Consider the following 56,624-nt stretch of genomic DNA (forward strand, 5'->3'; position numbering starts at 1 on the left):
GCGCAACCAAGGACCCCCAGTGGAGAAGCCGGACAGACCGGCAGGACCACCACGCCCACACCCGAAACGCCGTCAACAACGACGCGAACCATCCCCAAGAATCACAGTCGGTGGATCAGGGCTGATGCGTAGCACCAACCCTGTCTTCACGCGCAGCGAGCAGTTCTCGCACGCTTCCCCCGCACCGCAGTACGACCAGCAGCAGTACGGGCGGCAGTACGGTGCGCCGCAGTACTCCCAGCCCGGCGCACCCGCGCCGTATCAGACCCAGCCCGGTCCCCACGGCGTCATGACGATCGACGACGTCATCACGAAGACCGCCATCACCATGGGCGCTCTCATCGTGGCGGCGGCGCTGACGTTCCTCTTCCTGCCGCCGCAGCTCATGCTGCCGGCCCTGATCGGCTCCGGCATCGTCGGCTTTGTGACGGTGATGCTGGTGGCGTTCCGTCGCACCATCAGCCCGGCCATGGTGCTCGTGTACGCGGCCATCGAGGGCGTGTTCATCGGCGCGTTCAGCCTGATGTTCGAGCTCTTGTACCCCGGCATCGTGGTGCAGGCCGTCGTCGGCACGTTCATCGCCGCCGGCGCAACGCTGGCCGCCTACAAGTTCCTCCGGATCAAGGTCACCAGCCGCTTCCGCAAGATCGTCACCATCGCGACCTTCGCCCTCGCCGGCACCCTGCTGGTGAACTTCGTCCTCGCGCTGTTCGGCACCAACCTCGGCCTGCGCTCCTTCGAGTTCACGCCGCTGGCCGGCATCATCTCGGCCATCGCGGTCGTCCTGGCCGTGGCCAGCCTCATCATGGACTTCGACTTCGTCGAGCAGGGCATCCGCAACCGCCTGCCTGCCACCGAGTCGTGGCGCGCGGCCTTCGGCTTGACCGTCACCATGGTGTGGCTCTACACCGAGATCCTGCGCATCCTGAGCTACTTCCGCTCGAACTGACGCACGAGTCGAAACGCCCCCGTCCGGATCATCCGGGCGGGGCGTTCGTCGTTCGGACGCCGAAGACAAGCCCTCGGCGGGTGGGAGGCAAGCCCTCGGCGGGTGGGAGGCAAGCCCTCGACGGGTGGGAGGCAAGCCCTCGGCGTACCTCCCACTTCGTCGCGGCGGGGTCAGGCGGTGCGGCGCCGGCTGAAGGTGCGCAGGACGTCGTGGCTGTGCTTGCCCAGCAGCGCGCGCGAGCCGTTGATCCAGGCCACGTCGCGGATGCGGTCGGCCGAGACCCACTGGCTGGCGGCCGTGGTGCCGCCGACGTCGTGGACGACCGGGTCCCGCGGTTGGTCGCAGCGGGCGGCGTAGATGAGCCGGACGGCGTGGAAGTCCTCGACGACGCCGGAGGGCGAGTGGCCGATCCAGTGGTCGGACTGCACGTCGAGGAACTGCGTGATCTCGATCTCCTGGCCGGTCTCCTCGAACACCTCGCGCTGGACGGTGGAGGCCGGGTTCTCGCCCGGGTCGATGCCGCCGCCGGGCAGTCCCCACATGCCGGGGACTGCCGTGCGGTCGGAGAACTCGGTCGCCAGCACCCCGCGCTCGGAGACAACCAGCGCGTACGCGGCCAGCCGCTGGCGCACGACGGGGCGCCCGACCATTTCGCCGGGGCGCAGGGTGGTGCGGACCCGCTGCGGGCCGCGCGGCGTCACGGGACGGCGGTGCGGGAGGACTTGGAGCGTGACCGTGAGGTCCTCGACGGTGCCGGCGGCGGACAGGGGCCGCAGGACGCGGTAGCCGCTCTCCCACGCCACCTGGTACGGGTCCTCGCCGTGGCCGAGCGTGAAGGAGAGCACGGGCGTCCCGCCCGGCAGCTCAACCCCCAAGATCTCCACCCGCCCATCTTGGCCTCCCCACCAAAATGAGCCAAGCCGCCTCTCCGGTGAACCCCGGGGTCGGCCACCATGTGCGGCCCGCCCCCGTCCAGCTATGCTCAACGCAGTTCCGGCCAGCGACGATGGAGGCGCGACGTGCAGTACAACCCGGGGGCCCAGCTCGATCCGTCCCAGATGGGGGGAGGCGGCAGGGGCCGTGGCGGCAGCATCGCCGTCGGTGGCGGCGCCAGCATCATCCTCGTCATCCTCGCCCTGCTGTTCGGGTTCGACCCGGGCGCCATCCTCGGTGGCGGCGTAGCCGCCCCCCAGCAGGACGCGGGCACCAACCAGTACGCGCACTGCCAGACCGGCGCCGACATCGAGAAGGACCCGGAGTGCCGTTTCGTGGCCTACACGAACTCGATCCAGGAGTACTGGCAGCAGGCGCTGCCCGGCTACCAGCAGACGAAGACCAACATCTTCAGCGGCTCGGTCAGCACCGCCTGTGGCCAGGCGACCTCCGACGTCGGCCCGTTCTACTGCCCGGCCGACCAGGGCATCTACTTCGACACCGCCTTCTTCCAGCAGATGCTGCCGCAGCTCGGCGCCGACGGCGGCGACGCCGCCGAGGCGTACGTCATCGCCCACGAGTACGGCCACCACATCTCGAACTTGACCGGCATCATGGAGCAGGTCCAGCGCCAGGGCCAGACCGCCGGCCCCAACTCGCCGGCCGTCCGCCTCGAGCTCCAGGCCGACTGCTACGCCGGCGTCTGGCTGCGCTACGCCGCCGGTGACGCCGACAACATCATCAGCGAGGTCACCCAGGACGACCTGGACCGCGCGGTGAACGCCGCCGAGGTCGTCGGTGACGACCACATCCAACGCATGCAGGCGGGCCGCATCAACCCCGACCAGTGGACACACGGCTCCTCGCAGATGCGCAAGGAGTGGCTCGCCAGGGGCTTCAACTCCGGCGACCCGAACCAGTGCAACACGTTCGCGGCGGGCTCCTTGGCCTGACCTTCCCGGACACCGGACGCGGCGGCCGCGTCGTCGAGGCTCACTCGACGGCGCGGCCGTCGAGGTCCGTGGTGAAGGTCTCGTCGCCGATGGTGAAGTACATGCGCGGGACGCCGAGTGCGGCCCGGTCGTCGACGATGCAGCTCCACGTCCGGTCGAGCGAGAAGTCGCCGGACTCCTTGAGCCGCTCCAGCACGCCCCACACGGCGTCCGGGTCGACCAGCGACGCGTCGAACGGGCGAAGGGCTGTTCCCTCGGTGCGGGCGGTCACGATCACGGGCGTCCGCGCGGTGCGCTGCCGCCGCTGGGACGTCCCGTCCGGGCCCTGCAGGCCGTCGAGGTGGACGCCGATCGCCGACCCGAAGCCGATGGCCGTGGCGACCCGGCGGTCACCCACGGCGTCCGCGTAGCCCTGCCGCAGGCCCCACGCGCTGGTGAAGTCGAGGGTGGGCAGCAGGGTGCCGTCCGGCTTGAAGAAGACGGGGCGGGACTCGGGCACCGTCGAGACCGACATCGACACCAGGCCGGCGGAGTAGTCGACGATCTGCAGCGACTGGCCGCGTCGCGAACCCGAGACGGCCTCGGCGGACCGGAACAGGGCGCCCACGTCGCCCAGCTCGAAGTCGTCGGGGTCGAACATGCGCTGCGCCACGTAGGTGATGTCGGAGGGGACCTGCTGCACCCGCTCGTCCCGCCACGCCCACGTCTGGGCCTGGCCGTCGCGCACGACCGTCACCGAGGCGTCCGACGCCGTCACCGTGACCATGATCGCCTGCAGAGCGTTGGCGGCGTCCATGAGTTCGTCGACCAGCCGCTCCGCCTCGCCGGGGAGAGTCAGGTCGAGCGGGGCCGGGGCCGGCGTGGCGGACGCCGTGGGTGGCGGCGCGGCCGTCGGTGTGGCTGTGGCCGGCGGGACCGGAGCGGTCGGCGGGGGAGCCAGGGCGCAGCCCGCCGTGACCGTCGCCACCAGCGCGAGGGCGGCGGCGCGGCTGGCGGTCTTCACCCTCGCGAGACTACCCGGACCGCTCGTCGTCGCGCACGGGGAGGTGGCGGCCCCACCAGTCGAGGATGGCCTCGAAGCGCTGGCGCCGGTGCCACGGGGTTCCCGAGCGGGACAGCTCGTGGTTCTCACCGGGGAAGACGAGCAACTCGGTGTCCACGCCGGCGGCCTTGAGGGCCGTGTAATAGCGCAGCGCCTGGCCGAGCGGGCAGCGCAGGTCGAGTTCGGAGTGCACGACGAAGGTGGGCGTGGTGACCTGGTCCGCGAGCAGCGTCGGCGACTGGCGGTCCTGCTCGGCGCGGTCGGTGCCGTTGTAGGCGGGCATGAAGAACCAACCGATGTCGGACGCCCCGAGGAACGACGCCGGGTCGAGGAACCCGCGCTCGACGATGGCGCCGGCGAAGCGGTGGTCGTGGGCGATCGTCCACGCCGTCAGGTAGCCGCCGTAGCTGCCGCCCATGATGCCGACGCGGTCGGCGTCCAACCCCGCAACGGTCGTCGTTGCGTGGTCGAGGAAGGCGAGCACGTCGGCCATGTCGAGGTTGCCGAAGTCGTGCCGGATCGCGGCGCCGTGGGCCTGTCCGTAGGAGCCGGAGCCGCGCGGGTTGCAGTAGACGACCGCGTAGCCCGCCTCGGCATAGACCTGGAACTCGTCGAAGAAGTCGCCGGTGTAGTGCGCGTAGGGGCCGCCGTGGATGTTGAGCAGGACGGGGTGCGGGCCCTCGCCGTCGGGCAGCACGACCCAGCCGTGCACGGGCGTCCCGTCGGGGGAGGTCGCGGTGAGCTCGGTCGGCGTCCGGACGGTGGTGGCCTCGCGGAGCTTCGCGCCGAAGTCGGTCAGCGCGGTCATCGTGCCGTCGCGCAGGACCGCCAGCTCGCCGGGGGAGTCGACGGTGACCACCGTGGCGACCACGCCGCCGTCGGGCAGTGCGGCGACGGCGTCCGCGGTGGGCTGGCCGGAGTGCAGGGTGTCTACGGTGCCGTCCGCGACGACGCGGAGCACCTCGGCCGAACCGCGGTGGTTTCGGACGGCCAGGACGGCGTCCGTGCCGCTGGGCACCAAACGGTGCGTGAGTTCGATGGTCTCGTTGTCGGTGAGTCGGACGGGGGCGCCGCCGTCGCGCCCCACCACGAACAAGGCGGCGTTGGTCGCGACGAAGCTGCGGCCGTCCTCGCCGAGGTCGGAGCCGAGCAGGAACAGCCAGCCGTCGCCGACCGGGCAGGCGGTGGAGAAGGAGAGGCGGGGGTCGGCGGCGACCGGAGTCACCTGGCCGGACTCAAGGCACACGCGGTGGATCGCCGTGCGGAGGTGCTCGTCAGCGTCCTCGCCGGAGGGGGCGGTGACGAGGACGGCGTCGCCGTGGGGGGTGAAGACCGGCTCGCCCACGTCGTGGGGGCCGTCGGTGAGCTGGCGTGCCGCCGGCACGTTCCAGGCCGGGGCGTCGGGGTCGGCGTCGCGGCCCGCCCGGCCGATCGGCTTGACCGAAGGCTCGGCGTGCGGGTCGGGGGCGTCGACGACGAACAGCTGGGCGGGGCGGTCGGTGGACCAGCCCAGGCCGTTGGACTGGATCTTGTAGCCGGTGAAGTGGCGGGGGTCCTCCTGGGCGGCGTCGACGCCCTCCAGGGTGCCGTAGCGGCCGTCGGCGGGGACGCGGGACGTGAACGCCAGGCGCGTCGAATCCGGCGACCAGCAGAACGCGCCGACGCCCGTCTTCTGGTCGGTGACCTGGGCCGCCTCGCCGCCGCTGGCGGGGGCGACATGGAGCTGCGCTCGCCCACCCGGCTCGCGGCGGAGGAATGCCACCAGGCGCCCGTCGGGGCTGATGCGGGGGCTGGAGTCGGCGAAGCCGCGGGTCTGGCGGACGGGCCGCCCACCGTCGAGCGGCACGCGCCACAGCTGACCGACGTAGCTGTCCGCCTCGAAGGAGGGGCGCGACGTGGCGACGAGGGCGAAGGAGCCGTCAGGGGCGACGGTGGGCGCGCCGACCGTGGTCAGCAGCGGCAGGTGTTCCGGGCGCATGTCCAGACCCTAGCGCCCGCCGAGAGTCCGGCCCGCGCGCGGGTCAGCGCACCAGGAGCGCGGTGATCTCCTCTGCGACGCGGCCGGGGACAGACAGTGGAATGCCGTGGTCCTCGCCCTCGAGGGCGACCTCCTTCACCTCGCCGCCGGCGGCCCGGTAGGCGTCCAGCACCGCACGGGTCTGCTGCACCATCGGCTGCGGCGGGAGCACATCGGCGCCCGGCCAGCCCGGCACGGCGCCCAACTGGCCCAGCGTCGCGAGGTCGAACAGGGAGCCGTCGGCGACGACCTTGTCCTCGCCGCCGTGGATCCAGGTGACGGCGGGCTTGCGCGGGAGGTCGACGATGCCGGACGCGTCGTAGTACTTGGGGCTCATGGTGTTCAGGACGCCCCGGTCACCGGTCGCCAGGCCCGGCCAGGTCTCCGACGGCACCGCGGTGCCGGGGTAGAAGTCGTCGCCCGTGCGGGTCTTGACCATCTCGCCGGTCAGGAAGTCCTCGTCGATGTTGGCGGCGTTGGCGCCGCCGCCGTAGAACGTCCGCATGATCACGCGCGGGCTGGTCTGAGGGTCGGCGTCCGTGGTGTCGCCGGCCGCCAGGCGCCGCACGAACGCCGGGTTGGCGCCCGCCGCACCGCAGGCCGCGGCGTCCGGGGTGGCGTGCTCGCCGCTCGCACCCTTGGTGCCGCCGAAGCCGTAGGGCGACAGCGGCGCGATGAGGGTGACCGAGGCGAGGTCGGCCGGGTGCTCGAGCATCAGCTGCTGCAGGACGCCCGCGCCCATCGACCAGCCGGCCGCGTTGACCTTCCGCCGGCCAGCCAGGCCGAGGGTCTCCAGCAGCGCGTGGACGTCGTCGACCATGTCGCCCAGGCCGCGCGTGGCATCGATGGGCTCGGCGTCGGTGTCGCCGTAGCCGCGCAGGTCGGGCGCGATGACACGGACGTCCTCGCCCAGGGCGTCCGCCACGTACTTCCAGAAGCCGCCGCTGGACAGGTTGCCGTGCACCAGCAGCAGCGGGACGCCGTCGTCGGGGCCGGAGGTCCACACGTTCTGGGTCAGGCGGCTGGTCTCGATGCGCTGAGGCGCGAACTCGGTCATGGGGCTCCTCGGATGGTCGGGTCGAGCCAATCCTGATGGGTGATTCAGGTTTCTGTAAAGGGCGGTCCCCGCCCTCCGCGTCCCGACCCCCCACAGGCACTAGGTTGACGGCCATGGACGCCACGACCGCGCGCAGGAACCGGTGGAGCTTCGCCGTCGGGACGGTGGGCCGCGACATGGTCTACTCGATGATGGCGCTGTTCCTCATCGTGTACCTCACTGAGGTGCTCGACCTGGACGACGCGACGCTGTGGTGGGTCAACGGCATCCTGCTCGCCGCGCGCATCTTCGACGCGTTCACCGACATCGTCATGGGCGGCATCATCGACAACACCCGGACGCGGTGGGGCCAGTTCAAGCCGTGGATCGTCGCCGGGATGATGTCGGTGGCCCTCATCACGATCCTGCTGTTCACCGACCTCGGCCTGCGCGGGCCGGGCTACGTGGCGCTGTTCGCCGTCGTGTACATCGCGTGGGGCCTGGCGTGGACCATGAACGACATCGGCTACTGGTCGATGCTGCCGGCCCTCACCTTCGACCAGCGCGAACGCGAACGGCTCGGCGCGCTGGCCAAGGTCTTCGCCACGATCGGGCTCTTCACGATCGTGGTGGCGATCATCCCCGTCACGGGGATGCTCGGCGGGGACGCCCGCGCCTGGCAGCTGTTCACCATCGGCGCCGCGGCGATCATGGTCCTGGGGCAGCTGGTGACGCTCGTGGGCGTCCGCGAGCCGCAACGGACGGGGGCGGTCGAGCACACCACGGTGCGCGACGTGGCCCGGGCGATCGGGCTCAACGATCAGCTCCTGTGGACGGCCCTGGCCATGGTGCTGTTCCTCGTGGGCTACAACACCACGACCTCGTTCGGGGTCTACTTCTTCAAGTACGCCTACCGCGACGAGAACATGTTCTCGCCCTTCGCGGCGATCCTCGGGGTGGCGCAGCTGCTGGGGTTCGCACTGTTCCCGCTGCTGCGCAAGCGGTTCAGCCGCAAGCGCCTGTTCTCGATCGCGATGGGCCTGGTCGGGCTCGGCTACCTCGTGTTCTTCTTCTCGCCGATGGACATCGTCCCCATCGGCATCGCGGGACTGCTGCTGTTCGTCGGGGCGTCCTTCGTGATCGTGCTGATGACCGTGTTCCTCACCGACTGCATCGAGTACGGCCAGTGGAAGCTCGGACACCGCAACGGCGCCGTGACCTTCGCCCTGCAGCCGTTCATCAACAAGATCGGCGGCGCGGTCGGCACCGCGATCGTCGGTGCGACGCTGATCCTGACCGGCATCAACGCCGCCCGGACGCCCGACGACGTCACCGAGGCCGGTCTGCTCGGCATGCGTCTGATGATGATGGGCTTCCCGATGGTGCTGATGCTCGCGAGCTACCTCATCTACCTGCGCTTCTACCGCATCGACGAGGCGTTCCACGCCGAGATCGTGGCCGACCTTCGCGCACGGGGGCAGCTGGCGGACGCGTGAGGCCGGGGCTGTCGGCGGACGATGCCGGGGCTGTCGGCGCGCAAACCCGGGGCTCTCGGCGGAAGGGGGGTCAGGCCAGCGGCCAGAGGGCGAAGCAGAGGAGCAGCAGGGAGCTCATGCCGATCTCCAGGAAGCCGATGTGCTTGGGGGACCACGTGCGTCCGGGGATGTGCCAGGCCCGCAGCGTGGCGAGTAGGAAGAACGGCGTCCACCACCAGGGGACCAGGCCGTTCCCGGCCAAGGCCGCCGCGATGATCGCGCACACGCCGTGGTAGGCGATGGACGCCACGAGCCACGGCTTGGATCCGCGCTCGCGGATGTTCGTCTTGACGTACAGGACCGTCCCGAAGAAGTACGCGAACACCAGGCCGGTGAGCAGCCACGTGGGCAGGGTGCCGGGGCCCACGGCGTCCGCGACCCACGGGTGGCGGGCGATCGGGATCATCAGGGACGCCGCCGCGATGGTGAGCGCCCCGCCGATCGTGGCGCGCTCGTTGCGTTGGGCGGCCAGCCACAGCGCCGGCAGCAGCAGCGGGACGAACGCGGGCGCCCAGGCGGCGATCTGCCAGCCGCCCACGAGCAGCGTCAGGACGCCCGCTACGCCCGAGATCGCCCCGTAGGTGACCAGCGGCCCCACCCAGCCCTGCTTGCGCTGCCGGGGCGCCTTCAGCCAGCCGGACGCCGCGTGGAACGCGAAGTAGCCCACCATCCAGCACACGAACAGCGGCGCGAGGAACCAGCCGGAGCCGGACGCCCGGCCGGCGGCCAGGTCGGTGAGCCGCAGGGACACCCCCAGCAGGAACGGCAGGACGAGCATCGCCCAGGCGCCGTGCTGGTTGGGGATCCAGCCCGCATGGCGCTTCTTCTTCTTCGGGCGGGGGCGTACTGCGGCGGTCACAGCTGCGGCGCCTTCAGGGCGCGGGCCACGATGTAGTGGCGGTCCTGCGCCTCGATGGTGGTGTTGCCGACGTGGCGTCGCAGGGCGCCCAGGTAGGGCAGGTGCCCGTTGAACACGATCCACAGCTCGCCCCCGGGGCGGAGCACCTGGCCGGCCTCCCGGATCATGGCCAGCGTGGGGGAGGAGTCCTTCGCCGCACCGATGTGGAACGGCGGGTTGCTGACCAGGAGGTCGACGGAGTCGGGCCCCGTGCCGGCGAGCATGTCGGCGTGGCGGACGCGCACGCTGACGTTGTTGGCGCGAGCGGTCAGCCGGGTGGACGCGACCGCGAAGGCCGACACGTCGGTGGCGGTGGTCTCCCAGCCGCGCTGGGCCAGCCAGGCGGCGATGATGCCGGAACCGCAGCCGACGTCGAGGGCTACGCCGCGGAAGGCACGCGGATCCACCACCGGGTCGCCGGCCGTGCGGGCCAGGGTGCGCAGCAGCAGGTGGGTGCCGTCGTCGAGGCGGTTGGTGTTGAACACCGTGCCGTGGGCGATGGCGGTGATCCCGACCTCGGGCAGGTGGCGACGCAGGGGCCACCGCACAGCCGCGGGGCGCGCACCCGTCGCGTGCAGCACCCGCGACTTCTGGCGGCCGAGGCTGGCCGAGACCTGCTCGAACTGGCGCCCCAGCGCGGCGTTCTGGTTCGGGGTCATGTGCTTCGTGCGCCCGCCGGCCACGACCCGGGTGGCGGGGTCCACATGCGCGGCGAGTTGTTCGGCGTAGTCCTCGACGCCCGACAACGACTTCGGGAGGCGCCAGAGCACCAGCTGGGGCGTCCAGTCGGTCAAGGGCGCCACGAGGCGCTGCGCCGGCGGCACATGGGCGACGTCGCGCAGGTCGTCGCACCAGGTGCGCACGTCGGAGCCGGCGTCCACCGCGGCGCGGGTGAGCGCGCCGCCCACGTCGTCCACGACGAGGACGCGGTCCGGGAGGGGCCCGGCCTCGTCGAGCATCAGGGCCGCGACGGGGTCGAGTGTCATGCGGGCCATCGTATCGGCGTCCATGACGCGGATCGGCTTGAAAGGCTCGGCTGTTGCGCCGCGGACCCACTACGGTGGGTGCTGGACATTCCGGGCGGACCTCCGCCGTCCGGTGGCCCTGGGGGCCAGCACGTCGACGTGTACGGAGCACTTGAAGGAGAAGCCTTTTCATGAACCAGACGAAGTACGTCTACGACCTCAACGAGGGTGACGCGTCGCTGAAGCCGCTGCTGGGTGGCAAGGGTGCCAACCTCGCCGAGATGAATCGCATCGGCGTCCCCGTACCCGACGCCTTCACCGTGACCACGCAGGCCTGCGTCGACACGATGAACAACAACTCCGAGTGGCCCGAGGGCCTCCGCGAGCAGGTCGAGGCCGGCCTCGCCCGCCTCGAGGAGCGCACCGGCAAGACGCTGGGCTCGGTGGAGAACCCGCTGCTCGTCTCGATTCGCTCCGGCGCCGTCTTCTCGATGCCCGGCATGATGGACACCATCCTCAACCTCGGCATCTCGGACGAGACCGTGGGCCAGGTGGCCAAGCTGGCCGACGGCAACGAGCGCTTCGCCTGGGACTGCTACCGCCGCTTCGTCCAGATGTACGGCGAGGTCGTCGAGGGCATCGAGCCCCACGTGTTCGAGGACGCGCTGACCGAGGCCAAGGAGGCCAAGGGCGTCGACAACGACACCGACCTGGACGCCGAGGACCTCAAGGCACTCACCCAGAAGTTCAAGGACCTCGCCAACGAGGCCCTCGGTGGCCACTGGACCACCGACCCCAAGGAGCAGCTCATGCGCGCGATCAACGCCGTGTTCAAGAGCTGGCTGAACCCGCGCGCCGAGGTGTACCGCAAGAGCCAGGGCATTTCCCGCAACCTGGGCACCGCCGTGAACGTGCAGCAGATGGTGTTCGGCAACCGCGGCGAGACCTCGGCGACCGGCGTGTGCTTCTCCCGCAACCCGTCCACCGGTGAGAAGGAGCTCTACGGCGAGTTCCTGACCAACGCCCAGGGCGAGGACGTCGTCGCCGGAATCCGCACCCCGCGCGACCTGGCGGAGATGGAGGCCGAGCTCCCCGAGGCCTTCCATGAGCTGCTGGCCACGATGGACAAGCTCGAGCTCCACAACAAGGACATGCAGGACATGGAGTTCACGATCGAGGATCGCAAGCTCTACATGCTGCAGACCCGCAACGGCAAGCGCACCGCCGCCGCCGCCGTGAAGACCGCCGTCGACATGGTCAGCGAGGGCCTCATCACCAAGGAGGAGGCGCTGCTGCGCATCAACCCCTCCGACCTGGACGCCCTCCTCCACGACGCCATCGACCCGCACGAGACCGCGACCGCGATCGTCAAGGGCCTGCCCGCCTCACCGGGCGCGGCCGTCGGCACGCTCTCCTTCACCGCCGACGACGCCGCCGAGCGCGGCAAGGCCGGCGAGAAGGTCATCCTCGTCCGCTACGAGACCACCCCCGACGACATCCACGGCGTGATGGTGGCCCAGGGCGTCCTGACCGCCCACGGCGGCATGACCTCGCACGCGGCCGTCGTCGCGCGCGGCATGGGCATCACGTGTGTCGCGGGCGCCCCCGGCATCAAGATCGACCCGAAGGCCGAGACGGTCACCATCGGCGGCCAGGAGTACGGCAAGGGCGACACCCTGACGCTGAACGGCTCCACCGGTGAGGTGTTCTCCGGCGCGCTGGCGCTGGTGCCGCCGAAGCTGGACGAGAACTTCCAGCAGGTCGGCGAGTGGGCGGACGCCGTCCGTCGCCTCGGCGTCCGTGCGAACGCGGAGAACTTCGAGGACGCGTCCAAGGCCCGCGAGCTGGGTGCCGAGGGCATCGGCCTGGCACGCACCGAGCACATGTTCATGGCCGCCGACCGCCTGCCGGCCGTCCGCAAGATGATCCTCGCTGAGAACGAGGAGCAGCGCGCGGCGGCCCTGGCCGAGATCCTGCCGATGCAGCAGGCCGACTTCGAGGGCATCTTCACCGCCATGAAGGGCCTGCCGGTCACCGTGCGCCTGCTCGACCCGCCGCTGCACGAGTTCCTTCCGAACATCGTCGACCAGTCGGTGCTCGTGAAGGAGTTGGAGCTGACGGGGGCGTCCGAGGACGTGCTCGCCAAGGAGCGCGAGACCCTTGCGCAGGTCAAGCGCCTGCACGAGCAGAACCCGATGCTCGGCACCCGCGGCTGCCGCCTGGCGATGCTGTACCCGTCGATCCCCGACATGCAGGCCCGCGCCATCGTCAAGGCGGCCCTGGCCGTCCAGGAGCGCGAGGGCGAGACCGTCGGGGTGGAGATCATGATCCCTCTGGTCGCCATCGCCAAGGAGCTGGAGGTGCAGCGCGACATCGTCGTGAAGGCCGTCGAGGAGGAGCTGGCCGCGGCCGGCAAGTCGCTCGACTACACGGTCGGTACCATGATCGAGATCCCGCGCGCGGCGCTCACCGCGAACGAGATCGCCGAGCACGCCGACTTCTTCTCCTTCGGCACCAACGACCTCACCCAGACCGGCATCGGCATCTCGCGTGACGACGCCGAGGCGGGCTTCCTCGGCCACTACGTCGAGGACGAGGTCATCGCGAAGAACCCGTTCGAGTCGATCGACCAGGAGGGCGTCGGCCAGCTGGTGCAGATCGGCGTCGAGAAGGGTCGCTCCACCAAGGCTGAGCTCAAGACGGGTGTCTGTGGCGAGCACGGTGGCGATCCGGACTCGATCGAGTTCTTCCACAAGGTGGGCCTGAACTACGTGTCCTGCTCCCCGTTCCGTGTGCCGATCGCCCGCCTGGCCGCCGCTCGGGCGACCCTGCAGCACGGCTGAGCCAACCAATACACCGACGGCCCCGGGTTCCGACCCGGGGCCGTCGGCCGTTCCCGGACGCCGTCGGCGCCGGATGGCAGCCACCCGGCCCGGGCGCTACCCTGCGCTCGAAGGGGGAGTGCAGTGCCGGACTACCGCATCGAGCCGCCGCGTCAAACGCGGGGAGAGCAGTTCGCCTCGGCGTGGGACGCCGTGAGCGAGCACCTGATCAGCCTGAAGGGGTTGTGGCCGACGCCGGCCGACTACGCGCAGCTGCCGCACACGTGGCGCCGCGACCTCATGGCCGGGCTCACCGTGGGCATCGTCGCCCTGCCGCTGGCGCTCGGCTTCGGGGTGGCCTCCGGCGTGGGGGCGACCGCCGGGCTGGTCACCGCGATCGTCGCGGGCATCGTCGCCGCGGTGTTCGGCGGCAGCCACCTGCAGGTGTCGGGCCCGACCGGTGCCATGACCGTCGTCCTGCTCCCGGTCATCGCGGCCTACGGGGTCGAGAACGTCCCGACCCTGGCGATCCTGGCCGGGATCATGGTGATCCTGATGGGCATGACGTCCCTCGGCCGGACCGTCGACCTCATCCCGCTACCCGTGGTCGAGGGGTTCACCGCCGGCATCGGCGTGATCATCTTCCTGCAGCAGCTGCCCCTCGTGCTGGGCTCGGAGAAGGGTGAGGGTGAGTCCTCGCTGGTGTCGGCGTGGAACACCATCGCCGGCACCGACTGGGCCGCGGCGATCGCGCCGCTGGCGATCGTCGCGCTGGTCGTCGTGCTCCACCTGGTGGGCGAGAGGGTGGCCCGCGGCGTCCCGTTGTCGCTGGTGGCGATCATCGTGGCGACGGTCGTGGCCGAGTTGATGTCGCTCGACGTGGCGCGGATCGGCGCGCTCCCGACCTCCCTGCCCGCGCCCAGCCTGCCCAGCTTCGACTGGCGCACGATCCAGGGCCTGGCCGCCCCCGCCCTGGCCGTGGCCGCGCTCGCGGCCCTGGAGTCGCTGCTGTCGGCGCGCGTCGCCGACGGCATGGTGCCCGAGGTGACCCGCACCAAGCCCGACCGCGAGCTGGTCGGCCAAGGGCTGGCCAACGTGGCCTCGGGCCTGTTCGGCGGCCTGCCCGCGACGGGCGCGATCGCCCGCACCGCGGTCAACGCCCGCACCGGCGGACGCACCCGGCTGGCGGTGGTGTTCCACGCGGTCGTGCTGCTGGGCGTGATGGCGTTCGCCTCCCCGGTCGTGGCCCGCATCCCCATGGCGGCCCTCGGCGGGGTGCTCGTGATGACCGCGCTGCGCATGGTCGACATCAAGGCGCTGCGCCCGGTCATGGCCGCGACGCGCGCCGACCGCAACACCCTGCTGCTCACCTTCGCCGCGACCGTCGTGCTCGACCTGGTCATGGCGGTGCTGCTCGGCTTCGCGATGGCCGCCGTCATGAGCCTGCGGCACATGGCGTCGTACTCGGCGGTGTTCCGCCAGCACCTGCCCGCCGACACCCGCGAGGGCTGGATCGACCTACTGCCCGAGCAGGAGTCGATGCGGCACCGCATCGCCATCTACCGCGTCGACGGGGCCCTGTTCTACGGTGACGCCCGCAGCTTCGTTGAGGAGGTCGAGGCGGTCGAGGCCGGTGTGGACGCCGTCATCGTGCGCTGCCACCGGATGAACGTGTTCGACGCCTCGGGCGCCGAGGCGCTGGCTGACGTGGCCCGGGCCCTCGCACGCCGTGGCGTCGGCCTGGTCGTGCAGGGCATGACGCCCAGCCAGGTGCAGACCGCGCTCCTCATGGTGGGCCTCCCGGCCGACCGGTACGTCCGCGAGCTGTCCCGGGCCCTCGACATCGCGGTGGGCGACGTCCGCGCGCGGGACGCCGACCCGGCCGGCGGCCGGGCCTAGCCTTCGCCGAGGATGACGTCGACCGGGTCGAACTCCTCGCCGCTGGGTCGGTAGCTCGTGCTGGAGCCGTCGACCCGGCGCACGTGCAGCGACACGTACAGGTTCATGATGTCCCAGGACAGGGACGCCGACTCCGTCTCGGCGGAGTCAATCGCCGCGGCCAGGGCCGCGGCGTCGATGTCGGCCAAGGGGATGTCCTTGCCCGGGTTCGTGTTGCAGGTGGTCTCCCACAGCACGGGGCTGAGCTGCCACGGGCACTGCTCGCCGTTGACGAGCGGGGCGGAGGGCTGGCTGACCGCGATCGAGGGGAACTCCCCCACCCCGACATACGAGACCGCCTCCGCGCCGGCCGCCTGGGCCTGGTCGAGCAGCCAGAGGAGCATGTCGCCCGATGCGGGGTCGGCGGGCAGTTCGACCGCTTGGCCGCCGACCCGCCGGTGCTCGGGGCCCTCGGCCATGATGCCGCACTGCAGCGTGCTCATGCCCGACCCGCGGTGGTTCACCTGCCAGAGGAAGACCGGCTCGGCGCACTCGCCCATGGCTTCGCGGGCGGCGAACCAGTCCGCGGCGGCGGCGTCCACTGCCTCGCGGGCGGGAAGCGCAGGCCGGGTGGTGTAGGCGACGCTCTCGTCTTCGTACACGAAGTTCCCGCCCGGGGAGTCGAGGCCGAGCGTCGGGGAGACCTGGATCGTCTTCTGGGTGGGGCCCTCCGGGTGCCCCTTGATCCCGGCGATGCCGGAGGGACCGAGGTCGTCGCCCTGCTGGGTCACCACCGACTCCTTCAGCTGGATGGAGATCTCGCTCACGCGGTCAGCGTCGGTACCCTCCAGCGACGCCCAGAGCTCGTCGGCCAAGGACTGGGGAGTGTCGGGGATCGCTCGGGTTGACGAGTCCGCCGGGCGGCCGCACCCTGACAGGGCGACGGCTGCGATGAGGGCGGGCAGCAGCAGCTTCTTCACGGGGGTCTGCTTTCGATGGGGGGGGGGAACCGTCGGTGTGGGAGTTGCCGGGGAGGCGGCCGGGGTCAGTAGCCCTCGGACGTCCCCCCGTCGAGCACCGCGCGGGTGCCGGAGAGGCCCAGGCGGGTGGCGCCGGCGGCAACCATGGCCTGCGCGGCGTCCCAGTCGCGGATGCCACCGGACGCCTTGACGCCGAGGCGCCCGCCGACGGTTTGCGCCATGAGCGCGACCGCGTGCTCGGAGGCGCCACCGGAGGGGTGGAAGCCGGTGGAGGTCTTCACGAAGTCGGCGCCGGCGGCCTCGGCGCCCGTGCAGGCGGCCACGATCTCGTCGTCGGTCAGGGCCGCCGACTCGATGATGACCTTCAGGATGCCCGGGGCGGGGACGGCGTCGCGCACGGCGCGGATCTCGTCCTCCGTGTGGGTGGCGTCGCCGGACTTCAGCGCCCCGATGTCGATGACCATGTCGACCTCGTCGGCGCCGTTGCGGACGGCCTCGGCGGCCTCGAACGCCTTCGTCTCGGGGGTGTGCTTGCCCGAGGGGAAGCCGACCACCGTGGCGACCTTCACGCGCGGCGAGAACGGCAGCGGCAGCATGGAGGGGGAGACGCAGATGGAGTAGGTGCCCAGGTCGGCGGCCTCGGCGGCGAGGGCCTCCACGTCGGCGGCCGTGGCCGTCGGGGACAGCAGGGTGTGGTCGACGAGGCGGGCGAGTTCGGTCCGTTCGAGCATGGGCGCCAGCCTAGCGCTACGCCCAGCCGCGCTCGCGGGCGACGCGGGCCGCCTCGTGCCGGGTGGCCGCGTGCAGCTTGCCCATGGCCGAGCTGAGGTAGTTGCGCACGGTGCCCGGGGACAGGTGGAGGCGCGCGGCGATCTCCTCGACGGGCGCCCCGTCGCCGGCGGCCGCCAGCACGTCGGCCTCGCGAGCGGTGAGCGGGGAGTCGCCGGCCGCGATGGCGTCGGCGGCCAGTTCCGGGTCGACGTGGCGCCCGCCCGCGTGCACGGTGCGGATCACGGCGGCCAGGCCCGACCCCGAGATCGTCTTCGGCACGAACCCGCGCACGCCGACCGCGAGCGCCTGCTTCAGGTGCCCGGGCAGCCCGTGCGAGGTGACGATCACGCAGGCGCACCCCGACAGCTCGGACGCCAGCGCCGCGGCCACCTCGGTCCCCGAGAGCCCCGGCATCTGCAGGTCGAGCACGGCGACGTCGGGTGCGTGCTTGCGGGCGACGGCCAGCGCCTCGTCGCCCGAGGCGGCCTGCGCGACGACCTCGAGGTCGTCCTCGAGGCCCAGCAACGACACCAGCGCCTCGCGGATGAGGTGCTCGTCGTCGGCAACGACGATACGGATCACGCGCCCTCCTCGGCGACCTCCAGACGGGCCAGGGTGGCGGCGTCCACGGTCGCGGTGAGCACGAAGCTACCGTCCCGCTGCTCGGCGTGCAGCGACCCACCGACCTCGGCGAGGCGTTCGGCCAGGCCCGCCAGGCCCGAGCCCGCGGCGTCCGGACGCCTCGGCCTGGCGTGCCCCGAGTTCGGCCTTGAGCGCGACCGCGGAGAGGGTGCGGCCGAAGACGTCGTGCAGGTCGCGGCTGAAGCGCAGGCGCTCCTCGGTGACGGCCAGGCGGGCGCCGTCGACGCGGGCGCGTTCGAGCTCACGGGTGGTGGCCAGCACGTTGAGGAACATCTGGGCGAAGCCCACGACCACGGCCGCGGCGAACCCCACCCAGTAGGCGGCGGTGATCTGGGTGACCCGCTGCTCGGGGTCCGAGGAGGCGAGGGTGCCCCAGAGGGCGGCCTCGGCCAGCACGATCGCGACCAGGCCGACCAGCACGGGGCGGACCGTACGTCCCGAGGCGCGTGGCAGGGCCAGCAGGGGCAGGGCGAGGGCGCCGCCCAGGTAGCCGGGGACCGTGATCGCGCTGAACAGGTCCCGCCAGCCTGGCGTCCCGGCCAGCAGGACGGTGGACACCGACGCCACCGCCCAGACCGCCACCACCGGGGTCAGGCGGCCGACGCGTACGGCGTCCCAGCCGCTGGGTGGGAGCAGGTCGGCGTCGCGCAGTGCCGTGTGCAGCACCGACAGCCCCGCGAGGGAGGCCACCACCGTGGCGGCGACGAACGCGATGCGGATCGCCACCGGCCAGGGCCCGAAGGCCGTGGACAGGGCGAGGATCGGCGCGAGCGGGAAGGCCCAGTGCAGGCTGTTGTAGACGTAGCTCTCGGTGCGCTTCACGCCCTGACTGACGGTGCTCATGGTCACTCCTCTCCTCGCGGCTGCGAGCCTAGCCGCGCGGGTCCCAGCGGAAGCCGCGCAGGCCGGCGTAGAGAGCCAGGGCGGTCCACAGCAGCATCGGCAAGATCATGCCGGTCGTCGCGCCCACCAGGGCGCCGCCGGCCAGCGCCTCCCCCGAGGTACCGGTGCCGAGGTGGGCCAGGTTGATGAGGTCGATCACCGGCGTCATGGGCAGCCAGTGGGCGAAGCGCTGCACCACGTCCGGCAGGATCGTGAGCGGCAGCGAGAAGCCCGACAGCAGCATCGCGACGAGGATCAGCGGCATCGTCGTCAGCTGGGCCGACTCGACGGTGCGCGTCCAGGTGGCGCTCCAGATGGCCAGGGCCGTCCAGGTGGCGGCGCCGCCGACGACGGCGAGGACCAGCGCCCACGGGTGGGCGAACGGGGTGCCGAGGGCGACGGCGCCCCCGATGGCGAGCCCGGACTGGACGAGGAACAACACCAGCAGGGGGACGGCGGGGGCCAGCAGGATCTCCAGTGGCGTGGGCTCGCCGGCCACCAAGCGCTTCAGCACGAGCTGCTCGCGGCGCGCCACCAGCGAGGTGACCATCGTGAAGTACAGGACGAACATCAGTGCGCTGCCGACCAACGTCATGGTCAGGACGACGCCGAGGGCGGCGCGGTCCATCGACAGCCCCGAGAACGCGAAGGCAATCAGCGGCGGCATGGCGACCGCGGTGAGCAGGGCCGTCCGGTTGCGGACGAGGATGCGGCTCTCGGCGGCGACCAGCGCGCCGAAGCGGCGCCAGAAGCTGCCGCGGGCGGCCGGGGCGGAAGTCGCGGCGTCAGGTCGGGTGGTGGCGGTGGTGATGGTCATCGTGGGTCTCCTTGTCGGGGTGGGGTCAGGCGTTGGTGAGCGGCCGGTCGGCGACGGCGAGGAACACCTGCTCCAGCGAGGCGACACGGGCGTTCAGCGAGCCCAGCGGCTCGTCGCCGGCCCAGGCCAGCACACGGGCGAGGGTGTCCTGCAGGGTGGGGGTCTCGATCACGATCTCGTCGGTGACGTGGACGCGGGCGCCGGGGGTCTCGAGTCGGGCCAGGTCGAGGTGCTCTGGCCGGGTGAACGTGATGCGCGAGGGCGTGTCGGCGACGATCTCGGCGAGCGTGCCCTCGCGGGCGATGACGCCGGCGTGCATGATCGCGATCCGGTCGGCGAGCTGCTCGGCCTCCTCGAGGTAGTGCGTGGTGAGCAGGACGGCGCTGCCGCGCTCGACCAGGCCGGTGACCAGCCCCCAGATGGTGCGGCGGCTCTCGGGGTCCAGGCCGGTGGTGGGTTCGTCGAGGATGAGCACCTCAGGGTCGGCCATCAGCGCCAGTGCGACGTCGAGGCGACGGCGCTCGCCGCCCGAGAGCTTGTTGGTCTCCACGTCGGCGCGGCCCGCGAGGTCGACCGCTTCGAGCATGGCGTCGACCGGCAGCGGGCGGGTCAGGGTGCCGTGCCACAGGCGCGCCATCTCGGCGACGGTCAGGGCGGAGGGGAAGCCCGAGCTCTGCAGGACGACGCCCGTGCGGAAACGGACGCGCCCGCGCTCGGCCACCGGGTCGTGGCCCAGCACCCGGATCTCACCGGCGGACGGCCTGGCCAGCCCCTCGATGAGCTCGACCGTCGAGGTCTTGCCCGCCCCGTTCGTGCCGAGCAGCGCGAACAGCTCGCCGCGGCGCACGCTCAGGTCGACGCCCCGGACGGCCTCGAAGGACGCGGTCGGAACCCGGCGACCGGACAGGAGGTTGAGGCGGGACGCCGTCGTGTAGCTGCGGCGGACGCCGGACAGGACGATCGCCTCGTCGGTGCGGGTGGCGCCGGCGGCGGTGGGCATGTGGGCTGTCGTGGTCATGCGTCCAGACTCGCCCCGGATCGCGCCCGCCCCCAGTGCTGCACTTCACCACTTCACCATGACAAACCTCACATCACACCGCCGAGGGCCTGGGTCGCCCTCGGGAATCACGGCGTGTGCCTGCGGGTGGCCAGCACGATGCCCATCGGAGCCGTGATGGCCCGGGATCGTGCCTAGGCTGGTGGCATGACCGCGACCCGCTCCGACGCCGCACTCCTGCTCCCGGACGCCACGGCGCGCCGCCTGCTGCCCCTGGCCCGCGCGACCTCGGGCGAGACGGACGCCACGGCGTCCCCGCTCGACGGCAGCCACCTGGCCGACGTCCCCCAGTCGACGCTGGACGACGTGGATGCCGCGTTCGCGTCCGCCCGCGCCGCGCAACCCGCCTGGGCCGAGCTGGGGGCGTCCGAACGTGGACGCCGCCTGCTGGCGTTCCACGACTTGCTGCTCGCCGCGCAGGCCGAGCTGGCCGACGTGATCGTCGCCGAGTCCGGCAAGGCGCGCAAGGACGCCGTCGAGGAGGTCTTCCACCTCGCGATGACGGCCCGCTACTACGGGCAGTACGCGGCCGGCTTCCTGCGGCCGCAGCGCCGTCGGGGCGTGTTCTTGGGGCTGACGCGCATCGACGTGCACCACCACCCCAAGGGCGTGGTGTCAGTCATCTCGCCGTGGAACTACCCGCTCACCATGGCGATGGCCGACGGACTCGCCGCGCTGGCGGCGGGCAACGCGGTGGTGGCCAAGCCGGACGCCCAGACCGTCCTGACCGCGCTGGCCGGGTTGGAGCTGCTGCGGCGCGCGGGCGTCCCGGACGACGTGTGGCAGGTGGTGACCGGGCCCGGCGGCGAGATCGGCACGGCGCTGGTCGAGCGCGGCGACCACGTCTGCTTCACCGGCTCCACGGCCACGGGCCGCAAGGTCGGGGTCGGGGCGGCCGAGCGGCTGGTCGCCTCCAGCCTGGAACTGGGCGGCAAGAACCCCATGGTCGTGTGCGCGGACGCCGACCTGGACGCGGCGGTCGACGGGGCGCTCCGCGGCTGCTTCTCCAACGCGGGCCAGCTGTGCGCCAGCTTCGAGCGGTTGTACGTCGCCCGAGCGGTGTACGCGGACTTCCGCGACCGGTTCGTCGCGGCCGTCGCTGCCCTCGAACTGCGCCCCGGCTTGGACTGGACCGGCGAGGTCGGCACCCTCACCTCGGCGGCCCAACTCGACAAGGTGCAGGCGCACGTCGAGGACGCCCGCGCGAAGGGCGCGACCGTGCTCGTCGGCGGACACCACCGCCCCGACCTCGCGCCGTGGAGTTTCGAGCCGACGGTGCTGGAGGGCGTCAGCGAGGACATGGAGTGCTTCCGCGACGAGACGTTCGGCCCCGTGGTCTCCCTTTACCCGTTCGACACCGAGGAGGAGGCCCTCGCACTGGCCAACGATTCCACCTACGGACTGAACGCGGCCGTCTGGAGCCGCGATCACGCGCGAGCCCGGGCGCTGGCGTCCCGGATCAGGTGCGGAACGGTCAACGTGAACGAGGCCATCGCGGCCAGCTTTGGGTCGCTGTCGGCCCCGATGGGCGGCATGGGGCAGTCGGGCTTGGGGCGACGCCAGGGGCCCGAGGGTCTGCTGCGCTTCACGCAGGTGCAGGCCGTCGCGACCCAGCGCGGGATGGGTCTGGGTGCGCCCACGGGTGCGTCGCGGGAGAAGTTCGCCGAGGTGATGACGGGAGCGCTCAAGGTGATGCGGGCGCTGCGCCTGTGATCAGGCCAGCTTGCGCACGGTGAGGGAAATCGCGTCGGCGTCCGCCGGGGTCGGCACCTCGGAGCCCGGCTTGAGCACGGTCGCCGTCCCGTAGGCGACGGCGCGGTCGAGGCACAGCGCCGGGTCCTGCGTGCGCGTGCTGATGAGCAGACAGCCGGCCAACGCGGCGTCCCCCGCCCCCATCACCGACACCGGCTGGACCGGGTCGGGCTCGGCGTGCCACAGGCCGTCCTCGCAGGAGAGCAGGGCGCCCTGGGGGCCCAGCGTGGCCAGCACGCGCGGGACCCCCCGGTTGTGCAGTTCCTGCACGGCATCGATCGCGGGCTGGAGGTCGCCCGCCTTGACCGCCTTCCGGATGGAGCGTCCGGTCGCCTTCTGCAGCTCGGCCACGTTGGGGGAGAGGAGGTCGGGCGGGGTTGCGTGCGCGTGGCTGATCACGGCGTCCAGGGCGGGACCGTCGGCGTCAACGGCCACCCGGACGCCGACGGAGTGGGCCATCTCGGTGAGCTTCACGTACCAGTCGACGGGGGCGCCCGGCGGCAGGCTGCCGCACAGCGCCAGCCACGAGGCCCCCGGCAGGGAGGCGAGCAGGGTGCTCACCAGTGCCGTCTGGTTCTCCGGCGTCAGCGGCTCGCCGGGCTCGATGAAGCGGGTGGTGCTGCCGTCGGGGTGGGTGATCGAGAGGTTGGTGCGCGCACGGTGTCCGACCGGGACCATGCGGCTCGGGACGCCGCGTCTGCGCAGCGCCTCGGCCAGCGGGTCGCTGGTGTCCACCGGGACGATGGCGAGGGTGGGGTGGCCGGCGGCGTGCACGGCCGCGCTCACGTTGACCCCCTTGCCGGAGGCGAGTCGGTAGACCTGCCCGAGCCGGTTCAGCCGGGCGACGCGCAGGTCGCGGGCCAGCGGTGCGCTCCGATCGAGGCTCGGGTTCGCCGTGAAGGTGATGATCACCATACGAGGTTATCCCGGGGGACGCGTCCCCCGGGCGCTGCGCCACGCTACGGTCGGTTCGCGTACGGCGGTCCGTCGGCGTCCGCGCGGGGGAGGCGCACCGTGAACGCGGTGAGGCCCGGCCGCGAGGCGACCTCGACGCGCCCGTGGTGGGCGCCCACCACGGCGGCGACGATGGCCAGCCCGAGCCCGGTCGACTGGCCACCGGCGCCCGACCGGACGCGGCTGGCGTCCGCGCGGGTGAACCGCTCAAAGACACGGTCGAGCAGCTCGCGCGGGATGCCCGGGCCGTCGTCGGTGACCGTGACCACGGCGTCCGGCCCGTCGGCGGCCACCGAGGTGTGGACGCGGGTGCCGGCCGGCGTGTGCGTCCGGGCGTTGGCGAGCAGGTTGGCCACGACCTGGGTGAGCCGGTAGGGGTCGCCCTGGGCGAGGACGTCGGCGTCCGGCAGGTCGAGGGTCCAGATGTGGTCGGGGCCCGCCGCGCGGGCGTCCGACACGGCGTTGGCGACTACCTGGTTCAGCGAGGTGGGTAGCAGGGCCAGCTCGGGGCCGGAGTCGAGGCGGGCGAGCAGGAGGAGGTCCTCGACGAGGCGCGACATGCGCTCGGACTCGGACTCGATGCGTCCCAACGCGTGCGCGGTGGTGTCGGGCAGGTGGGCGCGCTCGCGGCGGGTGAGCTCCGCGTAGCCGCGGATGGACGCCAGTGGGTTGCGGAGCTCGTGGCTGGCGTCCGCGACGAACTGGCGCACCTTGGTCTCCGAGCGCTGGCGCGCGGCCAGGGCTCCTTCGACGTTGTCGAGCATGTGGTTGAACGCCAGCCCTACCTGCCCGACCTCGCTGCGGGGGTCGACGTCGGCGTCCGGGACGCGGACGGGCACGGCGACCTCACCGGAGTGCAGCGGCATGCGGGAGACGTGGTTCGCCGTCGCTGTGAGCCGGGCCAGGGGGCGCAGACTGCGCTCGACGACGGTCCGGGCGGCGATGAAGGCGATCGCGATGGCCAGCAGGGTGAGCACGGTGGCCGCCACCAGCAGGGACGTCATCGACGTCTTCAAGAAATCAGTGGACTGGCCGGTGATCAGCACGAACGTGCCCCGGACGCCGTTGGCGGTGCCCGTGACGGTCGACGCGTACAGGCGGTAGTCGCCCAACTCGGGCAGGTTGAGGGTGACGAGCTGGTCGGACGGCGTGAGGGTGTCGAGCTGGGCCGTCACGTCGGCCGAGAGCCGTTCGCGCTCGCGTCCGACCTGGACGATGCCGTCGAAGCCCTGCAGGTAGTACAGCAGCCCCTGCTGCTGCCCGGCCCCGCCCGGCTGGCCTAACGCGCCGCCGCGGTCGCCTGCGTCCCCGCGGAAGCGGCTGGCGGAGTTGATGATCTGCGCGTCGATCTGTCCCTCGAGGATGCGGTGCATCGACAGCGCGGTCAGCCCCGACAGCAGGATCGCGATCACGGCGACCAGCGCCGTGGTGGCCAGGATCAGCTGGCGGCTGAGCGTCCCCTTGCCCAACACCTCCGCTCCGCCGAGGGCTTGGGTTGGATCCGCCGAGGGCTTGTGTTCCGCCATCAGCCAGCCGGCTTCAGGACGTACCCGGCACCCCGCAGCGTGTGGATCATCGGCTCGCGCCCCGCGTCGATCTTCTTGCGGAGGTAGGAGATGTAGAGCTCGACGACGTTGGCTTGGCCACCGAAGTCGTAGTTCCACACGCGGTCGAGGATCTGCGCCTTGCTCAGCACGCGGCGCGGGTTGCGCATCAGGTAGCGCAGCAGCTCGAACTCGGTCGCGGTCAGCTGGATCTCCTCGCCCGCGCGGGTCACCTCGTGAGAGTCCTCGTCGAGGGCGAGGTCGCCGACCACGAGCTGCGAGCCCGGCTTGACCAACGTCGCGCCCGAGCGGCGCAGCAGGCCGCGCAGGCGGGCGACGAGTTCCTCGAGGGAGAAGGGCTTGGTGACGTAGTCGTCCCCGCCGGCCGTCAGCCCGTGGATTCGGTCGTCCACGGCGTCCCGGGCGGTGAGAAAGATGACAGGGACGTCCGGCTGCTCGGTGCGCACGCGGCGCATCACCTCGAGCCCGTCGAAGTCGGGAAGCATCATGTCGAGCACGAGCACGTCCGGCCGCGTTTCGCGCGCGGCCTGCACGGCCGTCGTGCCGGAGTGGGCGGTGGTGACGTCCCACCCCTCGTAGCGCAGGGCCATGCTGAGCAGTTCGGTGATCGCCGGCTCGTCGTCCACGGTGAGTACGCGGATGGGCGTCCCATCCGCCCGGGTGAGCTGCTCGCGTTCGGTCATGGGTCCACTCTCCCAGCCCGGCATGGCCGGACGCCATGAGTTGGCTGTGCGTTCCCTGTGAGAGCCCTCGGCGGAGCGGACCCAAGCCCTCGGCGGATCGGACCCAAGCCCTCGGCGGATCGGACCCAAGCCCTCGGCGGTCAGCGCATGTCGAAACCGCTGGTGGACGCCTCGGGTGCGCGCCGGTCGACCAGGAAGCCGGTGACGCGGCCCGGGCGTCCGGACGCCTTGGGTGACGTGAGCAGTTCGACCATGGCGTCCACATCCTCGGGGAGGCCCTGGACGTCCACCTCCACCTGACCGTCCCACAGGTTCTCGGCGTACCCGGACAGCCCGAGGCGTCCGGCCTGCCGGGAGACCCACCACCGGAAGCCGACGCCCTGGACGTGCCCGTCGACCCGGACGAGCGCGCGGGCCAGGCCCGCGGCGTCCCAGCTCACGTGTGGAGGTAGCCGAGCAGGTGGTTGCGCTCGTCGGTGAGCTGGTCGATGCGGTACTTGACCACGTCGCCGATGGAGACGATCGCGGCGAGTTCCCCGTCGACCTCGATCGGGATGTGGCGCACGCGCTTGTGGGTCATGGTGTGGGCGGTGTCCTCGATGCGGTCCTCGAGGTGGCCCACCACCACGTCCCCGGTCATCAGGTCCGCGACCGTCGACTCCAGCAGGCCGTGCCCGGCGCCTGCGAGGCCGCGCACGACGTCGCGCTCGCTGATGATGCCGGAGATGTGGCGCCCGTCGGAGGAGACGACGACGGCGCCGATGTTGCTGTCCGCCATGAGGGAGACGAGCTCAGCCACGGTGGCGGTGGGGGAGATGGTCACGACGGAGTTGCCCTTGCTGCGGATCACGTCTTCGAGCTTCATGGCGGGACGGTACCCGGAACGGGCGGGCCACGCCAGAGACCCGGCCGTATGATCGGTCGCACACCAGTGGAAAGGGGCTCGTCCAGTGGAGCGAACCATGCGCACGGCGGCCGTGCGTGCCGGCATCGACACGGACGCCGCCGAGGGAGCGGTCGTCCCGCCGCTGTACCTGTCGACGACCTACCGCTTCGAGGGGCTCCGGACGCCGCGGGCGTTCGACTACTCCCGGTCCGGCAACCCGACCCGCTCGCTGCTTGCGGACGCCCTGGCCGAGCTCGACGGCGCGGCGGGTGCCGTGGTCACGGCGTCCGGGATGGGCGCGATCTCGACGGTCCTGCTCGGCCTCGTGGCGGCCGGCGACGTCGTCGTCGCCCCGCACGACGCCTACGGCGGCACGTGGCGCCTGCTTGACGCACTGGCCAGGCGGGTGGGCTTCGACCTGCAGCTGCTTGACCTGACGGCGCCGGACGCCCCCGCTCGCGTCACCTCGCTCGCGCCGCGGCTGCTGTGGGTGGAGACGCCGTCCAACCCGCTGTTGGGCATCTCGGATCTTGCGGCCCTGGGCGAGGCCGCCCACGCCTGCGGCGGCCTCATGGCCGTCGACAACACCTTCTGCTCGCCGGTGCTGCAGCGGCCCATCGAGCTCGGTGCCGACCTCGTGGTGCAGTCGTCGACCAAGTACCTCAACGGGCACTCCGACGTCATCGGTGGCGTCGTGGCCTCGGCGACCGTGCAACTGGCCGAGCAGATGGCGTGGTGGGCCAACTGCCTGGGAGTCACGGGCGGGGCGTTCGACTCCTACCAGACCATGCGGGGGCTGCGGACCCTCGGCGTCCGGATGGCCGCCCACCAGGCCAACGCGGCCTCCGTCGTGGACGCCCTGGCCGGTCACGCCGCCGTTGCGCGCGTGTACTACCCGGGGCTGCCCGACCACCCCGGCCACGCACTGGCCGCCCGGCAGATGGCTGGCTTCGGAGGCATCGTGTCGTTCGACCTCGCCGGGGGGGAGGACGCCGTGGCCGCCTTCGTGGACGGCCTCGACCACTTCTCGCTGGCCGAGTCGCTGGGCGGCGTCGAGTCGCTGGTGTGCCACCCCGGCTCGATGACGCACGCGGCGATGCCGCCCGACGTGCAGGCCGCCGCCGGTCTGGGGCCCGGTCTCGTCCGGCTCTCGGTCGGCATCGAGGACCCCGACGACCTCGTGGCCGACATCACCGCCGGGCTCGCCCGGGCCGCCGGCGCTCTTTCTTGAGACGCGCGGTGCCCCCGTCCCGAGGGGACGGGGGCACTCGTGACGGGGGTCAGGCGCGCGGGAACTCCGCCCTGGCCTGGTCGCCGATGCGCTTCATCATCGCCAGGTCGATGCCGGCGCCGAAGACGCCCCCGGCGATCGGGACGAGCTTGCCGACGCGCGCGAACAGGCGCTCGCCGACAGAGCGGAGGATGCGGAAGCCCACGGCCTTCTGGATGACCATCAGCGCCGACTTCGGCAGGTTCTTGCCGGCGACGTTCAGCGCCGCCGAGGTGCCGACGCTCACGCCCGCCTTGGCCAGGATGTCCGACGAGTCCGAGCCGACCAGCGACAGCAGGACGGCGGTGCGGATGCGCGGGTCGGCGAGGTCGTGGCCGCGCAGGTGCGCGACGGCCGCGGTCATGCGGGTCGCCTGCACGTAGAACTCGAAGACGTTGGCGGGGATCGCCACCACCATGGTCAGGAAGCCGCCCAGCGAGGTCAGGAAGCCGCCCGCGGCACCGCCCACCAGGTGCTGGCGGACGACCGCGTCGACGGCGGCCTCGACGTCGCCGTTGCTCTTGGCGAGCGCCTTGTCGGCCACCGCCCTCGCGCCCGGGAAACCGATCACGCCCTCGATGCCCACCCCGGTGAGCTGCTTGATCAGGTTGGTGATCGCATCGTCGTTGCCGGTGGGATCGTTCGCCTCGTCCAACGCGGAACGCGTGATGGCGATCTCCTCGTCGCGGCGGAACATGTCGAACAGGCCCATGGGGTCTCCTTGCCATCGGGGCCGCGCCCGTGCGCGGCTGACAGGTCGACTTTTCCGCACCCGGTCGCCCAGATCAAGGCGCGGCTAGGCAATTCAGGGTCAGCTCCGGGAGACCAACGCCCGCCCCAGCAGGGCCAGGTTGGCGGGCTTCTCCGCCAGCCGGCGCATGTAGTAGCCGTACCAGTCGACGCCGTAGGGGACGTAGACGCGGACGCGGTGCCCCTCGCGCGCGAGGCGCAGCTGCTCGTCGGGGCGTACCCCGTACAGCATCTGGAACTCGTAGCTGTCGACACTGCGACCGGCGACCAGGAGCTGGCCGAGGGCGGCCGTGATCATCGCCGGGTCGTGGGTCGCGATCATCGGGTAGCCCTCTCCGGCCACCAGCACCGCCAGGCAGCGCTGGAACGCGGCGCGGACGTCGGCCGGGGACTGGTGGGCCACGGACGCCGGCTCGGCGTAGGCGCCCTTGCACAGACGGACCCGCGACCCCGGGCCGGCGAAGCGGGCGGCGTCCGCCTCGGTGCGGAACAGCATCGCCTGCAGCACGGTGCCGGTGCCGGCGAACTCGTGGCGCAGCGCGTCCACGAGGGCGTGGGTGGCGTCGGTGGTCGTGTGGTCCTCGGCGTCCAACGTGACGGTGGTGCCGGCCTCCGCGGCGGCGGACGCGATGCGCTGGGCGTTCTCCAGCGCCAGCTCGGCGCCGCCGGGGAGCGCCTGGCCCAGCGCGCTCGCCTTCAGGGAGACCTCGGCAACGTCGGTGAGGCCCGCGTCAGCCAGGCTCCGGACGAGGGTGATGTTGGCCTGGGTGGCGGCGCTGGCGGCCGCCGTGGTGGTGGTGTCCTCGCCGAGCGTGTCGATGGTGGCGAGGCGGCCGGACGCCTTGATCTCGCGGACCGCGCGCAGTGCATCCTCCACGCCCTCGCCGGGGACGAAGCGGTCGACGGTGCGACGGACGACGGGGAGCCGGGTGGCCAGATCACGCACGGTGTGGTTGCGCGAGGCGGCCAACAGCAGGTTCTTCACTGGGTCCTCCTGTGGAGATCAGTCCTCGTGGTCGGCCCCCTCCAGGGCGTCCGGGTTCTCCAGGGCGCGCCGGTAGGCCGCCGTGTCGAGCTTCGCCTGGCCCTGCAGGCGGTCGCGCGACTCGAACCACTGGGGGTTCTGGTCGACGTACCGGTCGTGCGTGGCGTGCGCCTCGTCGAGGAGGTCGAGGAGCTCCTGCTCGCGGAAGATCTCGTGCTTGTACTTCTCGGGCAGCGCCAGCAGCGCGGCCTCCTCGTTCAGCAGATTGCGGTACAGCTTCTCGCGCTGGACGGGGTCCGCCTCGAAGCCCGTGTCCAGGTACTGCTTGGCGTGGCGGCGGGTGTTCTTGATGGTGGTGAGCGCCTTGCCCTTGGGGGAGACCAGCGAGAAGAAGATGACCACGATCAGCGTGGCGATGATGACGCCGAGGCTCAGCTCGGTGCTGACCTCGAACACCGGCACGTGCTCGCCGCCGTTGATGAACGGCAGGTTGTTCTCGTGGAGGGCGTGCAGGATGAGCTTCACGCCGATGAAGGCGAGGATGATCGCCAAGCCGTACTTGAGGTAGATCAGGCGGTCGAGCAGGCCGTCGATGAGGAAGTACAGCTGGCGCAGGCCCAGCAGCGAGAACGCGACGGCGGTGAAGACGATGTAGGTCTCCTGCGTCAGGCCGAAGATGGCCGGGATCGAGTCGAGCGCGAACATGACGTCGGTGCCACCGATGGCGATCATGACCAGCAGCAGCGGGGTCATGGCCTTCTTGCCGTTCTCGACCGTGAACAGCTTGTCGCCGTCGTAGTGGTCGGTGGTGTGCATGAAACGCTTGGCGAGGCGGATGATGAAGTTGTTGGCCTCCGACGACTCCTCATCCTCGCCGTCCTTCTCCGGCTTGATGAGGTTGCCGGCGGTGAGCAGCAGGATCAGGCCGAAGATGTAGAACACCCAGGCGAAGCTGTTGATCAGGGCGGCGCCCAGGAAGATGAAGCCGGTGCGGAAGATCAGCGACACCACGATGCCGAACATCAGCACCGCCTGCTGGTTCTGCCGCGGCACCTTGAAGCTCGCCATGATGATGAGGAAGACGAACAGGTTGTCGACCGACAGGCTCAGCTCGGTGATGTAGCCGGCGAAGTACTCCACGCCCCACTGCTGTCCGTACGCGATCCACATGTAGACGCCGAAGGCGATGGCGATCGACACGTAGATCGACGTCCACTTGGCTGCCTCACCGATCGTGGGGATGTGCGACTTCCGGACGTGGAAGAAGAAGTCGAAGGCCAGCAGCGCGATGATGCCGACGATCGTCGCGATCCAGACCGGTGTGGAAACCACTAAGGGAATGAGCACGGTGGGCGCCTTTCGAGATTACGTGCCGTTCGGTCCCGCCAGGCAGTGCGTCGCGCAGGCGGACAACCTCGTTGTCCATGTGACCCGCTCGGGCCTACCCGGGGGATTCTATGCGAACTGCACCGGGGCGGGCTGCAGGTTGCCACCACGTGCAGCCCGCCCCGAGGGCAGGGGCGAGGCGGACCGTCAGAGGCGGGCCTGCCACTTGTCGGCCCACACGAGGTCGTTGGGCGTGCCCCGGAACTCCGACTTCCCCTCGAGCTTGTCCAGGGTCGCCCGGACGTTCTCCTCGTTGGGGTGGTAGGCGTTCACGTAGCACTTGACCATCGTCGCGTCGTGCAGGTGGGTGGTGAAGTTGTGGCTGACCATGAAGGTCGGCACCTCCCAGACGTACCAGGGGCACTCGTTGCTCATCGCCGTCTTCCACTGGATGCGGTAGTTGTTCTGCGCCCCGTAGCCGATCACCTCGGCGAGGATCAGGGCGGCGTCCACCTCGTCGCGGTACTTCAGGGTCGGTCCCTTCACCCGGGTGGTGCCGTCGTTCACCTCGACCTCGTAGCCGCGCTCTTCGAGCAGCTTCACGTAGGTGTTCAGCATGACGGGGTCGCCGCCGCCGGTGATACCGCCGACCTCGCCGGTCAGGTGGTAGATCCTGATCCGCCTGTGGTCGTTCGGGTTCAGCGGCAGCTGGTCGAGGGTGTTCTTGACCAGCGTGATGCCCTTGTCCGCGGCGTCCGCCCGCATGGCCAGGTGCTCCTCGCAGCCCACGACGTCCAGGTCGGACGCGGTGCGCAACAGCGTGCCCTGGGCCTGGGCCCGGTGCAGGTTGAGCTTGGCCTTGAGGCCGAGCACGCGGCGGTTGGCGTCGTCGAGGCGCTCCTTGGTGATGACGCCGTTCTCGACGCCGGCCTTCATGAACCCGAAGTCCTCCTCCAGGTTGTTGAAGAACAGGAACGCGTCGCAGCCGGCGGCGATGGACAGCGGGACGTAGTCCTCGCGCCTCATGGCCGAGGTCATGCCCAGCATGTGCGAGGCGTCCGTGATGATCGCGCCGTTGAAGCCCAGCTCGGTCTTGAGCAGGCCGTTCAGCAGTTCGTCGGCCAGGGTCGCGGGCAGGATCTCCTCGTCCTTGAGCTCGGGGTTGAGCTTCTGCTGGTAGTACGGCAGCGCGATGTGGCCGGCCATGATCATCTCGACGCCGTTCTCGATGTGAGCCCGGTAGACCTTGCCGAACGAGGCGTCCCACTCGTCGGGCTGCAGCTCGTTCACGCCCAGGATGAGGTGCTGGTCGCGCTCCTCGGTGCCGTCGCCGGGCCAGTGCTTGACGCAGGTCAGGATGCCGGACTCGCGCTGGCCCTCGACGAACGGGATCGTGTACTTGATGACGTCGTCGGCGTTCGTGCCGTACGCGCGGGTGTTCACGATCGTGTTGCGCCAGTTGAACAGGATGTCCACGCACGGGTCGAAGTTGAGGTTGGCGCCGATGGCGCGCATCTCGCGTCCGGACACATAGCCGGCGTTGCGGGCGACCTCCACCGAGCCGGTCGCCTCCGTCTGGGCGCCAGAGGCGATGTAGGTGCCGTCCGACATGGCGCCGTTGCCGCCCGAGTCGCAGTTGGCCGCGATCAGCAGCGGCACCTTGGACGCCTTCTGCAGGCGGTTGAGCAGCCCCTGCACCTTCTCGGCGGTGCCGCCGTGGTAGCGGGCGATGCCGATGTGGAACTTCTCGATGATGTCCTCGGCGGTGTACGGGTTGCCGGAGAAGCTGTCCTCACCGAAGAAGAACAGGTTGGTGAACAGCTGCCCCACCTGCTCGTCCAGGCTCATGCCGGCGAGGGTCTCCTCGACCCAGGCGACCTGGTCGTCGTCGAGGTTGTACGGGCTGGCCTTCAGGTCGACGAGTTTCGGCATCGGTCACTTCACCTCCGGCATCGTGACGGTGCGGTTGCCGGAGATGGTCTCCCACGGCACCTGGTCGGGCAGCTTGGCGTTGAACTCGTCGATCAGCATCTGCTGGTACTCGCCGGCGAACGTGCCGTCGAGGAACCTGCCCAGCGCCTCGGTCTTGAACCGGTTCCAGGACCGCTTCTCCTCGCCGGGCAGGATCGGGTAGTAGAGACAGCCGACCTTCGCGGCGGCGTCCCGGTCGCCCGGGGCGTCCCCGATCAGCATGATCTTGTCGTCGGCGTACTTGCCCTTGGCCGCGTACTGGACGTGCTCGGCCTTCGAGCCCATCTCCTGTCCGGCGATGACCTTCATGAACTGCGCCAGCCCGTGGGCGTTCCACTCGTACTCGAGCGCGTGGACGGGGGTCGCGGAGACGGTCATCTGGTCAATGCCCACCTCCTCCATGGCCTGCATCGACTCGCGGACGCCCACGAACGGGCCCGCGTTGTGCACCATGTCGGCGATGCGCGCGTTGACGTCGTCGCCCCACCGGATCGCGCGGGCGATGGTTTCGGACGGGTGGTCCTCGTAGTACTGGGCGATGCCCTTGTCGGAGAGCGGGTAGCCCGGGGCGTTCACGAACTCGGTGAGCTCGGGGTACTCGGGGATCGTTACGCCACGCTCGGCCACCTCGACGCGGTCGCGGAGGAGGTCGAGGAGCTGCTTGAGGGCCAGCCAACGGTTGAGGCCGCGCGTCACCGAACCCAGGTTGACGAAGAGCGCCGTCTCGCGGGCGAGGGTGGACACCGGCTGCAGGTCCCAGGCCTTGATGTAGGCGGGGGTGAAGCATTCGAGGTGCTTGATGTCCATGGCGTCCATGGCGCACCCGTCCGAGTCGATGCCCACGAAGTACTCGCTCGTGGGGACGAAGTCGACGAGCACCTGAGCGGCTTGGGGATGCTGGATCACTGGGCGCTGCTCCTTTGTTGGCGGATTGCCTCATTCTCGCGGGGGCGGCCCGGCCCCGCTGGGGTTCCGACAAGTTGCCACGGCTGGTTGGATGGCGTCATGGAGAGCCGCTTGCAGGCCGTGGTGTTCGACATGGACGGCACGTTGACCGACTCCGAACAGGAGTGGGACGTGGTGCGTCGGGGGTTGGCCGAGGCCGACCGGCTGGCGTGGCCGGAGGAGGCCACCAAGGCGATGATGGGCATGAGCACGCCCGAGTGGTCGGCCTACCTCGTCGAGACGGTGGGGTTGTTCGGGTCGGCCGAGGAGGTCGCACGGCGGACGATCGACGCGATGGCGGACGCCTACCGCGAGGGTCGGATCCCGGTGCTGCACGGGGCGGTGGACGCCGTGAACCGGATGGCGGAGATAGCCCCGTTGGCTGTGGCGTCCAGCTCGCCGCGGGTGTTGATCGAGGCCGGCCTGGGGCTCTTGGGCGTCCGGGACAAGGTGGCGGTCGTGGTCTCGACCGAGGAGGTCGCGCGCGGCAAGCCCCACCCCGACGGTTTCCTGGCCGCCTGCGACGCGCTGCGTGTGGATCCGGCGGCGACGCTGGCGATCGAGGACTCCACCAACGGGCTCAAGTCGGCCCTGGCGGCCGGCATGAGGGTCGTGGCCGTCCCGCCGCGGTTCCACCCTCCCGCCCCGGACGTCCTCGCCCGCGCCCACGCGGTCATCGACGACCTGGACGCCCTCACCGTCGACCTCGTCCAGTCCCTCTTCACCTGACCCCCAACCGCCGAGAGCCCCGGTGTTGTGTGCCGAGAGCCCCGGGTTAGTGTGCCGACGGCCCCGGTGTTGTGTGCCGACGGCCCCTACGGCATCAGGGGAGGCGCCAGTCGATCGGATCCGCGCCCTGTTCGGCCAGGGCCTCGTTGGCACGGCTGAAGGGGCGTGACCCGAAGAACCCGTACCGAGCGGCCATGGGGGAGGGGTGGGCCGACCCGATGAGCGGGACGTCGCCGAGCCGCGGGCCCAAGGCTTGGGCGTCCTTGCCCCAGAGGATGGCGACGAGAGGCCCGCCGCGCTCGACGAGGGCGTCGATGGCGGCGTCCGTCACGACCTCCCAGCCCTTCCCGCGGTGGGACGCCGGCGCCCCGGGGCGAACGGTCAGGCTACGGTTCAGCAGCAGGACGCCACGCTCGAACCAGGCACTCAGGTCGCCGTGTTCGGCGGGCGGGATGCCGAGGTCGGAGTGCAGTTCGGCATAGATGTTCTGGAGCGACCGGGGGATGGGGCGGACGTCCCGGGCGACCGAGAACGACAGGCCGACAGCGTGGCCCGGGGTGGGGTAGGGGTCCTGGCCGACGATCAGCACGCGGACGTCCGCGAGTGGTCGGGTGAAGGCACGCAAGACGTTTTCACCGGCGGGCAGGTAGGACCGCCCGGCGGCGACTTCCTCGCGCAGGAACGCACCCATCGCTGCCACGTGTTCAGCGACGGGGGCGAGGGCGTCCGCCCAGTCGGGTGTGATCAACTCGTTCAGCGGGCGTGCGGTCACGGGGTCAGGCTAGCGGGGCTGTCGGCGGACGGTGGCGGGGCTGTCGGCCCACAGAGCCGGGGCTGTCGGCAGATACGCTGTCGAGCGGAAAGAAGGAGTGCCCCGTGTCCTTGATGCCTGTCCTGCGCCGCCTGCTCGGCCCTGAACCCCGCCCCGCCGAGCCGATCATCGTCCAGGTGCCCGTACCGGCCGAGCCCGCCGAGCCGAAGGCCTCGCTGGAACCCGACATCCCGCGCGGCGTGACCGTAGCGGCCGGCTACGCCTGGAGGCTCATCTTCATCGGAGTCGCCGTCTATGCGGTCTACCGCGTCCTGTCCTTCTTCTCGCAGATCACCGTGCCGGTCGGCATGGCGATCCTGCTGGCGGCCATGCTCTTCCCGGTCACCACCCAGCTCAAGAAGTGGAAGTGGCCCCCCGCGCTCGCGGCGATTGTGTCGTTGCTCGGCCTGGTCATCATCGTGCTCGGGCTGCTGGGCTTCGTCGGACAACAGGTCGCCGCCGAGTGGCCCGAACTCCTCGACCAGTCCCGCGAGGGCTTCCAGGCCCTGGTCGCCTGGCTGGGCACCCTGCCGTTCGGCATCGACGACGCCCGCCTCAACGAGTGGATCGCCCAGGGCACCGCTTGGCTGCAGGGCCAGGCGTCCTCGCTTGCCAGCGCCGCCGCGTCCTTCGGCGCGGCGTTCGGCAGCTTCTTCGCCGGCCTGGCCACCGCCCTGGTCGCCGCCTTCTTCTTCGCCTACCAGGGACGCCGCATCTTCGCCGGCTCCGTCGAGGTGCTCGTGCCCAAGCACTACCGCGCCCCGGTAGACCGCGCCGCCCTCCGCGGCTGGACGTCGCTGGTCGCCTACATGCGTTCGGCCGTCATCGTCGCCCTGGTGGACGCCGCGGGCGTCGCTCTCGCCGCGCTGCTCCTGCAGGTACCGCTCGTGGCGGCGCTGTTCGCGCTCACCTTCTTCCTGTCGTTCATCCCGATCGTCGGCGCCACTGTGGCCGGCGCAGTCGCGGTCGTGCTGGCTCTCGTCACCCACGGTTGGGTCTCCGCGCTCATCATGCTGGCCGCGGTCATCGGCGTCATGCAGGTAGAGAGCACCTTCCTCCAGCCGTTGGTCATGGGGTCGGCCGTCGACCTGCACCCGCTGGCCGTCCTGCTGGGCATCACGGCCGGCGGCATCATCTCCGGCATCCTCGGCGCGCTGGTGGCGATCCCCGTGCTGGCGTTCGGTGTCGCCTTTCTGCGGGCGTTGCGGACGCCGGAGCCGACGGTCTCCGTCTGAGGGCAAGCCCTCGGCGGGCTGAACTCAAGCCCTCGGCGGGCTGAACCCAAGCCCTCGGCGGCCTGGACCCAAGCCCTCGGCGGGCTGAACCCAAGCCCTCGGCGGCCTGGACCCAAGCCCTCGGCGGATCAGGGTGGCGTCAGGGAGGTGAAAGGTTTCGGGAATGGCAAGGCTGGCTTACCATTTGTGTCATGAGTGACCCCGACCTCACCAAGATCCTCGCCGACCTCGCCGCCGGCACCATCGACGCCGCCGAGGCGGCCCGCCGTATCGAGGCTGCCCGTGCGGGTGCCGCCGCCGGTGAACCCGACCCCGTTGGCGAGCCCGACGGGCCCACCGGCGTCAAGGGCACCGATCGCGTCACCATCCGCGCGCTGGGCCGCCGCGTCACCATCGTCGGCGACCCGGCCGTGGCCACGGCGTCCGTCACCGGCGAGCATGTCCTGCGCCGCCAGGGCGAGGTGCTCGAGATCTCCGCCGACGGCGAGGTCGGCCCCAAGCTGGAGGGCTTCAGCGTCCTCAACCCGCCGAAGAGCCTGGACGACCTGCGCGGCCTCACCTTCGCCCGCGGCCTCACGGTGCGGGTCAATCCCGCCATCGAGGTCGACGTCGAGCTCACCGCCGGCAGCCTGGCCGTCACCGGGGTCCCGTTCCTCGGCCGCGTGCGCGTCACCGCCGGCGGCGCGGACATCAAGGGCGTCCGCCGCATCGCGGACGCCCTCGTCCAGGCCGGCTCCGGCTCGGTTGAGGGCCCCATCAATGTGGGCCGCTCGCGGGTCAAGATCGAGTCGGGCGCCCTCACCGTGACGCTGGCGCCCCGGGCGTCGGTGACCGTCAGGTCCAGCACGCAGCTGGGCCGGGTCGTCTGGCCCGACGACGGCGGTGCCCCCGATGAGGTCGTCTTCGGCAACGGCATCGCCCGCCTGGACCTCGAGGTCGTCATGGGCTCGGCGACGGTGAAGAGGGCGGACGCGTGAGCCACCTCCACCGCGCCCTGTCCGACTGCCCGGTCTGCGGGGCCGATCTGGTCACCACGCGCCTGGGCTGCAGCGGGTGCGGCACCGAGCTGGTGGGCCAGTTCGCGCCGTGTGCCTACTGCGCCCTCGACGACGCCGACCACGAGCTGCTCAAAGTGTTCCTGACTTCGCGCGGCAACCTGAAGGAGCTACAGGCCCATCTCGGGGTCTCCTACCCGACCGCGCGCGCCCGCTTCAACGACGTGCTCGACCGGCTGGGCTGGCTGGCGGAGGCGTCGGCGGATGAGTCGGGCGACGAGCCCGACGTGAGCGGCGCAGGCGGCGACGCGCCGGGGCCACGGGCAACGCCCGAGCCGCAGCCCACGGCGTCCGAACCCCGTGCGGCGACGAGCGACGCCGTCTGTGACCAGGTGCTGGCGCAGGTGGCGGCGGGGCAACTGTCCCCGGCCGTGGCCGCGGACCTGCTGGACAACCTGCGCTGAGCGCGGGCAGGGACTCGCAGCTCGGGGATCTGCCCAGCGCCCGTCAGCCGGTGTAGACCGCGTAGTCCAGGACGGTGACCTCGATGGTCTTGCCGGTGGGAGCCTCGTAGGAGACCGTCTCGCCCTTCTTGGCGCCGACGACCGCGGCGCCGAGCGGCGACTGGGGGCTGAAGACCTCGACCTCGGTGTCCGTCACGCCCATGAGCTCGCGCGAGCCCAACAGGAACGTGTCGGTGTCGTCGGTGTCGCCGTCGTAGCAGATGGTCACGGTCATGCCCGGCGTGACCTCCTTGGCCGACGCGGGGGCCTCGCCGATCTGGGCGTCCCGGAGCATCGCCTCGAGCTGGCGGATGCGGGCCTCCTGCTGGCCCTGCTCCTCCCGGGCAGCGTGGTAGCCGCCGTTCTCGGAGAGGTCGCCCTCGTCTCGGGCCTGGGCGATCTTGGCCGACACAGCGCGGCGGCCCTCGCCCTTGAGTTGTTCGAGCTCAGCGGAGAGCTTGTCGAACGCCTCCTGGGTGAGCCACACGGTGGAGTGAGCTGCTTCAGACATTCGACCAGCCTATCAGCGGGGCGCGCAGGCGAGGATCTTGACCGAGGTGGGTCGCTTGAATGTGCGGATCACGATGTCGTGGTCCTCCAGCTCCTGCGTCCCGGTGCCGAGCTCGATGTCGTACTGGCCGACGGTCTCGTAGGACTCGGCCTGCGCGGCCACGGTGCAGACGGCCGGACGGGTGGGGTCGGGGCGCTGGGTGGTGACGCGCACGTCCATCGTCTGGTCGGACGTGACCGTCCACGACACGATCTTCGCGCTGATCGGCGGGTTCGCCCCCGCGAACGCCGACCACAGCAACCACGTGCCGCCGATGCCAGCCATGAGGACCGCCACCGCGATCCAGAGCCACTTCGGCGTCCGGCTGGGCGGGTAGCGGCGCGCGATGCGCTGGGCGTCGGTCTCGGATGCGGTCATGGCTGCCATTGTGCCCGTGGTTCAATGGCGCGCATGTCCCAGATTTCCCGTCGCGTGGACGCCGCGGGCGAACCACTGCGCCTCATGGCCGTGCACGCGCACCCCGACGACGAGTCGAGCAAGGGCGCCGCGACGGTGGCCAAGTACGTGGCCGAGGGCGTCCGGGTGCTCGTCGTCACCTGCACCGGCGGAGAGCGCGGCGACATCCTCAACCCGAACATGGACACCCCCGAGAACTGGGCCAACATCACCGCGCTGCGCTCGGCCGAGATGGACGCCGCCCGTGCGATCCTCGGCGTCGAGCAGCGTTGGCTGGGCTACGTCGACTCGGGCCTGCCGCAGGGCGACCCGCTCCCGCCGCTTCCGGACGGCTGCTTCGCGCTGGCCGACGTGGACGAGGCCGGCGCCGCGCTGGCCGCGATCATGCGCGACTTCCGCCCCCACGTCGTGACCACCTACGACGAGAACGGCGGCTACCCGCACCCCGACCACATCCAGAACCACAAGGTGACGATGCGCGCGGTCGACCTGGCCGCCGACGCGGACGCCGACGTCGAGGGCACCCCGTGGCCGGTCGCGAAGGTCTACTACCACATGACCTTCCACCGCGAGCGGGCTGTGGCCCTGGACGCCGCCATGCACGAGCACGGGTTGGAGTCGCCCTACCGCGAGCGCCTCGCCGACTGGCCCGAGGACCCTTCCCAGGCCGAGCGCCTCACCACCTTCGTGCCGTGCAGCGACTATTACCCCCTCCGCGACGACGCCCTGCGCGCCCACGCCACCCAGGTGGACCCGGACGGCTTCTGGTTCGCGGTGCCGCTGTCGGTGCAGCAGAAGGCCTGGCCGACCGAGGACTACCAGCTCGCGAAGTCGCGCGTGGCGACGTCCCTGCCCGAGGAGGACCTTTTCGCAGGGCTCGATGCGCATTCCCCGGATAGGGTGGACGCGTGGTTCTATTCGATCTAGGGCGCGAGCTCGCGCCCAGCTGGGCGCCTCTCGGTGCGGCCGTCATCTTGTTGGTGCTGCTGACCATCCTGTGGTTCTCGATGCGGCGCCACCTCAAGCGCGCTGCGCGGTTCTCGGAGGAGGAGGGCGTGGACATCCACGCCCCCCGCATCGACGACCGCCCGACGACCTGATGGCGAACCGCCTCGCCGAACAGACCAGCCCGTACCTGCTGCAGCACGCGGCCAACCCGGTCGACTGGTGGCCGTGGGGCGCCGAGGCCTTCGCCGAGGCACGCCGCCGCAACGTGCCGGTGCTCGTCTCGGTCGGCTACTCCGCCTGCCATTGGTGCCACGTCATGGCGCACGAGTCGTTCGAGGACCCGGCGGCGGCGGCCCTGGTGAACGAGCACTTCGTCGCGATCAAGGTCGACCGCGAGGAGCGTCCCGACGTCGACGCCGTCCACATGCGGGTCACCCAGGCGCTGACCGGGCACGGGGGCTGGCCGATGACCGTCTTCGTCACGCCCGAGGGCCAGCCCTTCTTCGCGGGCACCTACTACCCGCCGGAGCCCACGCCGGGCCTCCCGTCCTTCACCCAGGTCGTCACCGCGCTCGGCGAGGCCTGGCGCGACCGGCAGGACGAGGTGCTGGCCTCGGCGTCCGCGATCGTGGAGCAACTGGAGCAGATCAACACCCTGCCCACGGCGTCCGCCGCGCCCGTGGTGTGGGACCTGCTGGACGCCGTCAGCGCCGACTTCGACCTCCTGCACGGCGGGTTCGGCGGCGCGCCGAAGTTCCCCGCGCCGATGCTCGTGGACGCGCTGCTGGTCAAGGGCGAGGCGGGCACGCTCGACCTCGCGCAGCGCACCCTGGAGGCGATGGCGCGCGGCGGCATTCACGACCAGGTCGGTGGCGGCTTCCACCGGTACGCCGTCGACGCCGGCTGGGTCGTGCCGCACTTCGAGAAGATGCTGTACGACAACGCGCTGCTGCTGGGCTCCTACGTCCGCGGCTGGCGCCGGACGCCGCAACATGAGGCCGGCCTGCGCTGGCTCTTCGAGCGGGTCGTCCGCGGCATCGTCGGCTGGCTGGAGCGCGAGATGGTCGTCGAGGGCGGCGGCTTCGCCGCGTCGCTGGACGCCGACTCCGCCGACATCCGTGGCATGGCCCACGAGGGCATCTACTACGTGTGGAACCCCTCCCTGCTCGTCGACGCGCTCGGCGAGGAGGATGCCGACTGGGCGGGCACGGTCTTCCACGTCACCAAGGACGGCACCTTCGAGCACGGGCTGTCCACCCTGCAGCTGCGCGGGGCGCCGGACGTCGAGCGCCTCGAATCCGTCTCCCGCCGCCTGCTCGAGGTGCGCGCCAGCCGCTTCGAGCCGCCGCGCGACGGCAAGGTCGTCGCAGCCTGGAACGGCTGGGCGATCGAGTCGCTGCTGTGGGCCGGCATGGTCTTCGGCGAGCGGGAATGGATCGCGCTGGCCGAGCGGGCCGCGGACTACCTGTGGTCGACCCACTGGGTGGACGGCGCGCTGCGGCGCACCTCCCTCGACGGGGTGGTCGGGGACGCCGCGGGCGTCGCCGAGGACCACGGCGCCGTCGCGCACGCCTTCGGGCTGCTCGCGGGCGTGCTCGGTGAGCCGGTCTGGCTCGAGCGGGCGGTCGCGGTGCTGGACGCCGCGGTGGCGGCCTTCGCCGCCGACGACGGCGGCTTCTACGACGCCTCGGGTGAGGGACTCTTCACCCGCCCGCGCGACGTGCAGGACAATCCGACCCCCTCGGGCACGATGGCGCTGGTCACCGCCCTGCGCAGCGTCGGCCTGTTGGCCGGCCGCACCGACTTCACCTCGCGCGCCGACGCGGCCGCCCGGACCACGTGGGGCACGGTCGCCGCGTCGCCGCGCCACGCGTCCGCCGCGTTGACGGACCTGCTCGCTGCCGACGAGGCCCGCAAGGGTCTGCGCCCGGCCGTCGCCGTGGTGCTGGACGAGGCCGGCGATCCGCTGAACGACGCTGCCCGCGCCGCGTGGCGGATGGCCCCGGCCGGCACCGTGGTGCTGTCGGGGCGTCCGGGCACGACCGGGTTCGGCCGCTGGTTCGAGGTGGACGGCGCGGCACCGAGCGCACCGGCGACCGAGTCCAAGCTCACGCACGCGCGCATCGGTGGGTCGGGGCAGGTCGAAGTGGAGTCGGACGAGTACGACGAGCACGAGGTCGTACCGCTCGCCCAGGTCGTCCACGTGCGGCGCGGCGGGGTGTCGTTCCCGCCGGCGTCCACCGTGCAGGAGCTGCGCGCCGCGCTGTGGTCGCGCGCGTGAGGCGTCCGGCCCTCAGCGCAGGGTGATGATCGCGATCGCCGCGAAGTGGCACAGCGCCGCGACGACGGTGGCCACGTGGAACACCTCGTGGTACCCGAACCAGGCCGGGGCGGGGTCGGGGCGTTTGCGCGCGTAGACGACCGCGCCCGCGGAGTAGATCAGGCCGCCCGCGATGATCAGCGCCACGATGAGCGGGCCGCCGGCGTTCCAGAACGGGATCAGCCAGCCGACCGCCACCCAGCCCATCGCGATGTAGAGGCCGGTGTAGAGCCAGCGGGGAGCGCCCATCCAGCCGAGCTTGAACGCGATGCCGAAGGCGGCGATGGCCCAGATGAGTGTCAGCAGCACGGTGGCGTGGCCGGCGTCGAGGAGCAGCAGCGCCAGGGGAGTGTAGGTGCCGGCGATGAAGACGAAGATGTTGGCGTGGTCGAGGCGGCGCAGGAACCCGCCCATGCGCGGCGACCAGGTGCCCCGGTGGTAGATGGCCGAGGTGGCGAACAGCAGGGTGGCGCCCACGAGGTAGATCGCGATGCTGATGCGCGCGATGAGGCTGGGCGCGACCACGATCAGGATGAGGCTCGCCAGTTGCACGACCGGGGCCATGCCGAGGTGGAACCACCCGCGGAGGCGCGGCTTGGGGGGCACGTCATTCACAGTCGCCTCCTTACTTGACGAAGCGTAAGTTACGGTCACGTAGGTAAGGCTAACCCACGCTGTGGTGCGGCACAACTCACGCTCGCAGCCCCGGGGTCCGGGGTGCCGTCACGGGGTAGTTTGGGACCCGTGAAGATCCTCGCCACCACGAACGCCCCCTTCGAGTTCGAGCCCCCGGACGGGGTCGAGGTCGTCCCCGTCGACGAGCGCGAGCCCGTCCCCGCCGAGCACCTGGACGCCGACGCGGCGATCCTCGTCGGCGGCCGGACCCGGGTGGCCGACCACCTGGCCGCCGAGGCGTCCGGGCTGCGCTGGGTGCAGACGCTGGCCGCGGGGCCGGACGGGGTGCTTGCCGCCGGGTTCGGGCCCGGAGTCACCATCACCAACGGGCGCGGCCTGCACACGTACACGGTCGCCGAGACCGCGCTGGCCCTGACCCTCGCGGGGATCCTGCGCCTGCCCGGCATGCTCGCAGCCCAGCGGGAGCGCCACTGGGCCTACGAGGAGTACGGCACCTGGCGCGAGCTCCACCCGACCGGACGCCTGGGTTCGCTCATCGACACCGACGTCCTCGTGTGGGGCTTCGGGGCGATCGGCGAGCAGGTTGCCCGCCTGTTCACGGCCGTCGGCGCCCGGGTGCGCGGCATCGCGACCACGGCGGGGGAGCGTGGCGGCTTCGAAGTCTTCACCGACGCCGACCTGCCGCGCCTGCTGACGGGGACCGACGTCCTGGTGATGGTCCTGCCCCACGACGACAGCACCCATCACGCGCTCGATGCCGACCGCATGGCCCTTCTCCCGAACCACGCCTGGGTGGTCAACGTGGGCCGCGGCACCACGGTCGACAACGACGCCCTGGCCGCGGCGCTCAACGCCGGCGAGCTCGGCGGCGCGGCCCTCGACGTGGCCGATCCCGAGCCCTACCCGGCCGACGGACCCCTGTGGGGCGCCCGCAACTGCATCCTCGTCCCGCACGTCGCCGGGGGCGTCGCGCACGGAAGCGACGAGCTGATCAACGACAACCTGGCCCGGCTGGGGTCAGGCCAACCGCTGCGCAACGTCGTCCCCCGATAGGCTCGCACCCATGTCCTGGGTCGAACGAGCCCGCGAGGTGGCCGACCGGCTGCACCCCGCCGGGCTGCTCTACTCCACCTACGAGCAGCGGCTGCTCGCCGAGCTGGACCGGGACCGCCTGCCCCGCCATGTGGCCGTCCTCGCCGACGGCAACCGCCGCTGGGCCCGGCTGAACGCCCCGGGCCAGCCCTACGAAGTCGGCTACCAGGCAGGTGCCGACAAGCTGAAGCAGTTCGTCGAGTGGTGCGACGAGGTGGGCCTCGGCGTGGTGACGCTGTGGGTGCTCTCCACCGAGAACCTCGCCCGCAACGAGGACGACGTCGTCACTCTCCTCGGCGTCATCGAACGCCTGTTCGTCGACCTGGCCGAGACGGGCCGGTGGCGCCTGAAGCTGGTCGGCGACGCCACGCTCCTCCCCGAGACCATGACGGACGCCCTCCGCGCCGCCGAGTTCGACACGGCCTCGGTGGGCGGGCTCCAGATCAACGTCGCCATCGCCTACGGCGGGCGCCACGAGCTGCGGGACGCCGTGCGCAAGCTCCTGGCCGAGGAGGCGCGACGCGGCGCCAGCATCGAGGACGTCGCGGCCAGCCTCGACATCGACGACATCGCCGAGCACCTCTACACCGCGGGCGACCCGGACCCCGACCTCATCATCCGCACCTCGGGTGAGCAGCGGATGTCGGGGTTCCTGATGTGGCAGTCCGCGCACAGTGAGTTCTACTTCTGCGAGGCACTGTGGCCCGATTTCCGGCGCGTCGATTTCCTCCGCGCCCTGCGTGACTACGCCTCCCGCGAGCGCCGCTACGGGCGCTGACCCCCCTCGAGGCGGACGCCGAGGCCCCGCAGCAGGACCCGGATGTGCGCCTGCAGGCTGGCCGCCGTGTCGGGCGCACCGCGTCCGACCACCAGCTCACGTCGACCGGGGGGACCTATCCGCCCGAGCTGCTGCCGCCGTTCTTCGCGTGGATCGGCCACCTCATGCCGATGACCTACACCATCGACGCGTTCCGGATCGCCATCTCCGGCGGACCGCTCGACCGGTTGGTGGCCGACCTGGCCCTCATGGGCGTGTTGTTCGCCTCAAGTCTCGGCCTGCTCGTGGCCGTGATCCACCGCCGCCGCCGCTTCCGTCCGAGCGACCTACGGCCCGGGCTCGGCTGACGTCGACGACGCCTCGGCGGCGAGGTCGGCCAACAGCAGCTCGCCCACGACGTCCCTGATGTCGTCTGCGATCGGGAGGCTCGCCAGCCCCGCCACGCGGGCCACCCGGCCGGGGTTGGCCTCGAGGAACTCCCACAGGGCGTGCTTGTCGATGTAGCCCACCTGCAGGTCGTGGACGAGCGCGAACAATCGTTCGTCCAGGCGCTGGTCGGACGCCGAGCGGAGCGCGAGGTCGAAGGACGCCCCGACGGCCGGGTCCACGACGCCCAGGTCGACGGTCACGGTGCCGGTCGCGTTGTCGTAGGTGGTCCTCGCCTCCGACGCCGCGCCTGTGCCGGAGGGGGCCAGGCCCGTCACCGACACCCGCCAGCGGCGGAGGTCCGGCAGCACCGAGGCGTCGCCCACCACAGGGTCGATCGCGAACGTCCCGTCGGCCTGGTTCCACGACAGCCGCGTGCGGCAGGCGGCGGGCTCGCCGCCGTCGTCGTCCTCGTAGAGCACGAACTCGCCGTCGGCGCCGGCGAACACCCGGACGTGCAGGGCGGCGGGGTTGGCCACCGACAGGTCGTCGCCGTCGACGAGCGGCACGATCGTGCCCGATCGGGCCAGCACCGGGTAGGTCTCCAGGGGCCGGCGGAACGTGACGAAGCGGCCGCCGGTGTAGCGCAGCCCCGAGTACCAGTCGTGCCAGGTGCCCTCGGGCAGCCACGTCGTGACCGAGGCCCGCCGCGTCCGCCGGTCGGCCGGGGTCGTCAGGGGAGCCACCAGCAGGCCGGTGCCGAACAGGAACGCGCCCGAGCCCGGCAGCACCGACTCCGGCCGCGGGTCGGCGTGGTAGACGGGCCGCACGAGCGGCTCGGCGAGGCGATGGGCGCGCTCGTTCATCGTGTGCAGGTACGGCAGGAGGCGGTGCCGCAGGCGGAGCGCGTCCGCCATGACGGCCCGGGCCTCGGCTCCGAACTTCCACGGCTCCTTGCCCTGGAACGGGCTGGAGGTGGAGTGCAGCCGGTTGATCGGCGACCACGTGCCCAACTGGAACCAGCGGGCGACCATCTCGTCGTCCCGCTCGCCGAACATGTGCCCGCCGATGTCGTGGCTCCACCAGCCGTAGCCGATGTTGGCCGCTGTCGCGGTGAACCACGGCTGGAAGTGCAGCGACTCCCACGTGGTGACCGTGTCGCCGGAGAAGCCGATGGGGTAGCGGTGCGACCCCGGTCCGGCGTACCGGCTGAACGTGATCGGACGCCGCCCGTCGCGTCCGCTGTCCAGGAAGTGCAGGTGGTTGAGCAGCCACAGGGGGTCCAGGCCGGGGATCGACGAGGCGCCGCCCTGCTGCCAGTCGACCCACCAGAAGTCGACGCCCTGGGCCTCCAGCGGGTGCAGGACCTCCTCGAAGTAGGCCTGCATGAAGGTTGGGGAGGCCACGTCGAAGCGGATCGGCTCGCCGGCGTCGGGGTCGAGTCCCAGGCGGCGCGCGAGGCGCGGGTAGGCGTCCTCGAACGAGCGGACTCCGTCGGCTGGGTGGAGGTTGAGCGAGACCGTGAGGCCGCGGGCGTGCAGGGCGGCCAGGAACGCCTCCGGGTCGCCGATGAGGTCGGTGTTCCAGGAGAAGCCGGTCCAGCCCGAGCCGTGGCGTGGGTCGATGTCGACCCAGTGCCAGTCCATGTCGATGACCGCGACGGAGAACGGCAGGCCCTCGTCGGCGAACCGGTCCATGAGGGCGACGTACTCGCCGGAGGTGTAGGGGTGGTAGCGCGACCACCAGTTGCCCAGCGCCCAGCGGGGCAGCAGCGGCGTGGGGCCGGTGAGGGCGTGGAAGTCGCGCAGCGCGGCGGGCGCGTCGTAGCCGTGCACGAACAGGTAGAGGTCGACCTCGCCCTCGCGCGGGGTGGGCCAGCCGTCGTCGTCCAGCGCGAGCGAGCCGGAGTCGTCCAGGGTCGCGAACCCGAAGGCGCTGACCAACCCCTTCTCCAGCGGGACGGCGCCGTCGGCCTCGTCGAGGGTGCGGGCCGTGCCGCCGAGGTTGCCGACGTGCCAGCCGGCCTCGCGCTCCTGCACGGTCTCGGGGTCGCCGTAGTGCCACACGCTGCGCCAGTCGCGGACGCCGGGCTGGCGGACCTGCAGGCCGCCGGGGGAGAAGCGCCGGCCGTCCCAGGACAGCTGCAGGCCCCGCGTGGACAGCTGGAGCGCGTCGCCGTCGTGGGACACCTCGTACGGCACCGCGGGGAGGTCGCGGTTCCACACCACCTGGGTCGCCCGGTCCTCGAACTGGCCGTCATCGGACCACTCCAGCCGCAGCAGCCGTTCGGTGAGCACCGTGATGCGCCAGGTGGGGCCGACCAGCACCTGGGCCGGGTCGGTGAAGGGCGTGGTGGTCGGGCGGAAGCGCTCGGGCAGGGCCATGGCCCCACGGTAGCCGTCGTTCTTTGGTACGACGTCTCTTGGCCGGAGCGCCTCGACTTTCGACGGAACCTGCCCCGCGCCCGTTCCGCGCCGGGCGCCGCTGTCCCTAACCTGAGCTCGTCCCTACCCCCCAACAACAGGAGACACCATGAAGGGAAGCACCATCCGCACAGGAGCGGCCATCGCCGCCGCGACCGCCATCCTCGCCGGCGGCGCGGCCGCCGGCGCCCAAGCAGCCACCGCCACCGTGGGTGGCGGCACGTGGAGCTACGGCTCCTACCTGCAGATCTGGCCGCCGAAGACCTGCTACTCCGACTACAAGCACAACTCGGCCTACCACTCCTCGACGGCCATGATCTCCCGCGCGTACGACACCGACTACGCGAATGCCGGGTACTGGTCGCGCGCCTCCTCGTGGGCAGGTGCCGCGTACACCTGCTACACGTACTGGAACAAGCCCTGATCCCGTCCGCGACCGCCCCCCGCTGCCCGGCACCCCCGTCGTGCCGGGCAGCGGGTCGCCCGGCGAGGGAGGATGACGTGGACGGAAGCAGCCGATGAGGGCGGCGCTCGCCCTCCTGTTGGTGTTCGTCTTCTGCGGTGTGCCGCTGTCGCAGGTGGCCGACGCGGTTCCCGCGCGGGTCCAGCGCGACATCGCCGCCGCACGGGCGCTCGGGGCCGCGTTCGAGTGGCCCTCCGACGAGCGGGCCGCCGATCCGACGTTCGCCGTGGAGGTGCTCGCCGAGGCTGCTCAAGCGGTCGGGGCGTCCGTGCTGCGCACGTCCGTGTCCACCGGCACCGACGGCCGCTCGCGCATCACGCACTATGTGCTGAGCACGGGCGGGACGTCCCTGTACCGGACCCTGCCGCTGGTGGAGGGCCGCTGGCCGACCGACGCGGAGAGCAGGCACCTCGGCGTCGTCGTCTCCACCGAGGACACCACCTCGGCTCGCATCGGACGGCTGCAGGTGCTGGCCGATGGGTACGCGCTGACGGTCGCACCGATGGCACAGGCGTACGAGTCGCTGCCGGTCGCCGGCACCTACGTCCTGGAGGGGGCCGATCGGGCCACCCTCGACGGGTTCCTCGCACGGGTCGGGGAGAGGCTCGCGTCCCGGGGGGCACCCCCGGCCGTGCCGACCGAGCGGGCGTCGTCGGGTGCCGCCGATGGGTCGGGGTCGTTGCTCCGCTTCCTGCCCGTGCCCCTGCTCCTCATCGCCGTGGTCGTGTCGGCCGCCGTCCTGCTCAGGGCGGGCAAGCGCATCGGCGTCCTGCGCCTGCTCGGATTCTCCGGTGCTCGGGTGTGGTTCCGCGTGGTCGGTGCCGTCCAGGCCGTCGCGACCCTCGTCGGGGTCGTTGCGGCCGCCGCCCTGATCGGCCTCACCCCCGGGGTCGACGCGGAGTTCGTCCGTGCCGTCGTCCAGGCCCTGCTCGTCACGGTCGCCGTCAGCCTGACCACCAGTCTCGCCGTGGGTGCGGTGGTCATCGACCGCGTCCGCATCACCGACCTCGTCAAGGGAGGACTCTCGTGACCACCTTCGCCCCGCCGCGCCCCGCGGCCGTCCGCCCCCCGCGCCAGCGACGCGGGCTCGCCCTGCTGTCCGTCCTGGCCAAGGGCCTGTGTGGGGCGGTTCTCGCACTCCTGCTGGTGGTGGCCTGGCACCAACTCGAGGAGGGGCGCGCCCGGGAGGCTCGGGCCGCTCGGTGGGCCGATGCCACCACCTACGCCGTGTTCTACCCGCAGCAGGTCGGCCTCGACGAGCAGGAGGTCTCGGGCGGCGGCCACGCCACGAAGATCGCTGAGGCGCGCGACCTGTACCCCGTTCTGGACGAGGCCGGTGCGCTCTTCGTCGACGCGCAGAACCACGAGCCGGGCATCCCGGACGACCCGCCGGTACCCGTGTGGCCCATGCGGGTGAACGACAACTACCTGGAGCGGTACCCGATCCTCGACGTGGCCGGGCAACCGGTCCGGGTCGGGGACGACGAGGCCGACTGGGTCGTCCTGGTCCCGGAGACCCATCGGGGGGACGAGGCGTCCATCACGGAGTTCTTCACCCGGTCGCGCGTGGGTGGCCCCGACTTCCAGGGGGCCGTCCAGGGCCAGGAGATGATGCTGCGCGAGCCCGTTCCCGACGGACTGCGCGCCCAGTCCGTCCGCATCGTCTGGACCCGGGCGGGTCAGGACGTCTTCACGTTCAACAGCCAGGTCAACGCGGACGGTGGCAACACGGTGCGGGACCCGATCATCGAGGTGCTCACGCCGGCCAACAGCTTGACCATCGACCGGATGAACGCCATCCGCGGCCACCTCAACTCGCCCCTGAAGGTGCGTGTCGACGGCGATCCTGCAGGCACGCTGGCCCGACTCCAGCCACTCCTGCGGCAGTTGCACCTCGATGACAACCTGCAGAACCTCGTGACGGGCAACGAGGCCATGCTCATGGAACTGGACGAGTTGCGGCGCATGACGACGACCACGCTGCTCGCTGCCGCGGCGGCCCTCGGTGTGATGCTGGCCTTCAGCGCGGCCCTCGTCCTTGTGCTGGGGGACGCACTGCGCCAGCGCATCACCGTGCGACGGCTGCACGGGTTCTCCTTCGTCCGCACGTATCGCGAACTCCTCGCGGCCATGGCGGCGACGTGGCTCGGCCAACTCGCCCTGGCGGGCCTGCTGATGGGAGCGGCCCTGGCCCTGCCCCGCGCCACCTTCGCCCCACCTCCCCCTCCCCTCCTCGAGGAGCTCGGACGCCTGGTGGCCATCATGGGAATTGTCGCAGCCGTGGAGGTCGCCTTCGTGGCGGCCGTGGTCATCCTCAACGAACGACGCAACACCGCCACCCGACTGAAGGAGCTCCAGGCATGACCGTCCACTGTGAACTGCGCGGGGTGTCGAAGTCGTTCGGCGCCAAGGAGGTCCTGCGGGACCTTGACCTGGCCGTGGCGGCAGGGGAGATGGTGGCCATCACCGGGCCCAGTGGGTCCGGCAAGACCACCATCCTCAATCTCCTGGGACTGCTCGAGGCCCCGGACGCCGGCGAGGTGCGCCTGCTGGGGGCACCGGCACCCCAGCCGCGGAGCCGGGGGGCGCAGCAGTACCTGCGCCACCACCTCGGCTACCTGTTCCAGAACTTCGCCCTGGTCGATGCCGACACGGTGCAGCAGAATCTCGACCTGGCGCTGACCTACGCCCCGCGCGCGGGGGACCGATCCGCGCAGGTGGACGCCGCCCTGCGCTTCGTGGGGCTGAACGGGGCCCAGGGACGCCGCGTGGCCACCCTGTCAGGAGGGGAGCAGCAGCGCGTGGCGATCGCCCGCCTGCTGCTCAAGCCGTGCGAGATCGTCCTGGCCGACGAGCCGACGGGTTCCCTGGACGCCGACAACCGTGACATCGTGCTCACCCTGCTGCGGGACATGAACAGGGCGGGCAAGACGATCGTGGTGGTCACCCACGACCCCGTCGTCGTCGCCGCGTGTGACCGGGCCGTGACCCTGTCGGCGCCCGCCACGCTCGCCGGGGTCTGATCGGCAGGCGTCAGCCGAGCGGGTGGACCTCCACGACGTGCAGGACGCCGCGAGCCACCCGGAACCGCACGTTCAGCCCGGCGAACTCCACCCCGTGGACGCGCTCGGGGTCACGCCCGACCGCCGGGCGGGGGTCCTGGGCCAGCACGCCGACCAGCGCGGCGAGCTTGTCGGCCGGCACCAGCACGGCCAGGGTGTCCGGCAGGTCGACCTCCACGCCGTAGTCGGCGTTGGTCGCCGTGAAGCCCAGCGTCGCGTCGGCGTGCACGTCGGCGGCGACGTAGGGCTTGATGTCGTAGATCGGCGTGCCGTCCATGAGGTCGGCGCCACCGACCAGCAGCTCGGGCGCACCCGCGGCGTCCGACTCGACCGCCAGCAACCGCACCGACGACAGGCCCAGCCCGTTCGGGCGGAACGGCGAGCGCGACGCGAACACGCCCACGCGGACGTCCCCGCCCAGCCGCGGCGGCCGGACGACCGGCGACCAGCCGTCGCGCTCCACGCCCGAGAACCCCCACACCAGCCACAGGTGGGAGAAGCCGTCGATGCCGCGGACGGCGTCCGGGGTGCGGAACTCCGGCACGAACACGATCCGGGCGACGAGCTCGGGCACCAGCCCCGCCTGCCGCGGGATGCCGAACTTCGCGGGGAAGTCCGTGCGCGCGTGCGCGACGGGGCGGATCTCGGTCATGTGAGGCATTCTGCCAAGCCAGCCTGGTGCCGCCACCAGGAAACGCCCGACCGCGGGGGCCGGGGTGAACATTGCCTGAACTCTCGCGTGTCAGCGCCGATCCGCGCGGCGTCCGACCTAGATTCGGGCTCAGGACACCTCCGCAGGTGCCCTCGAGAGGACTCCAATGAGACTTCTTCCCCTTTCACGGGACGCCCTCGGCTGAACCACCACGGACAGGCCGGGTGAGCTTCATTCGGCCCTGACGCAAAGGACCGACGTGACCGACCTCGCCACCGACGCCCAGACCGGCACCCCGAGCAGCACCGCGACGAGCACGCCCACCCAGCTCCGGACCTACGTCATCGACACCTCGGTGCTCTTGTCCGACCCGAACGCCCTGTTGTTCTTCGCCGAACACGAGGTCGTCGTGCCGCTGGTGGTCGTCACCGAGCTGGAGGGCAAGCGCCACCACCCCGAGCTGGGCTTCTTCGCCCGCAAGGCGCTCCGGTTCCTGGACGACCTGCGCGTCACCTACGGGCGCCTGGATGCCCCCGTCCGCGTCAACGACCACGGCGGTGTCGTGCACGTCGAACTGAACCACACCGACGTCGAACGGCTGCCCGCGGGCTTCCGGCTCGGCGACAACGACTCCCGCATCCTCGCCGTGGCGGTGAACTTCGCCCACGGGGGCCGCGACGTCGTGCTCGTCACCAAGGACCTGCCGCTGCGCGTCAAGGCCGCCGCCGTCGGGTTGGCCGCCGAGGAGTACCGCCACGAGCTGCCGCCCGATTCGGGCTGGACGGGCATGGGCTCGCTCGAACTCGCCCCCGAGCAGATGGACGAGCTGTACGACCAGGGCCACACCAGCGCCGTCGAAGCGGTCGACCTGCCGATCCACACCGGCGTGGTCGTCCGCGGAGGCGGCTCAACGGCGCTCGCGCGCGTCCACCCGGACAAGACGCTGCACCTGGTCAAGACCGACCGGGACGCCTTCGGTCTCCACGGCCGCTCCGCCGAGCAGCGCATCGCGCTCGACCTGCTGCTCGACCCGAGCGTCGGCATCGTCAGCCTCGGCGGCAAGGCCGGCACCGGCAAGTCGGCCCTCGCGCTGGCGTCCGGTCTGGAGGCCGTCATGGAGCGGCGGCAGCACGACCGCGTCATCGTCTTTCGGCCGCTGTACGCCGTGGGCGGCCAGGAGCTCGGCTTCCTGCCCGGCACCGAGCACGAGAAGATGTCGCCCTGGGGCCAGGCGGTTTACGACACGCTCGGCTCGGTCGTCCACAAGAACGTGATGGACGAGATCGTGGCGCGGGACGTCATCGAGGTGCTGCCGTTGACCCACATCCGCGGACGCAGCCTGCACAACGCATTCGTGATCGTCGACGAGGCGCAGAGCCTCGAGCGCAACGTGCTGCTGACCGTGCTGAGCCGGATCGGTCAGAACTCCAAGGTCGTCCTGACCCACGACGTCGCCCAGCGCGACAACCTGCGGGTCGGACGCCACGACGGCATCGCGGCGGTCGTGGAGAAGCTCAAGGGCAATCCGCTGTTCGGCCACGTGACCCTCACGCGGTCGGAGCGCTCGCCCATCGCCGCTCTCGTCACCGACATGCTGGAGGACATCAGCTTCTGAGGCATGGGATGATGGCACGCATGGCTTCCTCCACCACGGCGCGACGCAATGCCACGGTCCTGCACATGTTGGTGGCGATGGCGGTGCTGTTCATCCCCGTCATCCTGATCACCCAGCTGTTCACGCGGAACCCCGAGCCGCCGGTCACGGCCATCGACTGGCAGCCCGTCGCGCAGCAGGCGGCGTCCGAGAGCGAGTACGAAGTGCTCGCCCCGGCCAGCCTGCCCGCGGGGTGGATCGCCACGCGTGCCCGCTTCATCCCGACCGGCCAGCCGGTGTTCGGCGGCGACCCGGCGGTGGGGGACACCTTCCAGCTCGGCTTCCTCAGCCCCGAGCAGCGCTACGTCGGCCTCGACCAGCGCGACGTCGCCCCCGAGCAGCTCGTCGCGACGGTGACCCGCAACGGGCGCCCCGACGGCACCATCGAGGCCCAGGGCCGCACTTGGGAGCGGATGGTCTCCGACGACGGCCGGACGCGGTCGCTCGTCTCCACGCGGGAGGGCGCCGTCACGATCGTGTCCGGTGACCTGCCCTACGAGGCGCTGGGCGCCTTCGCCACGACCCTGGAGCCCGTCGGTTGACCCATCCCCGCGCCCGCCGGGGGTTGTGCAGCGGTCCGCAGACGTGACACAGTGGCTGGGGTGTTTGATGTGAAGCGCCTCCACGTGCTGGCGGCCCTGGCGGCCGAGGGCACGATGACGGCTGCCGCGGCGCGCCTGCACCTGTCCACCTCGGCGGTCAGCCAGCAGGTGGCCCAGTTGGAGCGCGAGGCCGGGTTGCCGCTGCTGGAGCGGGTCGGCCGGCGCGTCCGGCTCACCGAGGCGGGGCGCACGCTGGTGGAGCACCACCGGCACATCGCCGCCGCGCTGGAGGAGGCCGAGACCAGCCTGGCCCGGTTCCACACCGACGTGCACGGCACCGTGACGATCAGCACGTTCCCCAGCTTCTGCAGCACGATCCTGCCCCGGGCGCTGATGGCGCTGCGTGCCAGCTACCCGCAACTCACCACGATCGTGCGCGACCGCGAACCGGTCGAGAGCGTCGCGCAACTGCGGTCGGGCGAGATCGACGTCGCCGTCGTCGACGACCTCCACGCGGTGTCGTTCGAGGGGATCGTCAGCACCGTGCTGGCCAGCGACGAGATCGTGCTGTGCCTGCCCGCCGACTACCGGCCCGTGCCCGGCGACCAGGTCGACCTGGCCACCGTCGCGGGCGAACGGTGGATCCTCGAGACCGAGGGCAGCGCCTTCGAGGTGTTCACCCGACGGTTGTGCACCGAGGCGGGCTTCGAGCCCGACGTGGTCGCGCACTGCGGCAACCTGGTCGCGCTGCTGGGGTTGGTGCGCGCCGGGTTCGGGCTCACGTTCATCAGCGAGCTCAACCTGGGCCGGGCGACCGAGGACCTGATGGTCCGCCGCCTGGAGCCCACGCCGCGCCGCGAGGTGTTGTTGCTCACCCGGCAGAGCGCGCTCAGCCCCGCCGTGCGCGCGGTCGCCAAGGAACTGCGGGCCGCGACGCGCGCCCGGTATGCGGGTGTGGGCCGCAACCCGATCGGGCACTGACACCGCCCGCCGTGGGTCCTTAAGCGGAACTGAACAGGGCGTGGAGTTTCTCGCGATGGACGCGGGGGCTGCTGGCGGCTTACCGTAAAGGTGTCACACAAGGTCTGTGGTCGCCGCACCAAGGAAGGTGCCGCCCCACCAGATCCCACCCGCGAAGGAGCCGATGGCGGGAACCCCGCCGAGAGGTGATGTTGTCATGCCCTTGAGCGCACTGGACCTGTTCTCGATCGGGATCGGGCCGTCGTCGTCCCACACGGTGGGGCCGATGCGCGCCGCCCGCCTTTTCCTCGACGAGCTGCGGGACGCCGACGTGTTCGACCGCGTCGAGCGCATCGTGTCCGAACTCTTCGGGTCGCTGGCGCTCACCGGGCGCGGGCACGGCTCCGACAAGGCCGTCATCCTCGGCCTGCTCGGCTGCGACCCCGAGACGGTGGACACCGACACCGCCGACGCCCGCGTGGACGCGGCCTGCCGCACCGGGCGGCTGCAGCTGGACGGCGTACGCGAGATCGGGTTCGACCGGGCCGCGGACCTGCTCATGCACATGCGCCGCTCCCTGCCGGCCCACCCCAACGGCATGACCTTCACCGCTTTGGACGCCGACGGCACCGTCGTGGCCGAGCGCAGCTTCTACTCGGTGGGCGGCGGCTTCGTCGTCGACGAGGACGCCATGGGCCGCGACGCCGACGACACCGGCGCGCCGGTCGCGTTGGCCCACCCGTTCGACACCGGCGCCGAGCTGCTCGAGATCTGCGCCCGGGAGAACCTGTCGATCAGCGAGGTGATGCTCGCCAACGAGGCCGCCTGGCGTCCCGAGGCGGAGACCCGCGCGCGGCTGCTGGAGATCTGGCGCGTCATGCAGGAGTGCGTGCGCAACGGCAGCCACCGCACCGAGGAGGTGCTCCCCGGAGGCCTGAACGTGCGGCGTCGCGCCCCCGAGATGCTGCGCAGGCTCCAGGCAACCTCCGATGCCGCCGACCCGCTGCTGGCCATGGACTGGGTGAACCTGTTCGCGCTCGCCGTCAACGAGGAGAACGCCTCCGGTGGGCGCGTGGTGACCGCCCCCACCAACGGGGCCGCCGGCATCATCCCGGCGGTGCTGCACTACTACACCCGGTTCGTCCCGGGCGCCGACGAGGACGGCGTCGTCCGGTTCCTGCTCACCGCCGCCGCCATCGGCATCCTGTTCAAGAAGAACGCCTCGCTGTCCGGGGCCGAGGTCGGCTGCCAGGGCGAGGTCGGGTCGGCGTGCTCCATGGCCGCCGGCGGGCTGTGCGAGGTGCTCGGCGGCACGCCGGCGCAGGTCGAGAACGCCGCCGAGATCGGCATCGAGCACAACCTGGGCCTGACCTGCGACCCGGTGGGTGGCCTGGTGCAGGTGCCGTGCATCGAGCGCAACGCGCTGGCCAGCATGAAGGCCATCAACGCGGCGCGCATGAGCCTCCACGGCGACGGCGAGCACCGGATCTCGCTGGACGCCGCCATCCTCAGCATGCGCTTGACCGGCGCCGACATGAAGAGCGCCTACAAGGAAACGTCCCAGGGCGGGCTGGCGGTCAGCTACACCGAGTGCTGACCACGACGACTCCCACCGACACAACGAAGTGAATGCCCAACCAGAAACGGAGCACGAGGTGTCCGCCTCAACGACCATGCACGACCTCACCCCCGAACAACCCACGATGAAGTGGCGCCGCTTCGACAGCGGCTGGATGATCAGCCTCTTCGGCACCGCCATCGGCGCCGGCATCCTCTTCCTGCCCATCAACGCCGGGGCGGGTGGCCTGTGGCCGCTGCTCATCGTCACGGTGCTCATCGGGCCCATGACCTACTTCGCGCACCGGGCGCTGGCCCGCATGGTGTGCGTGTCGCGGCGTCCCGGTGACGACATTACCGTCGTGGTGCGCGATTTCTTCGGCGAGGGTGCGGGCAAGCTCGTCACGGTGCTGTACTTCGCCGCGATCTACCCGATCGTGCTGATCTACGGCATCGGCATCACCAACACCGTCGACAGCCTGCTGGTCAACCAGCTCGGCCTGGCGTCCCCGCCGCGGTGGTTGCTGTCGTTCGTGCTGATCGCCGTGCTCATGCTGGTGATGGTGGCCGGCCAGAAGGTGATGATCGCCGTCACCGAGTGGCTGGTGTACCCGCTCATCCTGATCCTGTTCGCCGTCACGTTGTACCTCATCCCCAGCTGGAAGTT

At 71.4% G+C, this 56,624-nt stretch carries 54 protein-coding genes (1 of these 54 running past the window's edge); 26 read left to right on the forward strand and 28 right to left on the reverse strand.

Features of this window, described 5'->3' with window-relative positions; translation table 11 throughout:
* Positions 1-124: 124 nt before the first annotated feature.
* Positions 125-949: a Bax inhibitor-1/YccA family protein gene (locus ET989_RS09570; RefSeq protein ID WP_131168336.1), complete on the forward strand. Its 825-nt coding sequence runs from the start codon at positions 125-127 to the stop codon at positions 947-949.
* Positions 950-1,119: 170 nt separating this feature from the next.
* On the opposite strand, the gene ET989_RS09575 is transcribed toward ET989_RS09570, so the two are convergent.
* Positions 1,120-1,833, reverse strand: a complete 714-nt coding sequence (locus ET989_RS09575) for an NUDIX hydrolase (RefSeq protein WP_241656294.1) — start codon at positions 1,831-1,833, stop codon at positions 1,120-1,122.
* A 135-nt stretch (positions 1,834-1,968) separates the two neighbouring features.
* Here ET989_RS09575 and ypfJ point away from each other — a divergent pair, with 135 nt between their 5' ends.
* Complete coding sequence (gene ypfJ / locus ET989_RS09580; RefSeq protein ID WP_180320778.1) at positions 1,969-2,835, forward strand: KPN_02809 family neutral zinc metallopeptidase; 867 nt, start codon at positions 1,969-1,971, stop codon at positions 2,833-2,835.
* A gap of 40 nt (positions 2,836-2,875) precedes the next feature.
* On the opposite strand, the gene ET989_RS09585 is transcribed toward ypfJ, so the two are convergent.
* From ET989_RS09585 to ET989_RS09595, 3 genes are read right to left on the reverse strand one after another with little or no spacing between them, the layout of a single operon-like run.
* A complete protein-coding gene (locus tag ET989_RS09585) occupies positions 2,876-3,838 on the reverse strand; it encodes a hypothetical protein (RefSeq protein WP_131168340.1) in 963 nt (320 codons plus the stop codon).
* A gap of 10 nt (positions 3,839-3,848) precedes the next feature.
* On the reverse strand, positions 3,849-5,855 hold the full coding sequence (locus tag ET989_RS09590) for a S9 family peptidase (protein ID WP_131168342.1): 2,007 nt from the start codon (positions 5,853-5,855) through the stop codon (positions 3,849-3,851).
* A gap of 43 nt (positions 5,856-5,898) precedes the next feature.
* Positions 5,899-6,951, reverse strand: coding sequence for an alpha/beta hydrolase (locus ET989_RS09595; protein WP_131168344.1), 1,053 nt, complete (start codon positions 6,949-6,951; stop codon positions 5,899-5,901).
* 113 nt (positions 6,952-7,064) lie between these two features.
* Here ET989_RS09595 and ET989_RS09600 point away from each other — a divergent pair, with 113 nt between their 5' ends.
* Positions 7,065-8,426: a glycoside-pentoside-hexuronide (GPH):cation symporter gene (locus ET989_RS09600; protein ID WP_131168346.1), complete on the forward strand. Its 1,362-nt coding sequence runs from the start codon at positions 7,065-7,067 to the stop codon at positions 8,424-8,426.
* Between the two features lie 70 nt (positions 8,427-8,496).
* Here the strand turns inward: ET989_RS09600 and ET989_RS09605 are convergent, their stop codons facing one another.
* Both ET989_RS09605 and ET989_RS09610 read right to left on the reverse strand, forming a co-directional pair.
* Positions 8,497-9,324, reverse strand: coding sequence for a YwiC-like family protein (locus ET989_RS09605; protein WP_131168348.1), 828 nt, complete (start codon positions 9,322-9,324; stop codon positions 8,497-8,499).
* Positions 9,321-10,349, reverse strand: coding sequence for a class I SAM-dependent methyltransferase (locus tag ET989_RS09610; RefSeq protein WP_165490109.1), 1,029 nt, complete (start codon positions 10,347-10,349; stop codon positions 9,321-9,323). The genes ET989_RS09605 and ET989_RS09610 overlap by 4 nt, the downstream gene beginning before the upstream one ends.
* Before the next feature lie 170 nt (positions 10,350-10,519).
* On the opposite strand from ET989_RS09610, the gene ppdK reads away from it, so the two are divergent.
* Together ppdK and ET989_RS09620 are read left to right on the forward strand one after the other, a co-directional pair.
* Entirely contained in the window at positions 10,520-13,171 is a 2,652-nt protein-coding gene (gene ppdK / locus ET989_RS09615; RefSeq protein ID WP_131168352.1) for a pyruvate, phosphate dikinase, read from the forward strand.
* 123 nt (positions 13,172-13,294) lie between these two features.
* A complete protein-coding gene (locus ET989_RS09620; protein WP_131168354.1) occupies positions 13,295-15,049 on the forward strand; it encodes a SulP family inorganic anion transporter in 1,755 nt (584 codons plus the stop codon).
* Here ET989_RS09620 and ET989_RS09625 read toward each other — a convergent pair.
* The 6 genes from ET989_RS09625 to ET989_RS09650 all read right to left on the reverse strand — a co-directional run bounded on the left by ET989_RS09625 (position 15,046) and on the right by ET989_RS09650 (position 20,138).
* Positions 15,046-16,008: a hypothetical protein gene (locus ET989_RS09625; protein WP_131168356.1), complete on the reverse strand. Its 963-nt coding sequence runs from the start codon at positions 16,006-16,008 to the stop codon at positions 15,046-15,048. The genes ET989_RS09620 and ET989_RS09625 overlap by 4 nt on opposite strands.
* A 65-nt stretch (positions 16,009-16,073) precedes the next feature.
* Positions 16,074-16,739, reverse strand: a complete 666-nt coding sequence (gene deoC / locus ET989_RS09630; RefSeq protein ID WP_131168358.1) for a deoxyribose-phosphate aldolase — start codon at positions 16,737-16,739, stop codon at positions 16,074-16,076.
* 16 nt (positions 16,740-16,755) lie between these two features.
* Positions 16,756-17,361 (reverse strand): response regulator transcription factor, encoded by a 606-nt coding sequence (locus tag ET989_RS09635; protein ID WP_131168360.1) that lies wholly within the window; start codon positions 17,359-17,361, stop codon positions 16,756-16,758.
* 66 nt (positions 17,362-17,427) lie between these two features.
* Positions 17,428-18,264 carry a histidine kinase gene (locus tag ET989_RS15585; protein WP_241656295.1) on the reverse strand — a complete coding sequence of 279 codons (837 nt, stop codon included), beginning with the start codon at positions 18,262-18,264 and terminating at the stop codon, positions 17,428-17,430.
* A 28-nt stretch (positions 18,265-18,292) separates the two neighbouring features.
* The gene (locus ET989_RS09645) at positions 18,293-19,120 is read right to left on the reverse strand and encodes an ABC transporter permease (RefSeq protein ID WP_131168362.1); all 828 of its coding nucleotides are present in this window, start codon (positions 19,118-19,120) and stop codon (positions 18,293-18,295) included.
* A 25-nt stretch (positions 19,121-19,145) separates the two neighbouring features.
* The gene (locus ET989_RS09650; protein WP_241656296.1) at positions 19,146-20,138 is read right to left on the reverse strand and encodes an ABC transporter ATP-binding protein; all 993 of its coding nucleotides are present in this window, start codon (positions 20,136-20,138) and stop codon (positions 19,146-19,148) included.
* 186 nt (positions 20,139-20,324) lie between these two features.
* On the opposite strand from ET989_RS09650, the gene ET989_RS09655 reads away from it, so the two are divergent.
* On the forward strand, positions 20,325-21,890 hold the full coding sequence (locus ET989_RS09655; protein ID WP_131168364.1) for a succinic semialdehyde dehydrogenase: 1,566 nt from the start codon (positions 20,325-20,327) through the stop codon (positions 21,888-21,890).
* Here ET989_RS09655 and ET989_RS09660 read toward each other — a convergent pair whose 3' ends face one another.
* From ET989_RS09660 to ET989_RS09680, 5 genes are all read right to left on the reverse strand, one after another.
* The gene (locus tag ET989_RS09660) at positions 21,891-22,841 is read right to left on the reverse strand and encodes a 1-phosphofructokinase family hexose kinase (protein WP_165490110.1); all 951 of its coding nucleotides are present in this window, start codon (positions 22,839-22,841) and stop codon (positions 21,891-21,893) included.
* A gap of 47 nt (positions 22,842-22,888) precedes the next feature.
* Complete coding sequence (locus ET989_RS09665; RefSeq protein WP_131168369.1) at positions 22,889-24,409, reverse strand: sensor histidine kinase; 1,521 nt, start codon at positions 24,407-24,409, stop codon at positions 22,889-22,891.
* A complete protein-coding gene (locus tag ET989_RS09670; RefSeq protein ID WP_131168371.1) occupies positions 24,409-25,131 on the reverse strand; it encodes a response regulator transcription factor in 723 nt (240 codons plus the stop codon). The genes ET989_RS09665 and ET989_RS09670 overlap by 1 nt, the downstream gene beginning before the upstream one ends.
* Before the next feature lie 140 nt (positions 25,132-25,271).
* Positions 25,272-25,571 (reverse strand): acylphosphatase, encoded by a 300-nt coding sequence (locus tag ET989_RS09675; protein ID WP_131168373.1) that lies wholly within the window; start codon positions 25,569-25,571, stop codon positions 25,272-25,274.
* Complete coding sequence (locus ET989_RS09680) at positions 25,568-25,996, reverse strand: CBS domain-containing protein (RefSeq protein ID WP_131168375.1); 429 nt, start codon at positions 25,994-25,996, stop codon at positions 25,568-25,570. Before ET989_RS09680 ends, ET989_RS09675 begins: the two co-directional genes overlap by 4 nt.
* A 97-nt stretch (positions 25,997-26,093) precedes the next feature.
* On the opposite strand from ET989_RS09680, the gene metB reads away from it, so the two are divergent.
* Entirely contained in the window at positions 26,094-27,248 is a 1,155-nt protein-coding gene (gene metB, locus ET989_RS09685; protein WP_131168377.1) for a cystathionine gamma-synthase, read from the forward strand.
* Between the two features lie 49 nt (positions 27,249-27,297).
* Here the strand turns inward: metB and ET989_RS09690 are convergent, their stop codons facing one another.
* From ET989_RS09690 to ET989_RS09710, 5 genes are all read right to left on the reverse strand, one after another.
* Positions 27,298-27,999 carry an EcsC family protein gene (locus ET989_RS09690; RefSeq protein ID WP_206662298.1) on the reverse strand — a complete coding sequence of 234 codons (702 nt, stop codon included), beginning with the start codon at positions 27,997-27,999 and terminating at the stop codon, positions 27,298-27,300.
* Positions 28,000-28,098: 99 nt separating this feature from the next.
* Positions 28,099-29,022, reverse strand: a complete 924-nt coding sequence (locus ET989_RS09695; protein WP_206662299.1) for a proline dehydrogenase family protein — start codon at positions 29,020-29,022, stop codon at positions 28,099-28,101.
* An 18-nt stretch (positions 29,023-29,040) separates the two neighbouring features.
* Positions 29,041-30,369 (reverse strand): TerC family protein, encoded by a 1,329-nt coding sequence (locus tag ET989_RS09700; RefSeq protein WP_241656297.1) that lies wholly within the window; start codon positions 30,367-30,369, stop codon positions 29,041-29,043.
* A 186-nt stretch (positions 30,370-30,555) separates the two neighbouring features.
* Entirely contained in the window at positions 30,556-32,280 is a 1,725-nt protein-coding gene (locus ET989_RS09705; RefSeq protein ID WP_131168379.1) for a glycoside hydrolase family 3 protein, read from the reverse strand.
* A gap of 3 nt (positions 32,281-32,283) precedes the next feature.
* Entirely contained in the window at positions 32,284-33,225 is a 942-nt protein-coding gene (locus ET989_RS09710; protein WP_241656298.1) for an HAD family hydrolase, read from the reverse strand.
* 99 nt (positions 33,226-33,324) lie between these two features.
* Between ET989_RS09710 and ET989_RS09715 the strand changes: the two genes are divergently transcribed.
* Positions 33,325-33,993: an HAD family hydrolase gene (locus ET989_RS09715; RefSeq protein WP_165490111.1), complete on the forward strand. Its 669-nt coding sequence runs from the start codon at positions 33,325-33,327 to the stop codon at positions 33,991-33,993.
* Positions 33,994-34,087: 94 nt separating this feature from the next.
* Here the strand turns inward: ET989_RS09715 and ET989_RS09720 are convergent, their stop codons facing one another.
* The gene (locus tag ET989_RS09720) at positions 34,088-34,765 is read right to left on the reverse strand and encodes a uracil-DNA glycosylase (protein WP_131168382.1); all 678 of its coding nucleotides are present in this window, start codon (positions 34,763-34,765) and stop codon (positions 34,088-34,090) included.
* Positions 34,766-34,878: 113 nt separating this feature from the next.
* Between ET989_RS09720 and ET989_RS09725 the strand changes: the two genes are divergently transcribed.
* The 3 genes from ET989_RS09725 to ET989_RS09735 all read left to right on the forward strand — a co-directional run bounded on the left by ET989_RS09725 (position 34,879) and on the right by ET989_RS09735 (position 37,498).
* Positions 34,879-36,039: an AI-2E family transporter gene (locus ET989_RS09725; protein ID WP_241656304.1), complete on the forward strand. Its 1,161-nt coding sequence runs from the start codon at positions 34,879-34,881 to the stop codon at positions 36,037-36,039.
* A 191-nt stretch (positions 36,040-36,230) separates the two neighbouring features.
* Positions 36,231-37,016 carry a hypothetical protein gene (locus ET989_RS09730; RefSeq protein WP_131168386.1) on the forward strand — a complete coding sequence of 262 codons (786 nt, stop codon included), beginning with the start codon at positions 36,231-36,233 and terminating at the stop codon, positions 37,014-37,016.
* Complete coding sequence (locus ET989_RS09735; protein ID WP_131168388.1) at positions 37,013-37,498, forward strand: DUF2089 domain-containing protein; 486 nt, start codon at positions 37,013-37,015, stop codon at positions 37,496-37,498. Before ET989_RS09730 ends, ET989_RS09735 begins: the two co-directional genes overlap by 4 nt.
* Before the next feature lie 43 nt (positions 37,499-37,541).
* Here the strand turns inward: ET989_RS09735 and greA are convergent, their stop codons facing one another.
* Positions 37,542-38,048: a transcription elongation factor GreA gene (gene greA / locus ET989_RS09740; RefSeq protein ID WP_131168390.1), complete on the reverse strand. Its 507-nt coding sequence runs from the start codon at positions 38,046-38,048 to the stop codon at positions 37,542-37,544.
* Positions 38,049-38,060: 12 nt separating this feature from the next.
* On the reverse strand, positions 38,061-38,465 hold the full coding sequence (locus ET989_RS09745; protein ID WP_165490112.1) for a DUF4307 domain-containing protein: 405 nt from the start codon (positions 38,463-38,465) through the stop codon (positions 38,061-38,063).
* A 33-nt stretch (positions 38,466-38,498) separates the two neighbouring features.
* On the opposite strand from ET989_RS09745, the gene mca reads away from it, so the two are divergent.
* Genes mca through ET989_RS09760 form a run of 3 tightly spaced genes read left to right on the forward strand, consistent with a single transcriptional unit; the run spans position 38,499 to position 41,733 of the window.
* On the forward strand, positions 38,499-39,431 hold the full coding sequence (mca, locus tag ET989_RS09750; RefSeq protein WP_206662300.1) for a mycothiol conjugate amidase Mca: 933 nt from the start codon (positions 38,499-38,501) through the stop codon (positions 39,429-39,431).
* Complete coding sequence (locus ET989_RS09755) at positions 39,413-39,604, forward strand: hypothetical protein (protein ID WP_131168395.1); 192 nt, start codon at positions 39,413-39,415, stop codon at positions 39,602-39,604. Before mca ends, ET989_RS09755 begins: the two co-directional genes overlap by 19 nt.
* Complete coding sequence (locus ET989_RS09760; RefSeq protein ID WP_131168396.1) at positions 39,604-41,733, forward strand: thioredoxin domain-containing protein; 2,130 nt, start codon at positions 39,604-39,606, stop codon at positions 41,731-41,733. Before ET989_RS09755 ends, ET989_RS09760 begins: the two co-directional genes overlap by 1 nt.
* 12 nt (positions 41,734-41,745) lie before the next feature.
* Here ET989_RS09760 and trhA read toward each other — a convergent pair whose 3' ends face one another.
* Entirely contained in the window at positions 41,746-42,387 is a 642-nt protein-coding gene (gene trhA / locus ET989_RS09765; RefSeq protein ID WP_241656299.1) for a PAQR family membrane homeostasis protein TrhA, read from the reverse strand.
* A gap of 129 nt (positions 42,388-42,516) precedes the next feature.
* Here trhA and ET989_RS09770 point away from each other — a divergent pair, with 129 nt between their 5' ends.
* The 3 genes from ET989_RS09770 to ET989_RS09780 are packed head-to-tail and all read left to right on the forward strand — an operon-like array spanning position 42,517 to position 44,625.
* The gene (locus ET989_RS09770; RefSeq protein WP_131168399.1) at positions 42,517-43,461 is read left to right on the forward strand and encodes an NAD(P)-dependent oxidoreductase; all 945 of its coding nucleotides are present in this window, start codon (positions 42,517-42,519) and stop codon (positions 43,459-43,461) included.
* Between the two features lie 10 nt (positions 43,462-43,471).
* A complete protein-coding gene (gene uppS, locus ET989_RS09775) occupies positions 43,472-44,278 on the forward strand; it encodes a polyprenyl diphosphate synthase (RefSeq protein ID WP_131168401.1) in 807 nt (268 codons plus the stop codon).
* Positions 44,279-44,322: 44 nt separating this feature from the next.
* Positions 44,323-44,625 carry an ABC-2 transporter permease gene (locus ET989_RS09780; protein ID WP_131168404.1) on the forward strand — a complete coding sequence of 101 codons (303 nt, stop codon included), beginning with the start codon at positions 44,323-44,325 and terminating at the stop codon, positions 44,623-44,625.
* On the opposite strand, the gene ET989_RS09785 is transcribed toward ET989_RS09780, so the two are convergent.
* Positions 44,605-47,028 carry a glycoside hydrolase family 31 protein gene (locus ET989_RS09785; protein ID WP_131168406.1) on the reverse strand — a complete coding sequence of 808 codons (2,424 nt, stop codon included), beginning with the start codon at positions 47,026-47,028 and terminating at the stop codon, positions 44,605-44,607. The genes ET989_RS09780 and ET989_RS09785 overlap by 21 nt on opposite strands.
* Positions 47,029-47,176: 148 nt before the next feature.
* On the opposite strand from ET989_RS09785, the gene ET989_RS09790 reads away from it, so the two are divergent.
* The 4 genes from ET989_RS09790 to ET989_RS09805 all read left to right on the forward strand — a co-directional run bounded on the left by ET989_RS09790 (position 47,177) and on the right by ET989_RS09805 (position 50,553).
* Positions 47,177-47,491, forward strand: a complete 315-nt coding sequence (locus ET989_RS09790) for a lactococcin 972 family bacteriocin (protein ID WP_131168407.1) — start codon at positions 47,177-47,179, stop codon at positions 47,489-47,491.
* Positions 47,492-47,585: 94 nt separating this feature from the next.
* A complete protein-coding gene (locus ET989_RS09795; RefSeq protein ID WP_131168409.1) occupies positions 47,586-48,560 on the forward strand; it encodes a hypothetical protein in 975 nt (324 codons plus the stop codon).
* On the forward strand, positions 48,557-49,894 hold the full coding sequence (locus ET989_RS09800; RefSeq protein WP_131168411.1) for a hypothetical protein: 1,338 nt from the start codon (positions 48,557-48,559) through the stop codon (positions 49,892-49,894). Before ET989_RS09795 ends, ET989_RS09800 begins: the two co-directional genes overlap by 4 nt.
* Complete coding sequence (locus ET989_RS09805; protein ID WP_131168413.1) at positions 49,891-50,553, forward strand: ATP-binding cassette domain-containing protein; 663 nt, start codon at positions 49,891-49,893, stop codon at positions 50,551-50,553. The genes ET989_RS09800 and ET989_RS09805 overlap by 4 nt, the downstream gene beginning before the upstream one ends.
* 10 nt (positions 50,554-50,563) lie before the next feature.
* Here the strand turns inward: ET989_RS09805 and tsaA are convergent, their stop codons facing one another.
* Entirely contained in the window at positions 50,564-51,244 is a 681-nt protein-coding gene (gene tsaA / locus ET989_RS09810) for a tRNA (N6-threonylcarbamoyladenosine(37)-N6)-methyltransferase TrmO (protein WP_131168415.1), read from the reverse strand.
* Positions 51,245-51,503: 259 nt separating this feature from the next.
* Here tsaA and ET989_RS09815 point away from each other — a divergent pair, with 259 nt between their 5' ends.
* The 5 genes from ET989_RS09815 to ET989_RS09835 all read left to right on the forward strand — a co-directional run.
* Positions 51,504-52,859: a PhoH family protein gene (locus tag ET989_RS09815; RefSeq protein ID WP_131168418.1), complete on the forward strand. Its 1,356-nt coding sequence runs from the start codon at positions 51,504-51,506 to the stop codon at positions 52,857-52,859.
* A gap of 20 nt (positions 52,860-52,879) precedes the next feature.
* Positions 52,880-53,440: a DUF4245 domain-containing protein gene (locus tag ET989_RS09820; protein ID WP_165490113.1), complete on the forward strand. Its 561-nt coding sequence runs from the start codon at positions 52,880-52,882 to the stop codon at positions 53,438-53,440.
* Positions 53,441-53,500: 60 nt separating this feature from the next.
* Positions 53,501-54,421, forward strand: coding sequence for a LysR family transcriptional regulator (locus ET989_RS09825; protein ID WP_131168422.1), 921 nt, complete (start codon positions 53,501-53,503; stop codon positions 54,419-54,421).
* A 196-nt stretch (positions 54,422-54,617) separates the two neighbouring features.
* Positions 54,618-55,997 (forward strand): L-serine ammonia-lyase, encoded by a 1,380-nt coding sequence (locus ET989_RS09830; RefSeq protein WP_131168424.1) that lies wholly within the window; start codon positions 54,618-54,620, stop codon positions 55,995-55,997.
* Between the two features lie 58 nt (positions 55,998-56,055).
* Positions 56,056-56,624, forward strand: partial view of an SLC5/6 family protein gene (locus ET989_RS09835; RefSeq protein ID WP_241656300.1) — the 5' end (the start) only. Its footprint extends 706 nt past the window's final position; only the first 569 of its 1,275 coding nucleotides appear in the window; its start codon is at positions 56,056-56,058; its stop codon lies beyond the right edge, outside the window.

The organism is Propioniciclava sinopodophylli (assembly GCF_004324755.1).
GTDB classification, from domain to species: domain Bacteria; phylum Actinomycetota; class Actinomycetes; order Propionibacteriales; family Propionibacteriaceae; genus Propioniciclava; species Propioniciclava sinopodophylli.

What these genes read in the sequence shown, in the direction of transcription:
- ET989_RS09830 (WP_131168424.1), top strand. Translation starts at nt 54,618, where the DNA reads ATGCCCTTGAGCGCACTGGACCTGTTCTCGATCGGGATCGGGCCGTCG.
- ET989_RS09645 (WP_131168362.1), bottom strand. Translation starts at nt 19,120, where the DNA reads ATGACCATCACCACCGCCACCACCCGACCTGACGCCGCGACTTCCGCC.
- ET989_RS09680 (WP_131168375.1), bottom strand. Translation starts at nt 25,996, where the DNA reads ATGAAGCTCGAAGACGTGATCCGCAGCAAGGGCAACTCCGTCGTGACC.
- ET989_RS09655 (WP_131168364.1), top strand. Translation starts at nt 20,325, where the DNA reads ATGACCGCGACCCGCTCCGACGCCGCACTCCTGCTCCCGGACGCCACG.
- metB (WP_131168377.1), top strand. Translation starts at nt 26,094, where the DNA reads ATGCGCACGGCGGCCGTGCGTGCCGGCATCGACACGGACGCCGCCGAG.
- ET989_RS09570 (WP_131168336.1), top strand. Translation starts at nt 125, where the DNA reads ATGCGTAGCACCAACCCTGTCTTCACGCGCAGCGAGCAGTTCTCGCAC.
- ET989_RS09760 (WP_131168396.1), top strand. Translation starts at nt 39,604, where the DNA reads ATGGCGAACCGCCTCGCCGAACAGACCAGCCCGTACCTGCTGCAGCAC.
- tsaA (WP_131168415.1), bottom strand. Translation starts at nt 51,244, where the DNA reads ATGACCGAGATCCGCCCCGTCGCGCACGCGCGCACGGACTTCCCCGCG.
- ppdK (WP_131168352.1), top strand. Translation starts at nt 10,520, where the DNA reads ATGAACCAGACGAAGTACGTCTACGACCTCAACGAGGGTGACGCGTCG.
- deoC (WP_131168358.1), bottom strand. Translation starts at nt 16,739, where the DNA reads ATGCTCGAACGGACCGAACTCGCCCGCCTCGTCGACCACACCCTGCTG.
- ET989_RS09785 (WP_131168406.1), bottom strand. Translation starts at nt 47,028, where the DNA reads ATGGCCCTGCCCGAGCGCTTCCGCCCGACCACCACGCCCTTCACCGAC.
- ET989_RS09650 (WP_241656296.1), bottom strand. Translation starts at nt 20,138, where the DNA reads ATGACCACGACAGCCCACATGCCCACCGCCGCCGGCGCCACCCGCACC.
- ET989_RS09725 (WP_241656304.1), top strand. Translation starts at nt 34,879, where the DNA reads ATGCCTGTCCTGCGCCGCCTGCTCGGCCCTGAACCCCGCCCCGCCGAG.
- greA (WP_131168390.1), bottom strand. Translation starts at nt 38,048, where the DNA reads ATGTCTGAAGCAGCTCACTCCACCGTGTGGCTCACCCAGGAGGCGTTC.
- ET989_RS09790 (WP_131168407.1), top strand. Translation starts at nt 47,177, where the DNA reads ATGAAGGGAAGCACCATCCGCACAGGAGCGGCCATCGCCGCCGCGACC.
- ET989_RS09795 (WP_131168409.1), top strand. Translation starts at nt 47,586, where the DNA reads ATGAGGGCGGCGCTCGCCCTCCTGTTGGTGTTCGTCTTCTGCGGTGTG.
- ET989_RS09715 (WP_165490111.1), top strand. Translation starts at nt 33,325, where the DNA reads ATGGAGAGCCGCTTGCAGGCCGTGGTGTTCGACATGGACGGCACGTTG.
- ET989_RS09730 (WP_131168386.1), top strand. Translation starts at nt 36,231, where the DNA reads ATGAGTGACCCCGACCTCACCAAGATCCTCGCCGACCTCGCCGCCGGC.
- mca (WP_206662300.1), top strand. Translation starts at nt 38,499, where the DNA reads ATGTCCCAGATTTCCCGTCGCGTGGACGCCGCGGGCGAACCACTGCGC.
- ET989_RS09690 (WP_206662298.1), bottom strand. Translation starts at nt 27,999, where the DNA reads ATGGGCCTGTTCGACATGTTCCGCCGCGACGAGGAGATCGCCATCACG.
- ET989_RS09590 (WP_131168342.1), bottom strand. Translation starts at nt 5,855, where the DNA reads ATGCGCCCGGAACACCTGCCGCTGCTGACCACGGTCGGCGCGCCCACC.
- ET989_RS09805 (WP_131168413.1), top strand. Translation starts at nt 49,891, where the DNA reads ATGACCGTCCACTGTGAACTGCGCGGGGTGTCGAAGTCGTTCGGCGCC.
- ET989_RS09705 (WP_131168379.1), bottom strand. Translation starts at nt 32,280, where the DNA reads ATGCCGAAACTCGTCGACCTGAAGGCCAGCCCGTACAACCTCGACGAC.
- ET989_RS15585 (WP_241656295.1), bottom strand. Translation starts at nt 18,264, where the DNA reads ATGAGCACCGTCAGTCAGGGCGTGAAGCGCACCGAGAGCTACGTCTAC.
- ET989_RS09820 (WP_165490113.1), top strand. Translation starts at nt 52,880, where the DNA reads ATGGCTTCCTCCACCACGGCGCGACGCAATGCCACGGTCCTGCACATG.
- ET989_RS09665 (WP_131168369.1), bottom strand. Translation starts at nt 24,409, where the DNA reads ATGGCGGAACACAAGCCCTCGGCGGATCCAACCCAAGCCCTCGGCGGA.
- ET989_RS09745 (WP_165490112.1), bottom strand. Translation starts at nt 38,465, where the DNA reads ATGACCGCATCCGAGACCGACGCCCAGCGCATCGCGCGCCGCTACCCG.
- ET989_RS09595 (WP_131168344.1), bottom strand. Translation starts at nt 6,951, where the DNA reads ATGACCGAGTTCGCGCCTCAGCGCATCGAGACCAGCCGCCTGACCCAG.
- ET989_RS09610 (WP_165490109.1), bottom strand. Translation starts at nt 10,349, where the DNA reads ATGACACTCGACCCCGTCGCGGCCCTGATGCTCGACGAGGCCGGGCCC.
- ET989_RS09600 (WP_131168346.1), top strand. Translation starts at nt 7,065, where the DNA reads ATGGACGCCACGACCGCGCGCAGGAACCGGTGGAGCTTCGCCGTCGGG.
- uppS (WP_131168401.1), top strand. Translation starts at nt 43,472, where the DNA reads ATGTCCTGGGTCGAACGAGCCCGCGAGGTGGCCGACCGGCTGCACCCC.
- ET989_RS09670 (WP_131168371.1), bottom strand. Translation starts at nt 25,131, where the DNA reads ATGACCGAACGCGAGCAGCTCACCCGGGCGGATGGGACGCCCATCCGC.